This is a genomic window from Paenilisteria portnoyi, from assembly GCF_014322795.1.
Lineage (GTDB): Bacteria > Bacillota > Bacilli > Lactobacillales > Listeriaceae > Listeria_A > Listeria_A portnoyi.
Genome location: NZ_JAASTT010000009.1, coordinates 57,672 through 115,342 on the forward strand (window position 1 = coordinate 57,672; position 57,671 = coordinate 115,342).

The following is a 57,671-nucleotide window of genomic DNA, read 5'->3' on the forward strand; positions in this document are numbered from 1 at the left end:
ACGGAGATATTTATCAAGGAGTGGCTAGCACTTGGTTTGACAGCGCAACATATTTTTGTGCCAAAAAGTAGCATTGCGCGTGATGAAATAGCGAAACGCTTCGCTCAATTTGAGCATATCGTGACAGAATGCGCGATTTATGAAACAGTTTTTCCAGAAGAAGCTACGAATCAGTTGCAATCAGTGATGAATTCCCAATCAATTGATATCGCGGTATTTGCTAGTCCTTCTGCCTGGTGCCATTTTATCAAAAGCTATACTGGGGATATTGAAGCTTTAAAAATCGCATCCATCGGCCCAGTAACAACCTCGGCCATCGTAAAATCAGGTTTCTCCGTAGCATACGAGCCTGATAACTACACGATGCAACAAATATGTGAATTATTAATTGAAGGAGAGTTATGACTATGAGTTCTAATTTTGATAGGCATCGTCGTTTGCGTAGCAGTGCAGTAATGCGTGATCTTGTTCGCGAAACAGTTCTACATACCGACGACCTGATTTATCCTATTTTTGTAAAAGAAGGCAAAGAAGCCAAAACAGAAGTGAGCTCTATGCCTGGCGTATTTCAATTTTCTCTACATGAATTGGCGACTGAAGTTACAGAGCTTACCAAATTAGGTATCAAAGCTATTATTTTGTTCGGTCTTCCCGACGATAAAGACGATGTAGGTACTGGCGCATATCATGATCATGGGATTGTTCAAGAGGCCACGCGATTAGTGAAAAAGCTAGCTCCTGACATGCTTGTCATCGCGGATACGTGTCTTTGTGAATTCACCGACCATGGGCATTGCGGTGTAATTGAAAATGGCGAAGTAAAGAACGATGCATCGCTAAAATTACTTAAACAAACAGCAGTTAGTCAAGCAAAAGCTGGTGCGGACATCATTGCCCCTTCTAATATGATGGATGGATTTGTGCAAGTCATTCGTGAAGGACTGGATGAAGCTGGATATCAAGATATTCCAATCATGTCCTACGCTGTAAAATATGCTTCTGCTTTTTATGGCCCATTTCGTGATGCGGCAAACAGCGCACCTCAATTTGGCGATCGTAAGACCTATCAGATGGATCCAGCAAACAGACTTGAAGCGCTCCGTGAAGCAAAGAGTGACGAACGAGAAGGGGCTGATTTTCTGATTGTCAAACCCTCTCTTTCCTATCTAGATATTATTCGAGACGTACGCAATCAAACAAACCTCCCTGTTGTGGCATATAACGTGAGTGGCGAGTATGCAATGGTGAAAGCAGCCAGCGCCAATGGTTGGATCGATGAAGAACGCATTGTTATGGAAATGCTGACGAGTATGAAACGTGCAGGTGTAAGTCTGATCATTACGTATTTCGCCAAAGACGTTGCCTTCTATTTAAAAGGAGATGCTTAGATGAATAAATATACAAACTCAATCAAAGCCTTTAAAGAAGCCGAAAAAGTGTTGCCAGGTGGTGTTAATAGCCCAGTTCGTGCCTTTAAATCAGTCAATGCTAATCCTGTTTTTATGGAACATGGAAAAGGGGCATACTTAACGGATATTGACGGCAATAAATATATTGATTATGTCCTATCTTGGGGGCCGTTAATTCTAGGTCACGCAAACGAAGGCGTTATAAAAGCAGTAACCGATGCGGCTATGAAAGGGACAAGTTTCGGAACACCAACGGAAATCGAAACTGAACTTGCAAAACTTGTAGTAGAACGCGTGCCATCTGTAGAAATGGTTCGGATGGTATCCTCGGGAACAGAAGCAACGATGAGTGCTATTCGACTGGCAAGAGGCTACACTAAAAGAAATAAAATCGTGAAATTTGAAGGTAGCTATCATGGGCACGGCGATTCCTTATTAATAAAAGCTGGATCAGGCGTTGCAACACTTGGTTTACCAGATTCTCCTGGAGTAACGCCGGGACTTGCAGCAGACACGATAGCCGTTCCATACAATGATTTAGAAAGCGTGAAGTTTGTTTTTGAAAAATATGGTGCGGAAATCGCTGCCGTTATTGTGGAGCCAGTAGCAGGGAATATGGGTGTCGTACCTCCAATTGAAGGTTTCCTAGAAGGTCTACGCGAAGTCACGACCCAATATGAAAGCCTGTTGATTTTTGATGAGGTCATGACCGGTTTTCGTGTTGATTTTTACAGCGCACAAGGCCTGTATGTTGTCACGCCTGATATCACTTGTCTCGGAAAAGTAATCGGTGGCGGACTCCCAGTCGGTGCTTATGGTGGAAAAAAAGAAATTATGGAGCAAATTGCCCCAGCAGGTTCTATCTATCAAGCAGGAACACTTTCAGGAAATCCAGTAGCGATGAATGCCGGCTATGCGACCCTAAAACAATTAACACCACATCACTATGATGCGTTCAGATCCCTGATAGATCAGCTTGAAGAAGGTCTAGAAGTATTATCTAAGCAATACGAAGTTCCGCTCTCTATCAACAAAGCTGGTTCCATGTTCGGCTTTTTCTTCACTGATCAGAAAGTAATCAACTACGATACTGCAAAAACGTCTGATTTAAATTATTTCTCAAACTACTACCGAGAAATGCTTAACAACGGTATTTTCTTGCCGCCTTCACAATATGAAGGGTTATTTATTTCAACAGAACACACAGATGTAGAAATCGCGAAAACATTAGAAGCGATAGAAGCATCTATGAAAGCACTACATTGACGTTTCCACGTTTATTTGATACAATAAATCCAATCTAAATATTCGTAAATGCAAGGATGAGGAAGAGTAAAATATTTTTTCTTAACTAACAGAGAGGAGACGGTTGGTGCGAGTCTCTAAGAAAAATATTTGAACGTAGCCTCTGAGCAGTATCCCTGAAAAAGAGTAAGGGATATCGGGAAACTTTCTCTCGTTAAATTAATGAAGTGCCGGTTTTGTGTACGGTAAAAAGGTGGTACCGCGGAAAATACTCTTTTCGTCCTTTATGGATGAGAGGAGTTTTTTTGTGCTTCAAAAATGATGAAAATCAATGTATAGGGGGAAAAATAATGACTGAATTGAATATGCCAACAAAATATAATCCGCAAGATATCGAAAAAAATAGATACGACTGGTGGATTGAACAAGAATTTTTTAAAGCGGATGGTAAAAATGATAAACCTGGATACTCCGTCGTTATTCCTCCTCCCAATGTAACTGGGAAATTACATTTAGGTCACGCATGGGACACGACACTGCAAGATATCTTAACACGCATGAAGCGGATGCAAGGATACGACACACTTTATCTACCAGGAATGGATCACGCTGGTATAGCTACACAAGCGAAAGTGGAAGCCAAGTTGCGAGAAAGCAACATTTCGCGTTATGATCTTGGCCGAGAAAATTTCATATCAAAGGCTTGGGATTGGAAAGAAGAATACGCTACGTTTATTAGAGAACAATGGAAGAAAATCGGTTTAGGCTTAGACTACTCTAGAGAAAGATTTACGCTAGATGAAGGCCTGTCTGATGCTGTCAAAAAAGTCTTTGTTTCACTATACGAAAAAGATTTGATTTATCGCGGTCAATACATTATTAATTGGGACCCTGTTGCTAAAACGGCTCTATCAGATATCGAGGTTATCCATCAAGATGTGGAAGGTCAATTTTATCATTTGAAATATCCACTAACAGACGGCTCAGGTTTCCTCGAGGTTGCAACGACAAGACCAGAAACTATTCCTGGGGACACAGCTGTTGCCGTTCATCCTAAAGACGAGCGCTACCAATCATTCATCGGAAAAACAATCACACTGCCGATTTTGGGAAGAGAAATTCCAATTGTTGCAGATGACTATGTGGAACGAGAATTTGGGTCAGGAGTGGTAAAAATCACACCAGCACACGATCCTAATGATTTCGAAGTTGGTAATCGTCATGATTTACCACGCATTATCGTAATGAATGAGGATGCAACAATGAACGAAGCATCTGGAAAATATAATGGCATGGACCGTTTTGAAGCGAGAAAAGCGATTATCGAAGACTTTAAAGAATTAGGTCTATTCATCAAACAAGAGCCGCATCTCCATTCCGTGGGACACTCAGAACGTACCGGAGCTGTAGTTGAACCTTATTTATCCATGCAATGGTTTGTAAAAATGCAACCACTAGCAGAGCAAGCAGTGAAGTTACAAGAAAATCCAGATGAAAAAGTAAATTTCATTCCCGATCGTTTTGAAAAAACCTATTTATCTTGGATGGAAAATATTCATGATTGGTGTATCTCTCGTCAGTTATGGTGGGGACATAGAATCCCAGCATGGTACCATAAAGAAACGGGTGAACTCTATGTGGGAGAAAATGCGCCTGCAGATATCGAGAATTGGAACCAAGACGAAGATGTGCTTGATACATGGTTCAGTTCAGCATTATGGACATTCTCAACAATGGGATGGCCCGACGAAGAGAATCCTGATTTCAAGAAGTTTTTCCCAACGAGTACACTGGTAACTGGATACGATATTATCTTTTTCTGGGTATCTAGAATGATCTTCCAGTCCGTAGAATTTACAGATACAAGACCTTTTAAAGATACATTGATACACGGTTTAGTTAGAGATGCGGATGGCAAGAAAATGTCTAAATCACTTGGAAACGGCGTTGATCCAATAGAAGTAGTTGAGAAATATGGCGCAGATTCGCTACGTTATACATTATCCACAGGAACGGCACCAGGACAAGATTTGAAATTCAGTTTTGAAAAAGTAGAATCAACTTGGAACTTCATTAACAAAATTTGGAATGCTTCCCGTTTTGCTTTGATGAATATGGAAGGCATGAAATATGAAGCAATCAATTTATCAAACGTAACAGAAGTAAGTGACAAGTGGATATTAACACGACTTAATGAAACGATTGAAACGGTTACCAATCTTGCAGAAAAATACGAGTTTGGCGAAGTAGGTCGAACGCTATACAACTTCATTTGGGATGAGTTTTGCGACTGGTATATTGAAATTGCTAAGATATCCTTATATGGTGACGATTTAGAGGCAAAACAAACGACAAGATCCGTTCTAGCATATGTTTTAGATAATACGATGCGTTTGTTACACCCGTTCATGCCATTTGTAACAGAGGAAATTTGGCAAAACTTACCTCACGAAGGGGCATCTATCACCATTGCAGATTGGCCTAAAGTCAATAAAGAGCAAATCGATAAGGAAGCCGCAGAGTCAATGAAGTTACTTGTGGAAGTTATTCGAGCAGTTCGTAATATTCGAGCAGAAGTAAATACTCCACTCAGCAAACAAATTGAGTTACAATTGAAACCAAAAACAGAAACACACAAAGCTATTATGGAGGCGAATATTTCTTATATTGAGCGCTTCTGTAATCCTGAAACAACTACAATTTCTTTTGATATAGAGCCTTCAAAAACCGCAATGACAGCTGTAGTTTCCGGTGCAGAGATTTACTTGCCGCTAGAAGGTCTCATAAATATTGATGAGGAAATTACACGATTAGAAAAAGAGTTGTCAAAATGGAAGAAAGAAGTTTCGCGCGTACAAGGCAAATTATCTAATGAAAAATTCATGGCAAAAGCACCAGAAAATGTTATTGAAGAAGAACGAGCAAAAGAAAAAGACTATATGGAGAAAAAACTATTGGTCGAAGAAAGAATTAATTCATTGAAAAACAATTAAAGGAACTATTTCAGACTTTCTGTGCACATATTTTTGCAGAAGGTCTGATTTTTAGTATAGAAAGGATGATACATATGGATATTAAAAGCTATACAGAAGCTCTGGAGTGGATTCATGGAACGTTACGTATGGGAATTAAACCTGGACTTATGCGAATGGAATGGATGCTTGCTAGGCTTGCTAATCCAGAGAATAAAAATAAGTGGGTACACATCGCTGGTACGAATGGAAAGGGCTCAACATTAACGTTTCTCCGTAACATTCTAGAGCAATCTGGATATAGAGTGGGAACTTTTACATCGCCTTATATTGAGACTTTTAACGAACGGATTAGTGTCAATGGCACACCTATTGATGATGAAAAAATTGTTGTACTCTGTAATAGAATAAAACCTTTAGCTGATGAAATTGCTCAAACAGAAATGGGTCATCCGTCTGAATTTGAAATCATTACGGTTATGATGTTTCTTTACTTTGCTGAGTATGACAACATCGATATTGGCCTTATTGAAGTTGGACTAGGAGGTAGGCTTGATTCCACAAATGTCATTACACCTCTAGTTTCTGTAGTTACAACGATAGGTATGGATCACATGGAGTTCCTAGGTAATTCGCTCGAAAGTATTGCGATGGAAAAAGCAGGTATATTCAAAAAACATATACCCATTGTGAGTGGTGTAATTCAACCAGAAATACGTGTGCTATATGAGGAAAAAGCGAATGAATGTGAATCTCGGCTATATCAACTAGATACTCATTTTTCTATGCAAAAGCAGGTAGAGGGGGTATTTACCTATAGAACAGAAAATCAGGAAATAATAGATATAGGGGTAGGATTGATGGGTGATCATCAGCTATGCAATGCTGCGGTTGCTATAAGAACAGCAGAATTACTTAAGGAGCAACAATTTGTTATTACCGATGAGAATATTAAAAAGGGCTTAAAAAAAGCTAAGTGGCCAGGACGTATGGAGCAAATACATGATAACCCAATAATATTCTTAGACGGTGCACATAATCTTGAAGGCATGAAGGTATTGGTGCATTCAGCGAAAAAATTCAAAGGCGTTCGTATAAAAGTACTTTTCACAGCCATGAAAGATAAAGAATTTACAGAGATGATATCCTTATTAAATGGGATAGACGATGTACAAATTTATCTAACCACTTTTGACTATCCTCGAGCACTTGCGAAAAACGAAATAAAACAAATTGCTACTGCCAATAATATTATGGCTGTTGAAAACTGGGAAAATAAGTTGAATAACTGGATAGCTAGTGGAGGAGAAGAGGTTATTCTAATTACTGGTTCACTTTATTTTATATCGGAAGTTAGAAAGAAATTATTGTATTATTAATACGATATTTGTCCGAAAAGGCTCTGGTTAAAGGGTCTTTTTTTATTATTTTATATGTATTCTTGCTAGATGTAAATTGTACATAAAAGTATTTTGGGCTGCATTTCCCTGTAGAAATCCTACTTTGCTCTTAGGAAAAATCTGTTTTTAAAGCTACAATTCTATACAAGAAAGCTATTTTGGTAATATGACATTAAAATTTTATCATGCTATATTTGTGTCCAAGAACTTGGAGGTGTAGCATGATTTATTTTATTTTATCTGTTTATAGCTTAGTTTTAGCATCCTTTTTACATGTTGTAGGGATAAATTATCCTTTACGAAAGCCATTTTTGCGCAGAATATCTTCTGAATGTGATTATTGTGGAGAGAAACTAGCGGCTATTCATATGCTGCCTGTTGTTTCGTTTGTTCTTTTAAAAGGGCGTACAGGGTGTTGCAATCAACCTATGAGTTGGAGTTATTTTATCGTAGAGATATTAGCACCTATATTTGTCTGTATTTTATATAGCGTATACGGTCTTGAAAGCCCATTTTATCTATACCTTTTTATATTTTCGCTATTACTGATCCTCTATGTCAGTGATATATTTTATTTGTATATTCCAAATGTGATTTTATTGGTTCATTTTACCATGTACACTAGTTACTATGGCTATATTGATTTTGCGGTTCTTTTGCAACATATGTATCAATTAATTATTGGTGCGGTGGTATTTTTAGGAATATATTTATTTGTTAGAAAAGGATTTGGTTTTGGAGATATAAAATTATTGATATTGCTTTGTTTTTTTCTAAGCTTGAAAGAGGCGATATTCATTTTTATCATCGCGGTGTTCTCTGGAGCAATTTTAATGAGTATGATTGCTATATTTAAGCGAGGAATAGGGAAGAAGCGGATACCATTCGTTCCGTTTATCTTGTTTGGTTTTTTGCTATGCCCATTTGTCAATGATTTGTTCTGGCAGTTTGTTCTATATAAGTGAGAAGGAGGAGAAGCACATGTTTATAAGAGAAATGTCTGACACAGAAAAACCACGGGAACGACTCCAGAAAAAAGGGGTATCAAGTTTATCTAATATCGAATTATTCGCAATCATCCTTGAAACTGGAAGTAGAACAGAATCTGTTGTAGATTTAGCTAACAAAGTAGTAGCGAGATATTCGGAGATAGCAGATATGAGAGAGGTTACATTACAAGAGCTAACAGAAATAAATGGGATTGGTCTTGCGAAAGCCGCGAAAGTATTAGCTGCAATTGAGATAAGTAAACGAATAGGGCAACAGAAGGTAAACACTTGTCCAGTAATTAGAGGGCCTCAAGATGGTGCTGATTTAGTGATGCAAGAGATGAGTATGTTGTCTCAGGAACACTTTCACTGCGTTTTTTTAAGTACTAGAAATAGACTGGTTCACCGAGAAACAATATTTATTGGTAGCTTGAATAGCAGTGTCGTCCACCCCAGAGAAATTTTTAAACAAGCGATGAAGTATTCTGCGGCTGGTGTTATGTGTTTTCATAATCATCCTTCAGGCGATGCAAGCCCTTCAAGTCAAGATATTACAGTGACAAAACGGTTAAAAAAAGCAGGTGACTTACTAGGAATTCCTTTAATTGATCATATCATTATTGGTAATAATACTTTCACAAGTTTGAAGCAAGAAGGTTATTTCTAAAGAAAAGATAAATATTTCAAGTATCTCATCAAAAATTAATGTCTGTTCTTCTTAGTTATGTTATAATAAGATGGTTGTTTATGTGTATCTGTTTTTACATAAAGCATCAAGGGATATCAGCATACCTGATTATTAAAAGACAATACTTTGGGGCTGGGAATTTAAGAACTAATAAGTTAATAGAGAGACAGCAATCATGAACAAAGTGATAATTAAGAAGAGAAAAGGAGATTAATAAATGTTTGGATTTGGTAATAAAGATATTGGAATCGACTTAGGAACTGCAAACACTTTAGTATACATGAAAGGTAAGAGTATTGTTTTAAGAGAACCATCAGTTGTAGCAATGAAGAAAGATACACAGGAAATTGTTGCAGTGGGTAGCGAAGCAAAGAATATGATTGGCAGAACACCAGGAAATATTGTTGCCATTCGTCCAATGAAAGATGGCGTTATTGCTGACTATGATACAACAGCAGCGATGATGAAATATTATATTCAAAAAGCGAGCAAGGGTACAAGTGCAAGTAAGCCACGTGTTATGATTTGTGTTCCGTCAGGGATAACTGGTGTTGAGAAGCGTGCTGTAACGGACGCTACACGACAAGCTGGTGCTAAGGAAGCATATACAATTGAAGAACCGTTTGCGGCTGCAATTGGTGCAGGTTTACCAGTGTGGGATCCAACAGGTAGTATGGTTGTAGACATTGGTGGCGGAACGACAGAAGTTGCTGTTATTTCACTTGGTGGTATTGTAACTAGCCGTTCAGAGCGTACTGCAGGAGATGATATGGATGACGCTATTATTAATTTCATTCGTAAAAAATATAACCTGTTAATCGGGGACCGTACTGCAGAAACAATAAAAATGGAGATTGGCTCAGCGGATCCTGTTAATCTCGGCTTAGAACCATTTAGTATTCGAGGCCGTGATTTAGTGACTGGGTTACCAAAAACAATTGAAATTTCACCTGAAGAAATAAGCGAGGCATTAGCCGATACGGTTGCTTCGATTATTGATGCTGTGAAGAGTACTTTAGAGAACACTCCTCCTGAGCTTTCCGCGGATATCATGGATAAAGGTATCGTTTTAACTGGTGGTGGTGCACTTCTTCGTAATTTGGATTCAGTTATTGCAGAAGAAACGAAAATGCCAGTAATTATTGCTGAAAATCCACTTGATTGTGTTGCAATTGGTACGGGTAAATCACTAGAAAATATGGATTTATACAAAAAGAAAAAAATGAACTAAAGTAGCTTACTTATTTTTTGGTGGATTTTTGGAACCTATTGAACAGTTGTAAAAGAAGAGGATTGACGAGATGAGGTGTTCATTATGCCACAGTTTTTCTTAAATAAACGTTTAATTATCTTGTTGATATCCATTATTGTTTTAGTAGCATTGGTAGGATATTCACTGAGTGGGAAAAGTAAAGCATCATGGCCAGAGCAATTTGTGAAAGATGTTGCGGGGTTTGGAGAAAACATTGTCTCCAAACCAGTGGGCTTTGTTGCAGGTTTTTTTGATGGTGCAAAAGATTTAAGAAGCACATACACTGAGAATGAGCATCTAAAAAAACGTTTAGAAGAATTGGCACAACTTGAAAGTAAAGTATCAGATTTAAGTAAAGAAAATGCAGAGTTAAAAAAATCATTAGATATCGAAGCAGATCTTAGCGATTATGAACCAATTAATGCAACGGTCATTTCACGAAATCCGGACAATTGGAATACACAAATTCAAATTGACAAAGGTTCTGTGGATGGTGTGAAACCTAATATGGCTGTTCGTACTCCTGAAGGTATGATTGGGAAGGTTACTAAGACGGGTGCGAAATCTTCGACAGTGAAGTTACTTAGTTCCACCGATGACAGGAATAGGATTTCTGCGATTGTGCAAGGAAAAGCTGCTGCATACGGTATTATCAATGGTTATGATGCCGAGCAGAGATTATTAGAAATGAAACAATTACCAGTAGATCAAAAATTTACTAAAGGCGAGAAGGTAGTTACATCTGGTTTAGGTGGAATTTTCCCGTCAGATATTTTTATTGGGACAATTGAAAAGGTTGAAACTGATAAGATGGGGTTATCGCAGACTGCACTTGTGAAACCGGGAGCGGATCTATACGATTTGAGTCACGTCATTGTATTGAAACGGACTCTGGAAGGTGATGATTCGGAAGGATCTGGTTCCTGATGAATATGAGAAAAGTAGTTGTAATGCCACTTATTGCAATCGCGATTTTTATTTTGGAAGGTGTTTCTAGCATGTTGTTTAGCCAATCGTTCTTTGGTGAACAACGATTCTTTATCCCGCACTTTCTTATTGTAATGCTTGTTTTAATGACCACTTTTTATGGTAGAAATGCTACATTAATTTATGCTTTTATACTGGGCATGGTCTTTGATATTTATTACACGGGGATTTTAGGCATTTATTTCGCAATTTTCCCCTTGGTTGTATATCTGACGGATAAATTTATGAAGGTTCTGCAGAATAATATCATGTTAGTGGGGCTTGTAGCTATTTTCAATGTGATTCTTACAGAGTGCTTAGTGTACGGTTTTTATGTTCTTATTGGTGGGACTGATATGGTACTAGCATCCTTTGTAGATCAACGTTTGTGGACAACAATTTTATTAAATTTAGCATTCTTTTTAATTATGTATTTCCCCTTCAGAAGTTTTTTGTTGAAACTAAAGAGAAGCGATGGGAAATAAAATAGAATGAAAACCGATATCAGTCTGTTGCTTGTATGTATTTTGAGTACATATTCAGTAAGGTGGGTCTGCTTACTGGAGAGGGGCTGTACAGACTGATATAATTTTATTATGATGGAGAAGTATCTTTTGAATTCTAGTGTATACTAAATATATGAGCTGTGAGGTGAGGGGAAGTTGAAAAAGTATGTCCAAATAAAAGGGACGAAAGATGGTATAAGCATTTTTTTAAGTGATGTAGCGAGTATTGTCGAACTGGAAGAAGGATTATTGCAACACCTTAAGGAACAGCAGAAAATAGTATCTCAGGATCAAAAGTTGTCTGTTCAAGTACATATAGGGAATCGCCTTTTTACAGAAGATGAGGAACAAAGTATTATGACTATTATCCAAGAAAATAGTGCAATGGAAGTTCGTGGATTTACGAGTAATGTCATGAGTAAACAAGATGCAAAGAAGTGGAAAGAGGAAGAACAGATTTTTTCGTTAGCGACAGTCGTGAGGTCAGGTCAAATAATTAATGTGCCAGGCGATTTATTACTTGTTGGAGATGTTAATCCAGGTGGCTCTATTCGAGCAACAGGTAATATTTTTATTCTTGGGAATGTAAAAGGAATTATTCATGCGGGTTTTGAAGGAGATTCGAAAGCGGTTGTTACTGGTAAATTTCAGTACCCATCGCAAATTAGAATTGCTGGTGAGATTCGTGGATTTGATGATGAGGAAAATAAAGGTCGGGTTGAAGAGAATATTCTGACTGCATATATAGATGAAAAAGGTAAGCTAGGAATTGATAGTTTACACATTTTAAGAAAAATTAGACCAGAAATTTCTAATTTTCAAGGAGGACAATAATCATGGGTGAGGCTATAGTTATAACTTCAGGAAAAGGTGGCGTTGGTAAGACGACTACAACAGCCAACCTTGGTACAGCACTTGCATTGCAAGGCAAGAAAGTGTGCTTAGTCGATATGGATATCGGACTTCGAAATCTCGATGTTGTTTTAGGTCTAGAAAATAGGATTATTTATGACCTTGTAGATGTTGTGGAGGGACGCTGTAAGTTGCATCAAGCGGTTATTAAGGATAAACGCTTTGAGGATTTGCTGTTTCTTTTACCTGCAGCACAAACAACAGATAAGAGTGCTGTTACAGGACAACAAATGAAAGAGTTAATCGCGCAAATGAAGCCGGACTATGATTTTATTCTTATTGATTGCCCAGCCGGAATTGAGCAAGGATACAAGAATGCGGTAGCGGGTGCAGATCGTGCGTTGGTTGTAACAACACCAGAAATATCGGCTGTTCGCGATGCTGATAGGATAATTGGTTTATTGGAGCAAGAGGATATTGAGGCGCCTAAGTTGATTATTAATCGTATTCGGACACAAATGATGCGAAACGGTGATGTAATGGATATCGATGAGATTACGACGCACCTATCTATTGAGTTGATTGGTATTATTATAGATGACGACGAGGTTATTCGTTCTTCTAACAGTGGTGAGCCAGTCTCTATGCAAGCGAGTAATAAAGCAAGTATTGGATATAGAAATATCGCTCGTAGACTGCTTGGTGAATCTATTCCGTTAATGTCAATTGACGAGCAAAAACAAGGCTTCTTTAGCCGCTTAAAAATCTTATTTGGTGGTAATTGATTAGACAGATAATAAAAGTTGGATTTATTAATGGAGACGTTGATGTCTTTTATTAATAACCAGCTTTTTTGCTACAGGAGGAGTTTTTCATGGATGAATGGAAATCAGAGGATACACGTCGGATTTTAGAACAATATAGAGATAGAAATCCGTTACCTATTGAGAAACAAGAGGAGCAGGCTAGTTTTGAGATTATTAATCATGTGATGAGTCGCGCGGAGGTTTTGTCAGAAGATGAAATAAGAGCAGTTGTCGCCACGTCAAATTACATGTTTTTGATGCCTGCAGATCGGCAAAAATTTATGGGAGAGCTTACTAAATCTTACAATGTAAAGAAAGGTGAGATATTGGCTTGGGAGAAAACAATTAGCGATTCAATGGAAGAGTCCATGGAAGATGCAAAACAGGTTCTATTTGATATGCCGGAAGTATGGATGTACTCACAATTAGCGACAGGACGCTATGATGTTAAAGTGGGAGCAGAGATACAAGATTTGTTACAGGTCTTTTTTGAGGCATATCCAATTACGTTCAAAAAAAATGTAGATTATAAGTCTATTATCGGCGCTGCGGAATATGCCATTATTACAAATCGATATCCAGAGTTAAAGGATTTTGATCAACAAACACTAGCAGATAAATATGAAGTATCTAGAACATCCCTGGCAGTCTGGTATAGAAATATAAAAAAATATTGTGTCTGGGAGGCATGGCATTGAGAATTATTATTAACGCTATGGGGAAAGAAAAAAGGGTTGCGTTTTTAGAAGAGAAGGTATTAGTGGGGCTTGATATTATTAGACCAGCTACGGAACCGCAAGTGTCAGATATATACTTAGGAACGGTTACAAAAATAAATCAGAAAATCAATGCTGCGTTTGTGAATATAGGCCACAAAGAGAATGCGTTTATCCATTTGCAGGATATTCCAGAGTCATACCGATTACATGAAGGCTTGAAATTAATGGTGCAAGTGAAGCGGGAGGGGAATGCAACAAAGGCTCCTCTACTTACTGGTATGATTGAGGTATCTTGTGGTTCAGTGGTATACAGTTATGGGAAGGCATTTTTGGCGATATCTAAGAAAATAAAAGAGGTAGATAAAGGTCTATTACAGCAACTTGTGTCACCATTATTAAGGGAGAATGAAGGTCTGATTTTACGTTCTATTGCGGCAGATATTAGCTCGGCTGAAATAGAGGAAGATATAGTGCAAGCTCGGCGTGAAATGGAAGAGCTGATGGCACGGGCAAAAGGATCTAATCGGAAAATTCAAGAAGCAATGGTCAGTATTCCGATAATGTTGCAAAGTAATGCTCTTGTGACTAATGAAACAGAGATTATTTGTGATGATGCTGGACTTTATCGTGACTTACAAGCGCAATTTCCTAATGTATCGCTTTTTCGTGAAAAGGGTGGGATTTTCTCTGCCTATAACCTTGAAGTGGCGATTAATCGATTGCTACGCCCAACTGTCTTTTTAAAGAATGGCGCATCTATCGTTATTGAGAAGACGGAGGCTATGTGGGTGATTGATGTAAACTCTGGTAATTATAAATCGAAAAAAGAAGTGGATGAGGTCGCGTTTGACATAAACTTAGCTGTGGTGGAAGAAATCGGTCGTCAAATGAAATTACGAAATATGAGTGGCTTTATTTTAGTTGATTTTATCGGTGGAATGAGTCGTGTTCAATTAGATCGTTTACAGGAGCGGGTACAGGAAGTAGCTTCTTTAGATACGACAACGGTTCGTGTGGAGGGGCTTTCTGAGAATGGTTTGATGCAATTGACACGGCGCAAACGACAGAAATCACTTATCGAGGAAATGCAGTGTGCTTGTCCAACGTGTGAGGGAAGTGGGTATGTGTCTTCTGTTCAGACGCTTATTTATCAGATGGAGCGGGAGCTTAGAGGTGTTTTTGCAAGTGAACCATCCTATGTGGCTGTGACGGTGACGATGGATGTTATGGATGCTTTTTTGGATGAAATTTCGTTTGATGGGGATATTGATTGGATGATTGCGGATGAGGTACGGCCATTTTATCGGATATCACAAGTGGAGCATTGACAATAGTTGTTGACACGGGCTTTCTTTATATGGTATCATTCTAATGTTATGTTTGTAGCGCACCATGCTACAACCGCTCAGAATAGGGTCAAGTATTGTTTCTAACAATCCCCTCATGATGGCGAGTCTAAGTATATGAGGAGGTGCAAGTATGTACGCAATTATTGAAACAGGTGGAAAACAAGTTAAAGTTGAAGCTGGCCAAGAGATCTATGTTGAGAAATTAGCAGGTGAAGTTGGTGACGTGGTAACATTTGACAAAGTTATTTTTGTTAGTGGTGACGCTGTTAAAGTTGGGGCTCCATTCGTGGACGGCGCAACAGTTACAGCTAAAGTTGAAAAACAAGGTCGCGCTAAGAAATTGACTGTTTTCAAATATAAGCCTAAAAAGAACTATCACAAAAAACAAGGTCATCGTCAACCTTATACAAAATTAACGATTGATGCAATCAACGCGTAATTTGTAAAGGGGATGATACTTATGATTCATGTAGATTTTATTCGGCATGAGGAACGAATCGTTGCTTTTGAGATGGATGGACACGCAAATTTCGCTGAACAAGGTGCTGATTTGGTGTGTGCAGGGGCTACATCGATTGCTTTTGGCATGGTAAATGCGATTAGTGAAAGAATGGGAGTCGAACCTGTGATGGAAGAAGAAGATGGTTATCTTTATTATTCTGTCCCGGAAAAATTAGGGGTTAGTGAGGATGTTCAAATATTGCTGGAAGGCATGGAGCATCAATTGATATCTTTAGCGTATAGCTATCCTGATTATATTACGATTAACTCCAAAAAGTAGGAGGTGGAATTTTCATGTTAAAATTTGATATTCAACATTTTGCCCATAAAAAAGGCGGTGGTTCTACATCCAATGGACGTGACTCCGAGTCGAAACGCTTAGGTGCTAAACGCGCTGATGGCCAATTCGTGACTGGTGGGTCTATCCTTTACCGTCAACGTGGGACAAAAATTTATCCTGGAACTAACGTTGGACGCGGCGGCGACGATACTCTTTTCGCTAAAGCAGACGGCATCGTACGTTTTGAACGTATGGGTCGCGACAAGAAAAAAGTTAGTGTTTATCCAGTAGCACAAGAAGCATAATATGACGAGAGATCCTTCTTTGAGGGGTCTCTTTCTTTTATTGTGGTTCTATGTCGATTGTTGGAGCGCTCGAACAAAGCGAGCGGTTAATCCTTCGTGAGCGTTTGAACAGCCAGATGCCCGGCTTGTAGTCCGAAGCGCCTAACTACTCTTCCGCAAATCCTTAAGCAACTCCAAAACCCAATTCTCCACCAAAATCATTTTTCATAAAAATCATGTTTACCTGCCATATCTGTTAGGGTATAGTCCATAGACAAGTGCAATAAAACACAAGCGAAGTTATGGGGACGAAAGGGTTGACAGCGTTTTCTTGATATGGTTTAATAGCTGTAAGTTAATAAATTTGTCAGGAGATGAGATGACAATCAAAACATCTATAAGTCTGCTTTTATGCAGTGCTTAGTTTTGGTTGTCATTCTTTTTTTGAAATAAATGAAGAAAAGGTTTATGGGCGATAAGTAACAAGGGGCGTTTTACGTTGCGGTGTCTAGACCAAAAAATCAAAAGGAGTTGGAGTAAATGGACACAAGTATTGGCACACAATTTTTAGGAGAATTATTAGGAACGATGATCTTGGTATTGTTCGGTGGTGGCGTCGTGGCGGGCGTTTCGTTGAAGGGGTCAAAAGCGGAGGCAGGTGGCTGGGTTGTTGTCACGATTGCTTGGGGCTTAGCGGTTACAATGGGTGTTTATGTTTCCGGTTACATGAGTTTGGCTCATTTAAATCCAGCAGTAACAATCGGAATGGCGTTAACTGGTAATTTCCCTTGGGCGGATGTTTTTCCGTACATATCTGCGCAGTTTATCGGTGCATTTATCGGTGCAACGCTTGTCTGGCTTCACTATTACCCGCATTGGAAAAAAACAGAAGACAAACCTACAAAATTAGGCGTGTTCTCAACGGCACCAGCGATTCGTCATTACACATCGAATTTTTTCGGTGAAGCATTAGGTACTTTTGTTCTGGTTTTTGGACTCTTATCGATTGGGGCTAACAGTTTCTCAGATGGTTTAAATCCATTAGTTGTTGGTGGGCTCATCATTGTTATTGGGATGTCACTTGGTGGAACGACTGGTTATGCGATTAATCCGGCTCGTGACCTCGGACCTCGTATTGCGCATTTTGTTTGGCCGATTGCTGGAAAAGGTGGATCGGATTGGTCTTACTCGTGGGTTCCGGTTTTAGGACCGATTGTTGGTGGGGCGCTTGGTGGACTAGGTTATAACGCGATTATTAAAGAGGATTTCGGAATTTGGTTATGGATTTTCCTTGCTGTATTCCTTGTGATTTTACTATTCACGATGCAACTTGATAAAAAGCAAAAAGCGTGACAAAATTATAAAAACTGACATACTTATTTTGAAGGGGGAATTTTAGATGGATAAAAAATATATTTTAGCATTAGATCAAGGTACGACTAGTTCAAGAGCGATGATTGTAGACGAGACGGGCGAAATTATCGGTGTGGAACAGAAGGAATTCGAGCAAATTTTTCCGAAGCCAGGTTGGGTGGAGCATAATGCGAATGAAATCTGGGCATCGATTTTAGCGGTGATCGCGGGTGTGTTACTGAAAACGAATATTTCATCGAAGGATATTGCGGGAATTGGTATTACGAATCAACGTGAAACGACGGTGGTATGGGAGAAAGAATCGGGAAATCCGGTTTATAATGCGATTGTTTGGCAATCTCGTCAAACGGCGGACATTTGTAATCAGTTGAAAGAGGACGGTTACAATGATATCGTTCGTGACAAAACCGGATTATTGATTGATGCGTATTTTGCGGGAACGAAAGCTCGTTGGATTTTAGATCATGTGGATGGTGCGCAGGAACGTGCGGAAAATGGTGAGCTGTTATTCGGAACCATTGACACGTGGCTCGTTTGGAAGTTGACTGGCGGGAAAGCGCATGTGACGGATTATTCGAATGCTTCGCGGACACTTTTATACAATATCTATGATTTGCAGTGGGACGATGAATTGCTTGAGATGTTGAATATTCCAAAAGCGATGCTACCAGAAGTTCGCCAATCCTCGGAGGTGTATGGCATGACAGTACCGTATCATTTCTTTGGCGAAGAGGTTCCGGTTGCAGGGATTGCGGGGGACCAACAGGCGGCGTTATTTGGACAAGGTTGCTTTGAAAAAGGCGAGGCGAAAAATACGTATGGCACGGGTTGCTTCTTGTTAATGAATACAGGAGACAAGGCGGTTAAATCGGATACTGGCTTGCTGACAACGCTTGCGTGGGGTATTGATGGAAAAGTAGAATATGCACTGGAAGGTAGTATTTTCGTGGCGGGTTCTGCGATTCAGTGGTTACGTGATGGCATGCGGATGTTGCGTCATTCGGGAGATTCAGAAAATTATGCGTCGCGGATTGAGTCCTCTGATGGGGTTTACGTTGTTCCTGCGTTCGTTGGTTTAGGAGCGCCATATTGGGATTCTGACGTGCGTGGTGCCGTGTTTGGCTTGACGCGTGGGACGGAGAAAGAGCAGTTTATTCGTGCGACATTGGAATCTTTAGCTTACCAAACAAAAGACGTGTTGGATGCGATGGAAAAAGATTCGGGAATCGAGTTGAAGCTGCTACATGTGGATGGCGGAGCATGTGCCAACGATTTCCTTATGCAATTCCAAGCGGATATCCTAGATGTACCAGTAGAACGTCCTGAAAATCGCGAGACAACAGTACTTGGCGCTGCATTCCTAGCAGGCTTAGCAGTGGGCGTTTGGAAAGATAAGAGTGAGATTAAGAAACACTGGAAATTGGATAAGAAATTTGAAGTAGCGATGAAAGAGGAAGAGCGCGCAGAATTATATGACGGCTGGAAGAAAGCTGTGAAAGCGGCGCAAACTTTTAAATAAGAAAAGCTGAAACGGCTCGTTTAGCTCCGAAAAAAACTGGAGCAGCCGCAGGAAAAAGCCGCTCTTGCTTTTTGTGGCGGGTGTGAAGTTTTCGAGGAGTTGGCCGTTGAAGCTGGATCCAAAGAAGTGCTGAAACGGCCCGAGCTAAAGGAAGGCAGTTTCACTAAGTTCTACTGCATATTGAGGTTCTAAAAAGCAAACGACGCTTCCAAGAACCACAACAAAGCCGGATTCGGAGGCGCCAAACATGACGCCATATATGGTAGAAGAGCCTAAACCTGTAAAGTGGGTTTAGGCTCTTTCGTATGAAAAAAATCCACCCACCCATAAAATATTTTCGAAAAAGGATGACTATGCAAGTAAAGTTCGTTATAATGAACAGACGATATAAAATTGGACGGGAGAATGATTATGTTTATAGATCAAGTGAAGATATATGTAAGAGCTGGTGATGGTGGAGATGGAATGGTTGCATTTCGCCGAGAAAAGTTTGTTCCAAATGGTGGACCGGCTGGCGGTGACGGTGGTAATGGTGGCGATGTTGTTTTTGAAGTAGACGAGGGTTTACGTACGTTGATCGATTTCCGTTATCAGCGCCGTTTTAAAGCGGAGCGTGGCGAACATGGGATGAGTAAAAGTATGCATGGACGTGGTGCAGATGATTTAGTTATAAAAGTACCACAAGGAACAGTTGTATCGGATGTGGATACAGGCGAAGTTATCGCGGATTTAGTGGCGCATGGTCAACAGGCAGTTATTGCGAAAGCTGGTCGTGGCGGACGTGGAAATAAACGTTTTGCGACGTCGGCGAATCCGGCTCCGGAATTATCGGAAAATGGTGAGCCAGGGCAAGAGCGTTCGATCCAATTAGAGTTGAAAGTGTTGGCAGATGTTGGTTTAGTAGGTTTCCCGAGTGTGGGTAAATCGACGTTGCTATCTGTTGTTTCTGCCGCTCGTCCGAAGATTGCGGCGTACCATTTTACAACGATTGTGCCGAATTTAGGAATGGTGGATACAGGTGATAGTCGTAGTTTTGTTATGGCGGATTTGCCTGGTTTGATTGAGGGCGCTAGCCAAGGTGTTGGTCTAGGACATCAGTTCTTGCGCCACATTGAGCGGACGCGTGTTATTGTGCATGTGATTGATATGTCGGCGTCAGAAGGTCGCGATCCGTATGATGATTATTTAGCGATTAATAACGAGTTAGAACAATATAATTTACGTTTGATGGAGCGTCCACAGATTATCGTTGCGAATAAGATGGATGTGGAAGGCGCTGACGAACAGTTAGAAATTTTTAAAGGGAAGCTAAAAGAAGAGATTCCGATTTTTCCGATTTCAGCTGTAACGCAAACGGGTCTGAATCCGTTGTTGCTTACGATTGCGGATAAACTGGAAACGACGGCGGAATTCCCGCTTGATGAGTTGCTTGAAAAAGAAGAAGAGGAAACGGTTCTTTATAAATATCAAGCAGAGGCGCCTGATTTCGAAATTACGCGTGATCCAGATGGTACGTATGTGCTTAGCGGTGAGAAATTAGAACGACTATTTGCGATGACGAATTTTGAGCGTGATGCTTCGATTCAACGATTCTCTCGTCAACTGCGTGCGATGGGTGTCGATGATGCGCTTCGTAAACGTGGTGCGAAAGATGGCGAAACGATTCGTTTGTTTGATTTCGAGTTTGAATTCATCGATTAATAAAGGGGTGGCATTTTTATGAAGGTTGGTTACTTGGGGCCTGTTGCGACATTCACGCATTCAGCAGCGATTAGTGCTTTTCCAGATGGGGAAGCGGTCGCTTATGCAACGATTCCGGATTGCATTATGGCGATTGAAAAAGGAAAAGTGGATGTGGCGGTTGTTCCGATTGAGAATACGCTTGAAGGAACGGTTAATATTACGCTAGATTATTTATTTCATATTTCGAGCGTGCCGATTGTGGCGGAGATTGTCGTCCCGATTGCGCAACATCTCATGGTTCACCCAAATAATGAAGCTACCTGGAAATCTGTCCAAAAAGTGATGTCGCATCCTCAAGCAATTGCGCAGTGTCATACGTTCTTGCAAACGGAACTGTACGGTGTGGAGCGCGAAACGACCCCTTCAACGGCTTATGCTGCGGAATGGGTAAGCAAACATCCGGATGAGCTAGTTGCGGCTATCGCGCCTTATATGGCGGCTGACGAGTACGGACTTACAATCGTTCAAGAAAATGCGCAGGATATCGAGCTGAATCAGACGCGATTTGTCGTTTTAAGCCGAAATTCAGTGCATATCGCTTTGCCTGATCGCGAGGAAGAGAAGACTTCGGTCAGCGTTATTTTACCGAATAACATGCCGGGGGCGCTTCATAAAGTGTTGGCAACGTTCGCTTGGCGTAATATTGACATGAGCAAAATTGAATCCAGACCGTTAAAAACATCGCTAGGGGAGTATTTCTTTTTGATTGATTTACTTTCTGATGGTGAGGCGAAATTGGTTCAGAATGCGTTGGAAGAAATCGCTTTACTTGGTGGGAAAACGCGAGAGTTGGGAACGTATCACGTCTATCGTCTTCCTGTGAAGATGAAATAATACATTTAGAATCACGCTTAACCAGTTAAAATCGGTTGCGCGTGATTTTTTGCATACCGTTTTCATTGAAGTTTCACGCGAACTAGGCTAGACTTTTAAGTAATAAGTTTAAGGGAGTGTAGTGATTATGGCAGGACATTCGAAATGGAAGAATATTCAAGGGCGTAAAAATGCGCAGGACTCTAAACGGGCGAAAGTTTTTCAAAAGTTAGCGAAGGAAATTTTTGTGGCAGCGAAGGGTGGCGCGGATATTGCTACCAATGCGTCGTTGCGGCTTGTGGTGGATAAGGCGAAAGCGGTTAACATGCCGAATGATAATATTAAGCGGGCGATCGACAAGGCGGCTGGAAATACGAGCGGGGAACATTATGATGAGATTACATATGAGGGTTATGGACCTGGCGGGATCGCGGTTTTGGTACATACACTAACGGATAACCGGAATCGGACGTCAACGAATGTGCGTGTGGCGTTTAATAAGAATGGTGGCAGCCTTGGCGAGACGGGAAGTGTCGCTTACATGTTTGATCGCAAAGGCTATATTGTGATTGAGCGTGAGAGCTTAGAAGTGGATGAAGATACATTTATGCTAGAGGCGATTGAGGCTGGGGCGGATGATGTGGTGCTGAGTGAGGAAGCTTTTGAGATTTATACGGAAGCAAGTGCTTTTACGGATGTGAAGGATGCGCTTAGTGAGGCAGGGTATGTGTTTGCAACGGCAGAGTTGTCGATGATTCCTCAAGTTGTGAATGAAGTTCCTGACGATAAAAAGGAGCAATTCGAGCGGATGATTGATGCGTTAGAGGACGATGATGATGTGCAGGAAGTATACACAAATGCGGATGGGTTTTGAACTGCTTTACAGAGCGTGAATATTAGTGTAATCTTGGTTTAGTGGTTTAAATTTGTGAATGAGAAGGAGAACTTAATGAATAGAACGGCAGAATTTGTGTTAGGATTAATTGGTGGGATTACGGGCGTGATTGCATCGGGGACTGCAATGTTATTGGGTGTATTTATGACAGCAGCTTCTGCGGTGACACTAGAGGACTTCGGTAGTTTCTTTGGACTTGGCGCCATTGCTGCAGGCGTTTTGGTATTCTTAATGTCTGTTTTTGCGATTGTGGCGACTTGTTTAATCAAGACGAATGTTAAGTTTTGGGGAATCATGTTGATTATTATCGGCGGCGTTGGCTTTATATTAATTCAATTTATATGGGTTGTTCCTGGTGTACTACTGCTGATTTCAGGCATTATGTGCGTCGCTCGGAAGCCCCAATACGAAGATTTTTGATTGCGGACTTGCTTACTTTGGTAGGCAGGTTTTTTTGTGTCAAAACTGTAAGGTGAATGTCATCTGAATCGCGGGAAAGCCGGTCTTTTTATTGGTAAAATGGGTTTATAAATAAGGCGAATGGAGCGGATGAAGATGAAAAAATTAGTTGTGACTGGTGCGGTTTTAGGGACGTTATTGTTAGGTTTGAGTGGCTATTTCGTGTATCAGGTGCAGGACGTGGTGGTTGTTGGGACGAGTTCGCCACAATTGGAAATGTTACAAACTGTGCAAAAATAGTACGCTGATTACTTTCTTTTCAAGCTGTTTCTGTGTAAAATAAGGGCAAGAATTGTGTGAGGAAGGATTGGTTCAATTGAAACCTAGAAAAGTAATGATTATCGGTGCTGGAAATGTTGGTTCGGCGGCGGCGCATGCTTTTGTGAATCAGAATATTTGTGAGGAATTAATTCTCGTTGACTTGAATACGGAGCGCGTGGAGGGCCATCGCAAGGATTTAGCGGATGCGGCGGCTTTTACGCATGACATGATGAAAATAAGCGTACGTGAGGCGAAGGACTGCCGTGATATTGACATTGCGGTAATCACGGTGACGGCGGGGGCTTTGAAAGAGGGGCAAACCCGATTGGATGAGCTGAAAAGTACGTCGCGCATTATTGCGAATATTGTTCCCGAAATGATGGGAAATGATTTTGAGGGGATTTTTTTAGTGGCGGCGAATCCTGTGGACATTATTACGTATCAAGTATGGCAGCTTTCTGGATTGCCGAGGCATCGGGTGCTCGGTACGGGGGTTTGGTTGGATACGACAAGGTTGCGTCGCTTGTTATCGGAGCAATTGGATGTGGCACCGCAGAGTATTGATGCTTTTGTGCTCGGGGAACATGGTGATTCGCAATTTCCAGTTTGGTCGCATTCGTCGGTGTACGGGAAGTCGATTAACGCTTATAGTAAAGAGAAGTTTGGAACGGAATTTGATTTAAAAGAAATTGGTGATCGTGCGCGGGATACTGGTTTTGAGATATACCATCAAAAAGGATGCACGGAATATGGTATTGCTGGGACGATTGTGGAAATTTGTCGCAATATTTTTAGCGGTAGTCATCGCGCCTTGGCGGTTTCTTGTGTGCTCGATGGGGAATACGGAAAACGTGGGATTGCTATCGGAGTGCCAGCTGTTCTAGCGCAAGATGGGGTCAAGGAAATTATTGAGCTATCATTGAATGAATTAGAACAAGAGCAATTTGATGCGTCTGCGGCGGTGATTGCGGAGAATATTACGCATTTAGGATGAAAAAAGAACGGCTTACAAGCATCTGTCTTTCGCGTTTAGACGGATATTTGTAAGTCGTTTTCTTATTTTCCCTCTTTTTTTAACTGTTTTAGTTTTTGATTGACATGATGGTTGGTCACGGATGTGTTTGCAGGGCTGCCAATGGATGCGATTATGTTAAGTAATTTTTTTAGGGTTGTAACAATAGTTTTTTCTGACATGATTATCACCTCATCTTCTTATTGTATGCGTTTTCTTGGTTTGAGGCAAGTTAGAACAGGATAAAATGTCGCAAACAATGATTTGTGGTAGTACAAATGTTCTTTTTTATGCTATCATGGAGGGAGTGAATTTATTTTTAGATGGAGGGGCATTTTCTTTGTATGAATATATAAAAGGTACGGTGACGGATATTTCTCCGGAGTATATTGTGATTGAGGCGGGTCACATTGGTTATCAAATTATTACTGGGAATCCTTTTTCTTTCTCGAGTTTAGAGGGGAAGGAGACCAAGGTTTATTTATATCAACATGTGCGCGAGGATAATATTTCCTTGTTTGGTTTTCAGACTTCTGAGGAGCGTTATTTATTTAAGAAATTGCTCGGCGTGTCTGGAATTGGGCCGAAAAGTGCGCTGGCGATCATTGCTGCGGGCGATCCGGTGCCGCTTATTTCGGCGATTGAAGCGGAAGACGACGTGTATTTGACGAAATTTCCGAGCGTTGGGAAAAAGACGGCGCGCCAGATTATTTTGGACTTAAAAGGGAAGCTTGCGGATGTGGCGGCGGATCAGATTACGGTTCAGAAGGCGACGAAGGACATTTCCGACGGGTTACCGCCAGCGCTTGAGGAGGCAGTTTTGGCACTCGAGGCGCTTGGTTATAGTACGCGGGAGCTCAAAAAAGTATTGCCGAAATTGGAAAAAGAAGTGTTGACGAGCAATGATTACATTAAATTGGCGCTTCAGCTCATGACGAAATAAGGATAGGGGGAATGTGATATGGAAGACCGCATCATTTCTGGTGAAAATGTGAATCAAGAAGAAATTTCCTTCGAGAAAAGTCTCCGCCCACAGACCTTAGCGCAATACATTGGGCAAGAAAAAGTGAAACATAATTTAGCGGTTTTTATTGAGGCGGCGAAACAGCGGGAAGAGGCGTTGGATCATGTGCTTTTATACGGGCCACCGGGGCTTGGGAAGACGACGCTGGCGATGGTGATTGCCAATGAAATGGGGACCGCGATGCGTACGACGAGTGGACCTGCGATTGAGCGTCCTGGGGATTTGGCGACGATTTTGACGACGCTTGAACCGGGGGATGTGCTGTTTATTGACGAGATTCATCGATTGAACCGCTCGATTGAGGAGATTCTATATCCGGCGATGGAGGATTATTGTTTGGATATTGTAATTGGGACGGGTCCTACAGCGCGTTCAGTTCGTTTGGATTTGCCGCCGTTTACATTGATCGGAGCGACGACACGTGCGGGGCAGTTATCGGCGCCTTTGCGTGATCGGTTTGGCGTGATTGATCATTTGGAATTTTATTCGGAGGAGCAGTTGACGGAAATCGTGACGCGGACGGCGGATATTTTGGATACGGAAGTCGAGAAATATGGCGCGGTTGAGATTGCGAGACGATCACGTGGAACGCCGCGTATTGCGAATCGTCTGCTAAAACGGGTGCGTGATTTTGCGCAAGTTCGTAGTGATGGGCTGGTGACGGAGAGTTTGGCGCGTGAGGCGTTGACTTTATTGCAGGTTGATCCGCGAGGCTTGGACACGATTGATCAGCGTTTGCTGGCGACGATCATTGGCTCGTTTCGTGGTGGGCCGGTTGGCTTGGATACGATTGCGGCGAGTATTGGCGAGGAACGTGAAACGATTGAAGATATGCAAGAACCATATTTGTTACAGATTGGCTTTTTGCAGCGGACGCCACGTGGGAGACTGGTGACGGATGCGGCTTATGAGCATTTAGGATTAACGAAAAGTGAATGAAAAGGTGTGTCGAAATGAGAGTAGAGGATTTTGATTTTGAATTACCAGAGGAATTAATTGCGCAGACGCCATTGCTTGATCGGACGTCTAGTCGGTTGATGTTATTGAATAAGGAAACGGGTGTTATCGAGGACAAGCATTTCCCTGCGATTTTGGAGCATTTGGATGCGGGTGATGCGCTTGTTTTGAACGATACGCGTGTGTTACCAGCTAGACTCCACGGAGAAAAGGCAGAGACAGGTGCGCACATTGAAGTTTTGTTATTGAAACAGACGGAAGGCGATGCTTGGGAAACGCTTGTGAAACCAGCAAAACGGATTCGTAAAGGGATGCGTATCTTGTTTGGCGATGGCGAACTTTCGGCGGTTTGTTTGGAAGAATTGGAACATGGTGGCCGTATTTTGCAATTTGAGTATAGCGGTATTTTCTATGAAATTTTAGAACGTTTGGGCGAGATGCCTTTGCCTCCATATATCAAGGAACAATTGGCGGATCAAGATCGTTACCAAACTGTTTTTGCGCGGGAAAATGGTTCTGCGGCGGCGCCAACAGCTGGGTTGCATTTCACGGAAGACTTGCTTGATCAGGTTCGTGCGAAAGGTGTGAAAGTGGTATTTTTGACGCTTCATGTTGGGTTGGGAACGTTCCGGCCAGTGGATGTGGAAGATACGGTGAATCACAAAATGCATTCGGAATTTTACCGTTTAACCGCGGAAGCAGCGCAGGAATTGAATGATGTGAAAGCGGCTGGTGGCAAGGTGGTAGCTGTGGGAACGACATCGATTCGGACATTGGAAACGATTGCGTCGAAATTTGATGGGAAACTGCAAGAAGATAGTGGCTGGACGGAGATTTTTATTTCGCCAGGTTACACGTTTAAAGCGGTGGATGCCTTGATTACGAATTTCCATTTGCCAAAGTCGACGCTTATCATGTTGGTGAGTGCGCTTGCGGATCGTGAAAAAATTATGACGGCTTATGAACACGCGGTTGCGCAGAAATATCGCTTCTTTAGTTTCGGCGATGCGATGTTTATTTATGCTTAATTTATTTTTTTACTAGAAAAGACTTGTTTTTCGGTGCTTTTTTAGATATGCTATGATTTGGATATCACAAATAGAAAGAGGTAGAAAATGGCTGCGATTACCTATGAACTAATAAAAACTGATAAGCAAACAGGCGCCCGTCTCGGCAAAATTCACACGCCGCACGGTTCTTTTGATACGCCTATGTTTATGCCGGTGGGGACGCTTGCAACAGTTAAAACGATGTCTCCAGAGGAACTAAAAGCAATGGGTTCAGGCATTATTTTGAGCAATACGTATCACTTATGGCTACGACCTGGTGAGGATTTGATTGAGGAAGCTGGTGGTCTTCACAAATTTATGAACTGGGATCAGGCGATTTTGACGGATTCTGGCGGTTACCAAGTGTTTAGCTTGAGCGATATGCGTGATATTAAGGAAGAAGGCGTGCATTTCCGCAATCATTTGAACGGGGATAAGCTGTTCCTTTCACCTGAAAAAGCGATTCAAATTCAAAACTCGCTCGGGTCGGATATTATGATGTCCTTTGACGAATGTCCGCCATATCCGGCGACACATGACTACATGAAAAAATCGATTGAACGGACGTCTCGTTGGGCTGAACGTGGTTTGAAAGCGCACGCTCGTCCGCATGACCAAGGGCTTTTTGGGATTGTGCAGGGTGGTTCGTATAAAGATTTACGTGAGCAAAGTGCGCGTGATCTAGTTTCGATGGATTTTCCTGGTTATTCGATCGGGGGATTGTCCGTTGGTGAGCCAAAAGATATTATGAATGAAGTGTTGGAGTATACGACGCCATTATTACCAGCGAATAAACCGCGTTATTTGATGGGTGTGGGTTCGCCTGACGCGCTGATTGACGGTGTGATTCGGGGGATTGATATGTTTGATTGCGTGCTTCCAACGCGTATTGCGAGAAATGGTACATGTATGACAAGTCAAGGTCGGTTAGTTGTTCGAAATGCCAAATTTGCGCGTGATTTCCGTCCGATCGATGAAGCTTGTGATTGCTATACATGCAAAAATTACTCGCGTGCCTACATTCGACATTTGATTCGTTGTGATGAAACTTTTGGAATTAGGCTTACTACTTATCATAATCTACATTTTCTGTTAAACTTAATGGAGCAGGTTCGTGGTGCAATTATGAACGACCGACTTGCTGATTTCCAGGAAGAATTTTTTGAGCAGTATGGCCTTAATGGTCCGAATGCGAAAAATTTCTAATATAGAATAAAAATGAAAGGAGCTGAATAAACACATGGCAATGTTAATACCGTTATTATTAATGATCGTATTGTTCTACTTCTTGCTTATCCGTCCACAACAAAAACGTCAAAAAGAAGTAACATCAATGCAAAGTGGTCTATCTAAAGGCGATAAAATCATTACTATCGGAGGATTGCACGGAACAGTCGTAGCAATTGAAGATGGCAATATTGTACTTGATTGTGCTGGTAGTGAACTAACTTTTGATCGCAATGCAGTTCGTACTGTTTTAGCGAAAGCAGACGCAGTTGAGGAAGAAGTGGTGGAAGCGGAAGTTGAAGAAGTAACAACAACGGAAGTGGATACCGAAAAAAAATAAGTTTACTTTTTGAAAAAACAAGCCGTGGATTAAAATCCTTGTAGCGGCTTGTTTTTTCTTGTAGATAAATGGGTATATAGAAATATCGCCAAGCAAGAAAAGTTACATTTTGGAGATTCAATATAATCGTTTTGTGAGTGGATGGAAATAAAGATTTGGCTTTTTTGGAGATTATGCTTCCCATTTACTTCATAATTAGATAAAATGAATCTATGTTGTTTGAAAAAGAAGGTGTGAGAATGAGGATGGGATCCGACAAAGAATGGTATGACCAGTTAGAAACAGCAATTTTAATTCGTGTAGAAGATTTTCAATTGATGGGTTACCGTGAAATCAAAGCGGAACATATTTGGTCTTTTTTGGTTGAAGTTGTTTGGAAGGATCAAGAAGACCCGCGTTTGCATCAGCGCATTCACGACATTTTACAAATGAAAATAGCATCATTAATGGACTTTATTACCATGGGGCCGCCAGAAGAAGCTGCGAAAGAAGATACTTCGCTGCAACTGACGGAAGTCCAAGAGTAGCATTCTACATAGCGTAATGGCGCCTACAAAGGTGTCTGTTGTTAGTAGATGAGGGAGGAATTAGAAAGAAATGATAAAGAAAAGTAAAATAATTACATTTTTCCTGATTGTAGCAATTATTTTTGGAACAGTTATTTTTACTGCAAAACCTGTTCTAGATAAGATTAATCTCGGTCTAGATTTGCAAGGTGGTTTCGAGGTTCTTTACCAAGTGGAACCTGCTGATGGAAAAAGTAAAGTAACAGATGACGTAATGAAAGAAACCGTGGCAACGCTTGATCAGCGGATTAATGCCTTGGGTGTAAACGAGCCGGTCATCACGATTGAAAGTGGTAATCGTATTCGTGTACAACTAGCGGGTGTAACCGATCAAAATGAAGCACGAAAAATTCTATCTACACAAGCAGTCTTATCGTTCCGTGATGCTGACGATAAACTGATGATGGATGGTAGTGATCTTGTACCTGGCAGCGCGAAAGCTGTCACAAACGACAAAAACCAAGCAATTGTTACGCTAGAACTGAAAAGCAAAGATAAATTTGCGAATGTGACGAAAACAATTGCTGCAAAAGCGCCTGATAACCAGTTAGTCATTTGGCTTGATTGGAAAGAAGGCTTGAAGTACAAAACAGAGCGTGTGAAAGAAAATCCAGCCTATTTATCTGCTCCAAACGTAGATCGTGAGCTGGATACGAAGAAAGTTGAGATTTCTGGTAGTTTTACGATGGATTCTGCGAAAGAACTTGCGAATCTATTAAATTCTGGTGCACTACCTGTTAAATTGACAGAAGTTTATTCTACATCGGTTGGCGCGCAATTTGGTCAAGATGCGTTGGCTGAAACTGTTTTAGCTGGATTAATCGGTGTTATGGCTATCTTTATCTTCATGATGGCTGTATATCGTTTACCAGGTATTATTGCTTCTATTACGCTTGTGGCATACACATATATCGTATTGCTTATTCTAGGATTGTTAAATGCAACCCTTACACTACCAGGTATTGCCGGGTTAATTCTTGGTATTGGTATGGCGGTAGATGCCAACGTTATTACCTACGAGCGGATAAGGGAAGAACTCAAGGTTGGTAAGTCCACGAAAACAGCCTTCGATACAGGTGGGAAAGAATCCTTCAGAGCTATCTTTGATGGAAACATTTCGACGCTGATCGTTGCTGGGGTTCTTTTCTACTTCGGAACAAGTTCTATTAAAGGTTTTGCGACGGTTCTGATTATTAGTATCTTGGTAAGTTTCTTGACTGCTGTTTGGGGTTCAAGAGCGCTTATGGGGCTTCTAGTAAGCAGTAACGCGTTGAATAATAAACCTGGTTTGTTTGCTGTTCGACGTAAAGATATTCATGATTTACATGAAGGTAAGCAGACATTTGATTTGAAAACGCATTTTGATAAGTATGATTTTGTGAAACATCATCGTGCCTTCCTAACAACCTTCACACTTATTGTGGTAGTTGGTATTGTGATATTATCGATATTCAAGCTAAATCTAGGTATTGATTTTGCGAGTGGTACGCGTGCGGAGGTCACTTCAAAACAACCGCTTACGGAGCAAATGATTGACAAAGATTTGAAAGAAATCGATATGCCTTCTGAGGATGTCACGTTCCAAAATAATAATAAGACCGCTGTTATCAGCTATAAGGGAGCGCTAACGCAAGACGAAGTGGCTAAATTTAAAACACACTTCACGAAAGCGTATGGTGAGGAACCTAATATTAGTACGGTAACGCCGACTGTTGGACAGGAACTTGCGAAGGATGGATTATGGGCGCTTGCCATTGCCTCGATACTAATTGTGATTTATATCGCTTTTCGTTTCGAGTTGTCAATGGGTGTCGCGACGATTCTGTCGTTACTATTTGATGCCTTTATGATCTTCATCTTCTTTAGTATCTTCCAGCTGGAGGTCGATCTGACATTTATTGCGGCGGTGCTGACCGTTATCGGTTACTCCATCAATGATACGATTGTTACGGCGGATAGGATTCGAGACGTTTCCTTCAAAATGGGACGCTTCAAAAAACCGGAAGATATCGCTTTTGCGGTGAACCATGGTTTACGTCAAACGTTCATCCGTTCTATCAATACGATATTAACTGTATTATTCACGGTTATCGCGCTTATTATCTTTGGTAATGAGTCGATCCTGAACTTCTCGATTGCGCTATTAGTTGGATTAGTATCTAGTGTGTTCTCATCCATCTTCATGGCAATGCAATTGTGGTATGTATTCAAGAAACGTGAGTTGAAGAAAAAAGGCGTTATTAATACGCAGAAGAAAAAGAAACGCGCAAGAACAGACCAACCAGTCGTATAATCTGTGATAAGCGGATTTTCGGCAAGACTTAGCTAACGCGTCTAATGCCGAATGTTTATCTTATCTGAGATGTAAAAAATCAGGTGAGGTAGGCATTCGGCATTTTTTATTGAGAATAAGGAGTACGGTGGGAACATGATTTGGCAGATAGTTGTGATAGCAATCGGTGTGGGGCTTTTTGTGCTCGGGTTGTTCTATTCGAAGGATTGGCATAATGGTTGGTTAGATGGTGGCTGGCCGAGTTTTGATGGATCGGATTCGTTTTTCTTTTCTATCATTGCAGGTGTGGTTGCGCTAATGTTGATGATTTTGCCATGGTATGTCATGAAGTCGCTACTTATTACTGGTGGTTTGGCGCTAGTTTATTGTGCGATTTGGGTATTTTCGTTTTAGGAGGATTCTGGATGCATAAAAGAAAGTACGTGAAGAAATAGGAAAATCGCTCGTCCTCAGATGATTTGAAAGAAATGAGGAGATTTTGGTGGACAGAGAGATTTTGTGCCGTGTGTTGAAAAATGCGATGAAAGCACAGACGATTTTGTATATTTATAATGATTCGACGAGTAAAGATGAACGGTATGGCGGTTTTGTCCAGTTGGTAACGAAGGATTACTTGGTGTTGCGGGTTGTTTCATCGCAGGCACAGGCGGCGGGGTATTTGATTGCTAGGCTGGATTTGATTTTTCGTGTTGATGCTGGTGGGCAGGACGCTAAGCGAGCGGAGCGGTTATATTATCTAAATCAGGAAAAGCATGATGATTTTGAGCTGAGTACGTTTGGGAATGTATTGGCGAATGTGCTGACATTGGCGATGGATCAGAAAATCGCAATCGCGGTGTTTTTGGATCAGGATGATGAGCGCGAGACGTTGAATGGTTATGTGCGCCATGTTGTGAAGGAACATATCGTGATGGATGATTTGGATAATGGTGCGGAGTCTTACGGCGAGGTTCATTTTGAGTTGTCGGCGATTATTGATATACAGGTTGGTTCGCGTGATTTAGAGAATTTGGCGTTGCTTTATGAGCAGCCAAAATGGGATTAAGGAGGAGTTTTAGATGAAAGTACAATGGCAAGTAATTGTTGGGATTGTGTTGGCGATTGTGATTGCGATTTTTGCGGTGATAAATGTGGATGATGTGAAGGTGAATTTCTTGTTTGCCTATGTGGAGTGGCCGCTGATTTTAGTTATTTTGGGATCGGTTTTGATTGGTGGGTTGATTTTCTTCTGTCTGAATATTGTTCGTACGAATTCGATGAAGAAGCAAGTCAAGACGCTTGAGGCTGCGAAAAAGGAATTAGAACGTTCGCTAGCTGCGGAAAAATCGCGTAAAGTGAAAGTTTCGGAAGTAGAAGTTACAGATAGTGCGCCGAAACCAACTGTATGACAGAAATTAAAGGAAGGCTGCCTAATTAGGTGGTCTTTTTTATGTTTTTTGGGTATAATGGGTAGGTTGAGGGGTGGTAAATCATGATTCATTCTAAATATAAATGGCAGGTGGAGACGGCGGATGCGGCGGCGATGCAACAGGTGGCTGATGAGCTGAAATGTACGCTACCGATGGCGGAGTTATTTGCGCGTCGCAAGGTCACGACTGCTGGTCAATTGGATAAATTTTTAAATCCGGACAAGTATGAGGCGTATGATCCATTTTTGTTTGCGGAGATGGGGCTTGCGGTCGACCGGATTAAGCAGGCGATTGATGCCAAGGAGCAGATTCTTGTTTATGGGGATTATGACGCGGACGGTGTGACGAGTGTGACGGTGTTGTTGAAGACGTTGCGTAAACTCGGCGCGAATGCTGATTTTTATATTCCGAATCGCTTTACGGAAGGCTATGGACCGAATGTGGCGGCTTTTACGCAGGCGAAGGATTCGGGCGTAGATTTGCTGATTACGGTGGATAATGGGATTTCGGCGCTGGATGTGATGGCGCATGCGAAGGCGATTGGTCTGGACGTGATTGTGACGGATCATCATGAGGCGAAGGAAACGATGCCTGAGGCGGTCGCTGTGATTCATCCGCGTCATCCGGAGTCTAATTACCCATTTCCTGATTTAGCGGGTGTTGGGGTGGCTTACAAGCTGGCTCACGCGTTGTTAGGCGAGGAACCGACGGAATTGCTGGACTTAGTGGCGATTGGGACGGTGGCGGATTTGGTTTCGCTGACGGATGAGAATCGTTTGTTTGTGCAAAAAGGACTGCGAATTCTGCGGGAGAATGCGAATATCGGTGTGTCTGCTTTGGCAAAACTGGCTAGCGCGAAGCTTCCAGAGGCTACCGAGGAAACGATTGGTTTCGTGATTGCGCCACGTTTGAATGCAGTTGGTCGTTTAGGCCCTGCGGATCCGGCGGCTGATTTATTGCTTACGGAAGATCCGGAAGAGGCGGTTTTCTTGGCGGAGGAAATTGATGAGGCAAATAAAGAACGGCAAACGATTGTGGCACAGATTGCTGAGGAAGCGATTGCGATGATTGAAGCGGAGTTTCTTGGTGAAGGGAATGAAGTGCTTGTCATCGGGAAAGCGGGCTGGAATCCTGGTGTTGTGGGGATTGTGGCTTCGCGATTGGTGGATCGTTACGCGCGACCTGTGATTGTGCTTGGTTTTGATGAGGTGACGGGAATCGCGAAAGGCTCTGGGCGTAGTATCGAGGCGTTTCATTTATACCAAGCGCTTGACGCGAATCAGGAGCTTTTAAAAGCGTTTGGTGGACATCCGATGGCGGCTGGTATGACGCTTGATGTGGCGGATGTAGCGACGTTGCGGGCCAATTTATCGAAGCTGGCTCGGGAAACGTTGTCGCCGGATGATTTTGTGTCCATTTTGCGTGTGGAAGAGGCGATTCCAGTCGAGACGGTGACGATTGATTTTATCACGCAGTTGAACAAGTTGGCGCCTTTTGGTACGGATAATCCCAAACCAGTTTTTGCGTTGGAAGGTGTTCGGTTGAGCGGTACGAAGCGGATTGGCGCGGACAAGAACCATCTGAAAACGGCGATTACAGCGGATTCTGGTGCGTCGATTGATGCGGTTGGATTTGGAACTGGCGAGCTCGTTGAAAAAATTTCCCCGATGGCAAAAGTGGATGTGGTCGGAGAATTATCGATTAATGAATGGAATAATATGCGCAAACCGCAACTCCGTATTGTGGACTTGAGAATTGGACATTGGCAATTGTTTGATGTCAGAAGTCGAGCGGAATGGGAAAAGTTGCTGCAAACGGATGGCATGGCGGATAAGGTTTTCGTGTGTTTCCAAGATGGAACCAAGGAAAAATTGTTAGCGTCGAATGCGAATCTTGTTTGTACGCAGATTCAGTCGATCGAGGACTGCGTGGATGCTGCAACGAAAGATCTTATTTTTGCGGATATGCCGGATGATGTGGCTTTGCTTGAGGCGCTAGTTACGAATACGGCGGCGGATCGGATTTATTTGCATGTCGAGGCCAAAAATGGAAATGCGATTGCGTCGATGCCTAGTCGTCAGCATTTCGCGCAACTCTATGCGGTACTTAAAAAACACCAACCTTTCCCGCTCGCTCAAAATATGTCGCGTCTTTGTAAGCAATTTAGTTGGACGGATGATCACGTTGATTTTATGTCACGCGTGTTTTTTGATCTAAATTTTGCTACAATAGAGGATGGCGTGATTAGATTGAATGAAATTGGGGAAAAACGTAATCTGGAGGAATCGGCTGTTTATAAGGCTCGAGAATACCGCATTGCGATGGAACAGAAATTACTCTACTCCAATTACAACGAACTGTACGATTGGATGGAGAAGCTGATGAATTCGAAGGGGAATTCAATTTTGGAGGAAATAGTGAAATGAACTTAGAAGAATTGAGAAGTTATGTAGCGATTGTAAATGATTGGCCAAAAGAAGGTATTGTTTTTAAAGATATTACACCGCTTATGAGCCATGGTGAGGCTTACAAATTTGCGACGGACCAAATTGTAGAATATGCAAAAAAATTGAGCGTCGATGTTATTGTCGGACCTGAAGCGCGTGGTTTTATCATCGGATGTCCGGTGGCTTATTCGCTTGGTGTTGGCTTTGCACCAGTTCGTAAACCGAATAAATTGCCGCGTGAAACGGTGGATATGGAATATGATTTAGAGTATGGGACGAACAAATTATCGATGCATAAAGATGCGATTCAACCTGGTCAACGCGTGCTTATTACGGATGATTTGTTAGCGACAGGTGGTACGATTGAAGCAACGATTAAACTGGTGGAAGAACTCGGCGGCGTTGTGGCTGGCTGTGCTTTCTTAATCGAACTAACAGAGCTTGAAGGCCATAAAAAATTAGAAGGATATGACCGTCTGATTTTGATGGATTTCTAAGGCTATTTTCAAAAAAAGTGTTTTTTCAGGCTCAAGCAACAAAATTACTTTGTGAGTCGTCTAAAACATGTTATAATATCAAATAAGAATTATTTTAAAAAGCACTCATTCGTGGGTGCTTTTACATACTTTACAGATAGAGTGGATGAAAAGGGTGTGGGGACATTATGGCTAAAGAACAAAATTTAACAGCGGATCAAGTAATTGAAATGGCTTCTCATTACATGAATGAGGAGCATCTTGCGGTTGTCAAAAAGGCGTGTGATTATGCACGTGAGGCGCACAAGGATCAATTCCGCAAATCGGGGGAACCTTACATTATTCACCCTATCCAAGTAGCAGGAATTTTAGTGGAGCTGGAGATGGATCCGGCTACTGTTGCTTCAGGATTTTTGCACGATGTTGTAGAAGATACGCCGATTACGTTGCGGGATTTAGAAGAGGCATTTAGCCCAGAAATCGCGATGATTGTCGATGGCGTTACAAAACTCGGAAAAATTAAATACAAATCGCATGAAGAGCAGCAAGCAGAGAATCACCGCAAAATGTTCATCGCAATGGCGCAGGATATTCGCGTTATGCTTGTGAAATTGGCAGATAGACTACACAACATGCGGACGTTGAAGCATTTGCCGGTGGAGAAACAGCGCCGTATTGCGAATGAGACGTTAGAAATTTTTGCACCGATTGCGCATCGCTTGGGGATTTCCCGTGTGAAATGGGAACTTGAGGACACCGCGTTACGTTATTTGAATCCGCAACAATATTACCGCATTGTGCATTTGATGAAGCAGAAGCGGGAAGAGCGGGAACGTTACTTGCACGATGTGATTGATGGCGTGAATGAGAATCTGGATGAACTGCATATCAAGGCGGATATTTCTGGTCGCCCGAAACATATTTATTCGATTTACCGCAAAATGTCGGAGCAACACAAGCAGTTTAACGAAATCTATGACTTGCTAGCGGTTCGAATTTTAGTGGATAGTATTAAGGACTGTTACGCGGTTCTTGGGATCATCCATACGCGTTGGAAGCCGATGCCAGGCCGTTTTAAAGATTATATTGCAATGCCGAAATCAAATATGTATCAGTCGCTTCATACGACAGTGATTGGTCCGCAAGGCGAGCCGTTAGAAGTGCAAATTCGGACGCTGGAAATGCATCAAATCGCAGAGTACGGGGTTGCGGCGCATTGGGCTTACAAAGAGGGGAAAGTCATCAATTCTAAGACTTCCTTCGACAACAAAATGAGCTGGTTCCGCGAAATTATTGAATATCAAAATGAGTCGGAAAACGCCGAGGAATTCATGGAATCGCTGAAACTCGATTTGTTCACCGATGTTGTCTATGTTTTTACACCAAAAGGAGATGTGTTCGAACTGCCAAACGGTTCTGTACCGCTTGATTTTGCTTATCGAATCCATACCGAAATTGGGAACAAGACGATAGGCGCCAAAATTAACGGCAAAATTGTCACACTTGATTATAAATTAAAAACAGGCGATATCATTGAAATTTTGACATCGAAACATTCGTATGGACCAAGTCGTGATTGGTTGAAACTCGTGCAGACGTCGCAAGCGAAAAATAAGATTCGTCAGTTCTTCAAACGCCAAGCGAAAGAAGAGAACGTCGAAAAAGGTCGCGATATGGTAGAAAAAGAGTTGCGCCAACTTGACTTTGATCCGAAGAAAGTAATGACAACGGAAAATATGAATAAGCTTGGAGAACGCCTGAATTTTAGCCATGAAGATGATTTGTTTGCGGCGGTAGGTTATAACGGTATTACAGCACTTCAAGTTGCGAATCGTTTGACGGAGAAAGAGCGACGCATACGGGAATTGGAAGAGCAAGCAGAGATGCTAACAAACAAAATTGAAGCGAAACCGAAAAACCCGACGGATAGCAATAACGAGCGCCTTAAAATCAAGCATAATGCGGGTGTGGTCGTGCAAGGTATCGGTAATTTACTCATCCGCTTATCGCGCTGTTGTAATCCGGTGCCAGGTGACGAAATTGTTGGGTACATCACAAAAGGTCGCGGTATTTCGATTCACCGGAAAGATTGTCCGAATGTCACAGGTCCAGATACCGAGCGTTTGATCGATGTGGATTGGGAAGACGCGGATATGACGGCTAAAACCGATTACAACGTCGATATTGAGGTGTTTGGCTATAATCGTAATGGCATGCTGAATGATATCTTGCAAGTCGTGAACAGCCTTACAAGCAATATTAACGGCGTGAATGCAAAAGTGGATAATAACAAAATGGCGACGCTCGTCCTAACGCTTCAGATTCATAATATTAATCATTTGCAACGCGTTGTCGATAAGATTAAGCAAGTTCCTGATGTCTACACGGTTAGACGTTTAATGAATTGAGACTGACTGGGGGAATTTAGTATGCGAGTTGTGGCGCAGCGCTGTTATGAAGCTAGTGTAACGATTGATGATGAAAATGTGGGCGAAATCGCTGGTGGGCTTTGTCTACTAGTTGGTTTCACGCATGGCGATACAGAAGAAGACGTAAAGTATATTGTGAATAAAATTGTCGGATTGCGTATTTTTGAAGACGATGAGGATAAAATGAATTTGTCGATTCGAGATTTTGGTGGGGCAATTCTTAGTGTTTCTCAGTTCACGTTATATGCCGATGTGAAAAAGGGGCGCCGTCCGAGTTTTACGAATTCAGCGGCTCCTGATGTGGCATCGGATTTGTATGATTTGTTTAACAAACTGCTTGCGGCTGAAGGGATTGTTGTTGAGACCGGGGTTTTCGGTGCAATGATGGATGTACGGATTGTGAATCATGGTCCGGTGACGATTATTTTGGACTCGCAGGAGTTGTTAGGGAAATAGGGTTGTAGGTAATGAAAAAATGCTAGGACAAGATTTGGAATCTCGTCCTAGCATTTTTTTGTTTTGTGTGTCCTGTTTTGAATCTCCGAATCGGGTCTCACGGGCTAGCTCCTCGAAATTTTCGAGCCCTCCACAAAAAACAAGTGCGGGTTTTTATTGCGGCCCCTAACAAATTTTTTCGGAGCTAACGAGCCCGTTCGACACCTAGTTTTTAAAGTAATTACTCAACCCCTCAAAAATCGAATCGGCGACGTCTTCGCGGAAGCCGTTGGAGTTCATTTTTTCTTCGTCGATGCTTGAACTTAGGTAACCTAGTTCTAGCAACACGGACGGCTGGGTGTTTTCGCGTAGTACGTAGAAGTCGCCGGAGCGTGTGCCGCGGTTTTTGCTTGTTAGGTTGCTTGCTAGGCTCGCGTTGATGCTTTCGGCTAAGCTTTGGTCTTTATTTTTATAGTAATATGTCGTTTGTCCGTTAACGCTGGTATTGCTTGCGTCTTCTACGGAATCAAAATGAAGCGAAATGAAGGCGTCTGCGTTGTATTTTTCTGCTTTTCGAGCGCGATCTTTCAGGGAAATATAGTCATCGCTATCCCTTGTCAAAATAACTTTTGCACCGCTTTGTTCTAAGCGTTTTACCACCGCTTTAGCCGTTTTTAAGGTTGCTTTCTTTTCTACAGTACCATTCTGACCTTGTGCGCCTGGATCGTTTCCTCCGTGGCCTGGGTCAATAACGATGGTTGCCTCAGCAAGTGATGTTGTTTTGGATTTCGGTGCGCTTTTGGTTTTGGAAGTTGAGACATCAACAACCCAGTTGGCTACGTAACCTTGTGCGCCGGATGATGTTGTGATTTGATACCAATCGCCTTGCACGCCGTCGATATTATAGACGGTACCGGAATCGGCTTTCTCAATTGTGTTATTATTGCGACCTGGTCCTGAACGGATATTCGTACCGTTAGATCGGACGGTGACGGTTTGCAAATTGCTTTTTGATTCTTTGGTTGCTGATTCTTGCATCTTGATGTATGTCGAGCTCACCCACGCGGTTTGACCTTGGTACTGGATTTGCGTCCAACCATTGGATTGGCTTGTGACGGTGATTTGGTCGCCGCCTTTCAAGTTTCCGAGTATGGTGCTATTTGTGGATGGTTTGCTACGAACATTCAGACCGCCGTCGCTTGTTACGGTAGCGAGACTGTTACTGGAAGCACTGACATCGATATTTTTAACGAGCCAACTTGCCACGTAACCACTTTGCCCGTTTTCGAGGCGAACTTTATACCACTTATTTTCCTCGTCGATCACGTTTAGAATTTCATTTTTTCTGACTTGAGATGTGACGTCGAATGCGAGTCCTGGTCCGCTTCTGACGTTTAGAACTTCCGCTTTTACTTGCACCGTGTTTGCATTTGCCATCGCGATTGTAGACAAGATGCCGGCTCCAATAAGCAAGAACGAGAGCACGGTTATAAACAGGAACTTATTTTTCATCAATGGACACCACCTATACCCCTAAATAAATATCTACTATAAAAAGATTATCACAAAACAAGGTATTATGAAACAGTAAACCCACAATTTCACGATTATTTTTCAAAACGTTATTGACTTTTGAGCCAAATTCTAGTAGTCTTAAGGGTAATTAATAGATGACCGATGACGGAGAAAAGTATAACAAGCATTTGCTGGTAAAGAGAGACGGGTTCCTAGGCTGTAAAACCTGTCGCAGTTAAATTGTTAGAAAGACACTCCAGAGGCTTCTTGCTAAAAGGCGCATGTTGCTGAGTAAGTAAGAACGTTGACAGGCGTTAACTGTTTTGAGTGGAGGAGCTTTTTTGTTCCTCAATTTAGGGTGGTACCACGGGTTAACTCTCGTCCCTTGTTTTATTTAGTTAAGACAGGGGATGGGGGTTATTTTGTTGTGGTTCTTACGAAGCGTACTATGCTGAGTTAGAACCACAATATGCATGAGAACGAAGTGAGCATGTAATCCATAAGCGGTTCTTACAACGGCAACCCCAAGAATAATCGGTAGAACAAATAAGCAGAGGGACCCAAGAAGAGCCTCAATATGCATGCAAGCCAAAAGTAGCTCATACAGCCGCGAAGCTCAGAACCACCAGCAGAACAAATAAGCAGCAGAAACCTAAGGCTCTTCATTTGTTTCAATCTACCAAACCTCAAAACAGTCTAACCATCAAACCAACGATACTATCGTAATTTTTAGGAGGGATAAGGCATGCAGATGAAATTGCCAAGAGGAACACGCGATATTTTACCAGGAGAAGTAGAGAAATGGCATTATGTAGAGCGCGTTTTTCAATCGATTTGTGAGAGATTTCAATATGAAGAAATTAGGACACCGATTTTTGAGCATACAGAATTATTCCAACGCGGCGTAGGAGATACAACAGACATCGTTTCAAAAGAGATGTACACGTTTCAAGATAAGAAAAATAGAAGTTTAACATTGCGCCCAGAAGGCACGGCATCCGTTGTGCGTGCGTTTGTAGAACATAAACTATTCGGACAAGTGAACCAACCGGTGAAGCTATATTATACAGGCCCGATGTTCCGCTACGAACGTCCGCAAGGCGCGAGACAACGCCAGTTCACACAAATGGGGTTAGAGGCGCTTGGAAGTAATGATCCTGCGATTGATGCGGAGATTATTTCACTTGCAATGACCTTCTATAAAGAATTAGGACTACAAAATATTGAACTTGTGATTAATAGTTTAGGCGATAAAGAAAGTCGTTTGAAGCATAAAGATGCATTAGTAGCCCATTTTGAGCCGCAAATCGATGAGTTTTGCGCGGATTGTCAAGTGCGTCTGCATAAAAATCCATTGCGCATTCTAGATTGTAAAGTCGATCATGCCCACCCGCTTATTGCGACGGCGCCATCGATTTTGGAGTTTTTGAATGAGGAATCAACCGCTTATTTTGCGAAAGTGAAGACATATTTGGATGCATTAGGCATTGCTTATACAGTTGATCAGACGCTTGTTCGTGGCTTGGATTATTACAATCATACGACATTTGAAATTATGAGTACGGCGGAAGGTTTTGGCGCAAAATCTACACTTTGTGGTGGCGGTCGGTACCACGGTTTGGTGCAAGAATTTGATGGCCCAGAAACGCCGGGTGTTGGTTTCGGCCTTGGCGTGGAGCGTTTATTCGCCGCATTAGATGTGGAAGGAATCGAACTTCCTGTGACGCGCGAACTTGATTGCTACGTTATTACAGCGACGGAAACGGCTGAGGTGAAGGTTGTAGCGATTGTTAACGAGCTACGTTTAAACGGTTTTAGCGTAGAGAAAGACTACATGGCCCGCAAAATGAAAGGTCAATTAAAAGATGCAGATCGAAAAAATGCTCGGTTTACGATGATTTTAGGCGATACAGAACTTGAAAGTGGTACCTGCAAGTTGAAAAACATGAAAACAGGTGAGCAAACGGAAATCAATTTAGCGGCTGTGGTGGCTGGTTTACAGGCCGCACGCGAGCAATTAGAGGGGGAAAACAAATGAAGAAAAGAACGTTGTATTGTGGCGATGTCACGGAGAAACATATCGGGGAAAAAGTAACACTACACGGCTGGGTGCAAAAACGTCGTGATTTGGGAGGACTTATTTTTATCGATTTGCGCGATCGTGAAGGAATCGTCCAAGTAGTTTTTAATCCAGATTTTTCAGCAGATGCGCTATCCATTGCAGAATCGGTTCGTAATGAGTTTGTTGTAACGGTTGTTGGGACAGTAGCTGCGAGAAGCGAAGGCGCAATCAACGATAAATTAGCGACGGGTCGGATTGAAGTTTTAGCGGAGGAAATTGAAGTGTTAAATGCTTCGAAAACACCGCCGTTTTATATTGAAGATGGCGTGAATGTATCGGATGAATTGCGTTTGAAATATCGTTATTTGGACTTGCGTCGCCCTGAGATGAACCAGATTTTCCAGATGCGTCATACGGCCACGAAAACATTCCGCCAAAAATTAGATCAAATGGGCTTTTTCGATATTGAAACGCCGTATTTGACGAAGAGTACGCCAGAGGGTGCACGTGATTATTTGGTGCCCAGTCGTGTGTATCCAGGTAATTTCTATGCGTTACCACAATCACCGCAAATTTTGAAACAGTTGTTGATGTCTGCTGGTTTTGATAAATATTACCAAGTAGTGCGTTGTTTCCGCGATGAAGATTTGCGTGGGGATCGTCAACCAGAGTTTACCCAAATCGATTTAGAGACGAGTTTCCTGACGAAAGAGGAGATTCAAGAAGTTACCGAGGAAATGTTGGTAGCAGTTGTTGAGGCGACGAAGGGAATTAAAATCGAGAAACCGTTCCCGCACATGACATACGCTGAGGCGATGGATCGTTTTGGTAGCGATAAACCAGATGTACGTTTCGGCTTAGAACTGAAAAATATGGCAGAAGCAGTAGCGAATGTCGATTTCAAAGTGTTTACGAACGCAATCGAGAGCGGTGGCGAAGTAAAAGCGATCAATGCAAAAGGCGCAGCGGCGAACTATTCACGTAAAGATATCGATGCGCTAGGCGAATTCGTTGGCAGATATGGTGCGAAAGGCCTTGCTTGGATGAAGGTGGAAGAGGACGGCTTCAAAGGACCGATTGCCAAATTCTTCACACCAGAAAATCAGGAAGCAGTGGCAGGCGTTTTAGATGCAGAAGTTGGCGATTTACTACTATTTGTTGCGGATAAAGCAGAAGTTGTCGCGGCGTCACTTGGTGCATTACGCTCGAAACTTGGTCAAGAGCTAGGTTTGATTGACCAAAACGAATTGGCGTTCCTATGGGTGACAGATTGGCCGTTATTCGAGTACGATGAAGAAGCTGGCCGTTTCGTGTCCGCTCATCATCCATTCACAATGCCACAAGACGCATCATTGCTTGAAACCGCGCCAGAAAAAGCGATGGCAGAAGCATATGATATCGTTTTAAACGGTTATGAAATTGGCGGGGGATCACTCCGTATTTATAAAAAAGAAATGCAACAACAAATGTTCCGCGCGCTTGGCTTCACGGATGAAGAGGCGACAGATCAATTCGGCTTCTTGCTAGAAGCGTTGGAATTTGGAACACCGCCACATGGTGGAATTGCGCTTGGTTTGGACCGGATTATCATGATTCTTGCTGGACGGAATAATTTACGCGACACGATTGCCTTCCCTAAAACAGGTAGTGCAGCAGATCCGTTGACAAATGCGCCAAGTGAAGTTAGCGCGGCACAACTGGCCGAACTAGAACTTGCGATTGAGGCGAAGAAAGCAGAATAAAACAATGAAAATAGGATTCTCCACGTCGTTTATGTGGGAATCCTATTTTCATGTACAAAAAAACTATAGACATCGCCATTTAGCGGTTTGCCTATAGTTCTGATTTAATTCGCTGAGGACGTATCAATCATCGTGACCTCAACATCATTCGCTAAGATTCCGGTATTGGTTTCATTCGACCAAAACGGACCTTCTAATTTTTTCTTTTCCTTGCTGCTCACGTCATGCTTGTCGTAAAATCTAGCCTCTATAGCATAGCGATTACCGACTTTCACCGAATCCCATTGTGACTCGTCAAGGTCTAACTTAATCTTTTTGCTACCTGCTCCTTCGATGTTTCCTGAAACGGAGTTGTCCTCATTCTTCTGTGTGACTAGAAAATTAAAAGAAACATCTATTGGAGAAGCGGAGTTTTGCAGAAAATAATAACCTCCTGCTAAAAAAACAATCGCGATAATTGTAAAAAAGGGGATCTTTCGCATCTTTGTCTATCTCTCCTTCATATATAAAAAACATCCAATTTAGCTACTTCTTCATTATAAGCTCTGTTTTTCATTTCGGGAAGGGGAAAACGCGATTTCTCATTGTATTTTTAGAATTACTTCCGTTTTATTTATCCGCATCTCATTTGAGAGACTATTTTTCTTTAGGATGATCTTGCAAAGCATCTACGCCGCGCTCGCCGGTGCTGATTTTAATGACTTCGGCAACGGGGTAGATGAAAACTTTACCATCGCCGGGTTCGCCAGTGCGTAACGTGTTTTTTACGACTTCTAAAACGGCTTCAACAGGAACCGTGCTGACAACAATCTCGATCTTCATGCGTTCATGCACATTGTTTTCCTTCTTTTTGCCGCGATATAGTTCGATTAAGCCTTTTTCCAGACCAGTTCCGAGCGCCTTCGTGACAGTGAGTCCGCTAACGCCGATTTCTGCGAGTGCTTTTTGGAATTCGTAAAAACGATTTGGACGTGTAATAATTTCGATTTTTGTTAAGTTTGACAATAGAACCACCCCTTAATCATGATAGGCTTTTTCGCCGTGAAGCGTTAAATCAAGCCCTTTGTATTCTTGGTCTTCATCCACTCTGATAGGTAGGAATATTTTGATAACATAGATAATGATGATGGTAGCAATTGCAACGAAAACGACCGTGGAACCAATAGCGATGAATTGTTTACCGAGTAGGCTTGCATTTCCGTAAAAAAGACCGTCCGCGCCGAGCTTGTTAATTTTTGTAGTAGCGAAAAGGCCTGTCGCAATACCGCCCCAAATACCGCCAATACCGTGCAAACCGAAAGCGTCAAGTGCATCGTCGTATTTCAGTTTACCTTTCAACCAGAATACTGCCCAGAAACAAATCGCACCACCGAGAAAGCCGATGAGCAAAGCACTGCCAACCGTGACGAATCCAGCTGCGGGCGTAATCGAGACAAGCCCTGCAATCGCGCCAGAAATTGTGCCGAGCATCGTCGGTTTTTTGTTAATCAGCCATTCGACGGCGACCCATCCGATAATACCAGCTGCAGCGGCCGAATTGGTGTTGACGAACGCAGTCATTGCGACATTATCGATCGTCAGTGCGCTACCAATGTTGAAACCGTACCAACCGAACCAGACTAATATACCACCAATTAAAGCGAGTGGCAAATTATGCGGGGAGGAATTCTCAGCTTCCTTACGACGCCCAAGCACAATCGCGAGCACAAGTCCCGTAATACCAGAACTAATATGAACTACATTTCCGCCAGCAAAATCAAGCGCACCAAGTTCACGCAACCAACCACCGTCGCCCCAAACCCAGTGAGCAACAGGAGAATAAACAAGCAATGACCATAAAATAATGAAAATTAAGTATGCCGCAAAATTCATCCGTTCCGCAAAAGCACCAGAAATGATAGCTACCGTCAAAATAGCGAATGTCATTTGGAACATCATGAATAAAGTATGTGGAATCGCATCGGAGTATGTCGCATTGGCATCGAAACCAACGCTATGCAAGAAAGTCCAGTCAAAACTGCCGATAAAAGCATTTCCTGGTGCAAAAGCGAGGGAATAACCAACGAATACCCATAAAATAGAGATAATCGCCATCGAGCTAAAACTGTACATCGCAGTACTAAGCACGTTTTTACGGCGAACCATCCCTCCATAGAATAAAGCAATCCCTGGTGTCATCAGCCAAACTAATAAGGTACAAAAAAACATAAATACTGCTTCCATGTGACACTCTCCTTTTTGTTAGATAATCTAACATTTGTTTTTTGTTTATGAGATAATAATACTGCAAACTGAAAATAAAGCAAGCTATTTTATCTGAAAATTATAATTTTGTTAGATTATCTAACATATAGCGCTTTCTTTAAATGATTTCGGAGTTTTAGTTTAAATATTCTTTTTATTCGAGGTTAATTTTTTGCGAGAAAATAGATGACATATGGATGTGAAAAAGGAATTTTGAATAAGGCTAAATGGGCGAAAGAAAAAACTACTCACGTCGAAATGTAAGTAGTTTTTCGGATTAAATATAAAACATGTAGCCGTCGAGTAGTGGATCATCGCCATGGCTCGCCAAATCTTCCAATGTTGTACTATCTAATACTTCTTTGACGGCGTTACGAATGCGAAGCCAAAGTTCGCGCTGCGCGGCTTCTTCATCCTCGATACTTTCGACAAGCACGATAGGGCCTTCCAGGGTGCGTATGATGTCGCCAGCTGTTATTTTTGCGGGTTCATCACCTAGAATATAGCCACCGTGTGCACCGCGGATACTTTTGACAATACCAGCGTTACGAAGCGGGCCAATCAATTGTTCTAAGTAGTGTTCGGATAAGCCTTTTTTTTCGGCGATGGAACGTAGGGAAATGGGACCTTGTCCGAAACATCGCGTTAATTCTAGTACAATAGTTAAGCCATAGCGGCCTTTTGTTGTGATTTTCATAATAACCTCCAAATAATGTCGCGATTTTCTGATATAATTAGGAAGAATCGCCTCCGTACGATTAGTTGAAACTTGTCTAATCGTGATACCAGAATAATTATATAGTATATGGCGCCAAGAAGCTAATGAAATAGATGTTTTTGTACAACAGAACATACGCTCTTATGGTATAATTGATGAAAGATTATTAGAGGGGGAGAGATATGGCTATTCAACCGCTTGCTTACCGAATGAGGCCGAAGTCGCTAGATGATATTGTTGGGCAGACGCATCTTGTTGGTAAGGATAAAGTTATTTATCGGATGGTAAAGGCAAAACAGTTGTCTTCCATGATTTTATATGGACCGCCTGGCATTGGGAAAACGTCGATTGCGAGCGCGATTGCAGGCAGCACGAAATATGCGTTTCGGATGCTGAACGCGGTGACGAATAATAAGAAGGATTTAGAAATTGTGGCAGCAGAGGCAAAAATGAGCGGAACGGTTATCTTGCTTTTGGATGAGGTACATCGCTTGGATAAGCCGAAGCAGGATTTTCTGTTGCCGCATTTGGAGAGTGGTCAAATTATTTTGATTGGGGCGACGACGAGTAATCCGTATATTGCGATTAACCCGGCCATTAGGAGTCGGACGCAGATTTTTGAATTGAAGCCGTTATCGGTGGCGGATATCGAGCTGACAATGGATTGGGCGCTGGCGGATTCGGAGCGTGGACTTGGAACATACGATGTTGTGCTCGATGAGGATGCGAAGACCCATTTGGCGACGGCTAGTAATGGTGATGTCAGAAGCGCACTCAACGCATTGGAGTTGGCGGTTATTTCTTCGGAACCTGCCGATGACGGAAAAGTGCATGTGACGCTTGAAGTCGCAGAGGAATGCTTGCAACGGAAGAGCTTGGCGCACGATAAAGACGGCGATGCGCATTACGACGTTTTGAGCGCGTTTCAGAAATCGGTGCGAGGCAGTGACGTAAACGCGGCACTCCATTATATGGGTCGGTTGATTGAAGCTGGCGATTTGGTGAGTATAAGTCGGCGTATGCTTGTGATGGCGTATGAAGATGTCGGTCTCGCGAATCCGCAAGCCGCGACACATACCTTGTCTGCGATACAAACTGCTGAAAAAATCGGCTTTCCAGAGGCGCGAATTCCATTGGCGAATGCCGTTATTGAGCTCTGTTTGTCACCTAAATCCAATTCTGCTATTATGGCGATTGATAGCGCGCTGGCAGACATTCGAGCTGGAAAAAGTGGCGAAGTTCCAGATCATTTGCGTGATGGCCATTATTCAGGTGCGAAAGAGCTTGGTCGGGCGCTTGATTATAAATACCCGCATAGTTATGAAAATGCATGGGTAGATCAGCAGTATTTGCCAGATCGACTGTTAAAAGCGAAGTATTACGAACCGAAGTTGACGTCTAAGTATGAGCAGACGATTGCTGGGGTTTATGAGAAGATTAATCAGAATAAGAAATGAGCTATCAATGCTAACCGCTTACATGTTATCTTGTTGCTAAGTAAGAAAAGATACATCTTTTTCTGTTAAGTAAGTGCTCCAAATTGAAATCTCCAAAATTTTGTGGTATTCTTAGTTCAATAAAGAAACCCTAATGTATTCGTTATGGTACCTATATTATTGAACCGAACAATTTGATCTACCTAGGGAGCCCAAGTTCGGGCGCAGCGCACATGCCTTTTCACGAGGACTTGTAAACCGTCAGACAGAGCACCCACCTGCTGTTAATAGCGGGTTCAAACAATGGTATTAAAGACGGTACGATTGGGGTTTCTTTATTATTAAATTAAGATTCGAGCGCTTCATTTGTGAACGGGATTTTGACGTTTTGCTGAATGGGCGCTTTTTGTTGTGCGCGTAAGAAAGCGTATTTTGCTTTCCTGCGCGCTCAATATGCATGCGAACGTAGTGAGCAGGTAATCCATCAGGTGATTTTAAACGCAAAACTCGGAATGAACTCAAAACAAATATAACCCACCTGCACACTCTGAAATACAGTAGAGTACAGATAAGCAGCGAAACTAAACGCGCTTTCATCCAAAAATCATCTTGGTTCTTTGCTTTCAGCGCCGTTTCTTGCTAAAATAGGGTAGGTTATAAAAACATTTTTTAAAGGCTAATTGTTAGTTTTTAATATAGAAAGAAGCGATTTTATGGTAGAACGTGTGTATTTGGATCATGCTGCGACTAGTCCAATTCATCCAGAGGTTGTGCAGGCGATGTTGGCTAGTTTTACGAATAATTATGGGAATCCTTCTAGTATTCATTATGCTGGGAGAGAGGCTCGGAAGGCGCTAGATGAGGCGCGTGCTATTGTGGCGCGTAGTATCGGGGCGGATGAACGTGAGATTGTGTTTACAAGTGGCGGTACGGAGGGTGATAATGTGGCGCTAATTGGAGCGGCCTATGCGAATCGTGCGCACGGTAAACATATTATTACAACGGCGATTGAGCATCCGGCGGTTTTGGAGACGTGTGTGTTTCTGGAAACGAAAGGGTTTAATGTGACGTATTTGCCGGTGGACAAGACGGGTGTTATTTCGTTGGAGGATTTCGATGCGGCGCTTACGGACGAGACGATTTTGGTTTCGATTATGTATGGGAATAACGAGATTGGCTCGGTGCAACCGGTTCGGGCGATTGGCGAGCGGTTGACGGGGCACCAGGCGTTGTTTCATACGGATGCGGTGCAGGCTTTTGGGATGTTCGAGATGGATGTCGCGGAACTTGGCGTGGATATGTTGACGGTGACGGCGCATAAGATTAATGGACCGCGCGGGATTGGCTTTTTGTATGTGAAAAATGGGACGAATTTGCAGTATCCTTTTCACGGCGGGGAGCAGGAGCGTAAGCGGCGAGCTGGTACGGAGAATTTGCCGGGAATTTGCGGTATGGCGGAGGCTGTGCGGATTTCTTTGGAGTCGCGAAAACAGAAACGTTCGGATTTTGCAGAGTATAAGCAGGTTTTAGTGGATACTTTTGCGGAGAGTGGTGTTCTTTTTGAGGTGAATGGTTCGCTTGAAAAAGGGCTGCCGCAGGTGTTGAATGTTCGCTTTCCGGGTGTGTCGGTGGAGCAGTTGTTGATGAATTTAGATATGGAAGGAATCGCGGTTTCTAGTGGTTCGGCTTGTACGGCTGGCACGGTGGATCCGTCGCATGTGTTGGTGGCGCTGTTTGGTGCGGAACATCCGGCTGTGCGCGAATCGATTCGGATTAGTTTTGGACTTGGTAATTCCTACGAGGAGATGGAGAGTGCAGCAAGTGAGATTGTAAAAGTGGTACAGCGACTTTGTAAATAAATGTGAGGAGTAGTTAAAATGGATAATAGTAAGACGCGGGTAGTTGTTGGTATGTCTGGCGGCGTGGACTCGTCGGTAACGGCTCATTTGCTGAAAGAGCAAGGCTATGATGTTATCGGAATCTTTATGAAAAACTGGGATGATACGGATGAATTTGGTATGTGTACGGCGACAGAGGATTATGAGGATGTTATTCGTGTCGCGAATCAGATTGGCATTCCATATTATGCTGTTAATTTTGAAAAGGAATATTGGGACAAGGTGTTTACGTATTTCTTGGATGAGTATAAATTGGGGCGGACGCCGAACCCGGACGTAATGTGTAATAAGGAAATTAAGTTTAAGGCGTTTTTGGAACATGCGGAGAGCCTAGGTGCTGATTTTGTGGCAACGGGGCATTATGCGCGTGTGGAAACGATTGATAATGAGGTTAAAATGTTGCGTGGCGTGGATCGGAATAAGGATCAGACGTACTTTTTGAACCAATTATCGCAAGCGCAAATTCAGAAGGTGATGTTCCCGCTTGGTGGGATGGAAAAACCGGAAGTGCGCCGGATTGCGGAAGAAGCAGGGCTTGCGACGGCTGGCAAGAAGGATAGCACGGGAATTTGTTTTATCGGAGAACGCAATTTCAAGCAATTTTTGAGTGAGTATTTGCCAGCGCAACCTGGTGATATGAAGACGCTTGATGGCAAAGTGATGGGCAAGCATGATGGGTTGATGTACCATACGATTGGGCAGCGTCATGGCTTAGGCATTGGTGGCGACGGCGATCCGTGGTTTGTTGTTGGGAAGGATTTGGCGAATAATGTCTTGTTCGTGGAGCAAGGTTTCCATCACGATAGTCTGTATTCGGATTCGCTTGTAGCAACGGATATGAGCTTTGTATCGGATCGTCCTGTTGACGCGGTTTTCCATTGTACGGCGAAATTCCGTTATCGCCAAGAAGATGTTGGTGTGACCGTGCATTTGTTGGATGGAAATAAAGCACATGTGGTGTTTGATGAGCCAGCTCGTGCGGTGACGCCAGGCCAAGCGCTCGTTCTTTATGATGGGGATGTTTGCTTAGGCGGCGGAACGATTGACGAGATTTATAAGCAAGATGCACAGTTGCAATATGTAGGATAATTCGCATGAAGAAGGGTTTGGGATGGGATGATTTCCTGAACTCTTTTTTTGATAAATGATGAGAAGAGGATTCGCATGAAAAAAACGTTATGGATTGTGTTAGCCGTGCTGATTTTGATTGTTGGGGGCGCTTATTTTTACTTTAACACGTCACCGAGTCAGTTTGCGGAAGAGGCTGGGAATTCGACGAAAAAAGTGGATGTCGTGGATGATAGCGGTTTTCTGATGTTCACACCGATGAACCAGGATGTGAAGGAAAGTGTGATTTTTTATCCAGGCGCTTTTATTGATGCGCTGAGTTATGCTCCGATGGCAAAAGGATTGGCGAATGCTGGATATAAAGTTTATATTGCGGAAATGCCGCTCGATTTGGCTGTTTTTGGGCAAAATAAGGCTGCTGATATTATTGATAGTCATGAGGACGAGCATTTTGTAATTGGTGGACATTCACTTGGTGGTGCGATGGCAGCGCGCTTTGCTCACGAAAATATGGATGATTTGGACGGTATTTTCTTTTTAGCGAGTTATGCGGATGAGAAGGGAACGCTTGCAAAAGCTCCATTTTCGGCGTTGTCAATTACGGCAACAAAGGATGGTGTGCTAAATTGGGATACATACGAAAAAGACAAGAAATACTTGCCTGAGAACACGACTTTTGTATCAATTAAAGGTGGGAATCACGCACAATTTGGCGCTTACGGAAAGCAGAATGGTGATAATGATGCCACGATTAGTGTGGAAGAACAGACAAAGGAAACGGTGACGGCACTGAAAACTTGGCTCGCTGTTGCGGTAAAATAGGAGGATAAGGACATGATGGATAAAAATGCACAAGGTATTGAAGCGATGCAAAAAAATGATTTAGAGACAGCGGTACGTCTTTTTACGGAGGTCATTGAGGAACATCCAAATGATCCGGTAGGCTTTATTAATTTCGGAAATGTGTTGCTTTCGATGGATGATTTTGAGCGGGCGGAGCGCTTTTTTGAGCGTGGGATTGAGCTTGATAGCAAGGCTTCAGCGGCTTATTATAGTTTAGGAAATCTGTATTATGTGTTGGAGCGTTACCAAGACGCGGCGAAGCAATTTGAGAAGGCGATTGCGAACGGGCTTGATTCGGCGGATGTTTATTTCATGATTGGGATGAGTTTTGCGCAAATGGATGAGAATTTGTTGGCGATTCCATATTTGCTTCGTTCGGTGGAATTGGCGCCGGATGACGTGGAGGCGGCGTTCCAGTACGGGATTGCACTCGCGAAATCGGACATGTTTGAAGAGGCAATTGGAGCGCTGGAGCGTGTGTTGATGCTGAAACCAGATGATGCAGATGCGTTTTACAATATTGGTGCGGCGTACTTGGCTTGGCAAGGCGATCTAGTGATTGGAAAAACATATTTTGAAAAGGCTGTGGCAAGTGATGAGAATCATGAATTGGCGGCGAATGCGCTTGCGGCGATTCAAGATTTAGAAGCGAGCGGCGAATAAAAAACGGCATAAAAGACGAGGAGGTGGGAAAATGGACACGCAAGAAACGTTGGGATTGCTCGGTGAGAACGAGGAATTATACATGAAGGGAACCGTGATGTCGACGATTTTTCACAATAGTGAGAACTTGTTTTCTGTGGTGCGGATTCAGGTGCAAGACACGAATACGACGTGGGACGAGAAGGACATTGTTGTGACGGGTTTTTTTCCTGCCCTTCATGAGCAAGAGGTGTACATATTTCACGGGAAATTGATGGATCATGCCAAGTTTGGACAACAGTTTAAAGCGGATCGGTTCAAAAAAGAGATGCCGCAGACGAAGCAGGGTTTAGTGCAGTATTTATCCGGGGAACTTTTTAAGGGCATTGGGAAAAAGACGGCGGAACGTGTGGTGGAGACGCTGGGTGAGGACGCGATAAGTCGGATTTTGTCGGACCCGTCGCTGCTTCAAGAGGTGCCACGTTTGCCGCTTGCGACAGCGGAAAGTTTGTTGGAATCGTTGCGTGAGAATCAAGGTTTGGAACATATTATGGTGAGTTTGAATGAGTATGGATTTGGTCCGCAGCTCTCGATGAAAATTTTTCAGGCGTATAAGCAGGATACGCTGAATGTGCTGGAGGGCAATCCTTATAAGTTGATTGAGGACGTGAAGGGGATTGGGTTTAACCGTGCGGATGAGTTGGGGCGTAAGCTTGGACTTGGTGGGAATCATTATTCGCGGTTGCAGGCGGCGATTTTGTACATGTTGGAGCAGGAGTCGTTGCAACAAGGGAACGTTTTTATGGAGCGGGAAGTGTTGCTGGAGACGGTGACGCAGCTTCTTGAGAATAGTGAGCCGATTCGGATTGAGCAGGAGCAGTTGACGAAGCAGTTGTTGGCGCTTGAGGAAGATCAGAAGGTGATGACGGAGAACACGCGGGTGTACGTGCCATCGCTTTATTTTGCGGAGGCTGGATTTGCGGCGCATGTGAAACGGATGATGCGGCAAAAGGAATACGAGGAACTATTTCCGAAATCGGAGTTTTATATCGCGCTTGGTGAGTTGGAGGACCGGATTGGTGTTTCTTATGGGGAGACGCAGAAATTGGCTCTTGAGCAGGCGTTGATGTCGCCGATGCTGATTCTGACTGGTGGACCTGGTACGGGGAAAACGACGGTTATTAAGGGGATTGTGGAACTTTACGCGGAATTAAATGGTGTGAATTTGGATCCGATGTCGTATAAGGACGGGCAGAAATTGCCGATTTTGCTGGCGGCTCCGACGGGACGTGCGGCGAAACGGATGACGGAATCGACGGGATTGCCTGCGATGACGATTCACCGCTTGTTGGGGATGAACGGGCAGGAGCAGTTGGACGATGATAATGAGCGTTCGATTGAAGGGGAATTGTTGATTATTGATGAGATGTCGATGGTCGATATTTGGCTTGCGAATCAGCTGTTTCGAGCTTTGCCAGCGCACATGCAAGTGATTTTAGTGGGAGACCAGGATCAGTTGCCGTCTGTTGGGCCGGGCCAAGTTTTAAAGGATATGTTGCGGTCGAACGAGATTCCGACGGTGGAGTTGACGGATATTTATCGGCAGGAAGACGGGTCGTCGATTATTGAGTTGGCGCATGATATTCGGCAAGGATTTTTACCAGCGACGTTTACGAAAAACAGCACGGATCGGTCGTTTTTCCATTGTACGGTGAATCAGATTGCGGAAGTCGTGGAGAAGGTCGTGGAAAACGCGAAGAAAAAAGGTTTTCGTGCGAAGGATATTCAAGTTTTGGCGCCGATGTATCGTGGACCTGCGGGAATTGATATTTTAAATCGCAAAATGCAGGAGATTTTCAATGCGAATCCGGATGGTAAGCGTAAAGAAGTGAAGTTTGGCGATATCGTGTTTCGGATTGGAGATCGGGTATTACAACTTGTGAATCAGCCGGAGAAGAACGTTTTTAATGGCGATTTTGGCGAGATTGTCTCGATTATTTATGCGAAGGAAAATACGGAGAAACAGGATATGCTTGTGGTACAGTTTGACCAGACGGAGGTCGAGTATTTTCGGCAGGAATTTGGCCAGTTGACGCATGCGTATTGTTGTTCGATTCATAAAGCGCAGGGCAGCGAGTTTCCGATTGTGATTATGCCGGTGGTGCGGAGTTATTACCGGATGTTGCGGCGCGATATTTTGTATACGGCGGTGACTCGGAGCAAGCAGTTTCTGATTATTTGCGGGGAAGAGGACGCGTTTCGGAGGGGTGTCGAGCGGATTGATGAGGAGAAGCGGAATACGACGCTTTATGAACGGTTGCTGAGTGAGGAAGATATGCTTGCGACGGTGAGTAATCGGAAGTTGTTGACGGAGGAGAACTGGATGCATATTAATCCGATGATTGGGATGGATGATATCACGCCGTATCAGTTTATGCGGGGATAGTTGGATATGCGGAGTAAATCGGCGGCAAGCGTTTGTGTGAAGCCAAGTTTACGTCTTACCTGAAAATAGGTGAGGCGTTTTTGCTATTTTTGGCGTTTTTATGCATAATTTATGATATAATACTTTAAGATATTAAAGAGATATGGAGGGGAAGTAATGGCGAAAAAAATACAATTACCAAGCGGTCGATTAGCCGAACATGCGAGTGCGATTCAAGCGACAACAAATATGTTGAAATTACAGCCTAAGCCAAGCGTTTCGTATTCCACTGGTAGCGCGCGACAATTGGTAGAAGGCGCGATGGAATTTGCGCAAATGACGGCATCCACTCCCGCTGCGTTTCAAAAAGATACAGCCAATTTGAAGAATGTGGAGAAGGCATTTGTTGCCTCAGAAAAAGCGTTAGGGGATATGCTACACAAAGGAATCGAATGGGTGGGAAGTAAAAAATAGATAAGGGGGATACATAGCAATGCAACCAAGACAACGGGAAGAAGATGCTTGGAAAGAACAAATCAAGAAAGAGCGCAGTTTGAAGAGTTGGAGCAGCTATTTTCAAAAGCGAAACGGGCGCAAGAGAATGTTTTGCATACTTTTCAGGACGCGTGGCAGGGGAACCGGTCGCGGCAGCGATTAGGACTGGTCGAAGAAACGATGGTGGAAGAATGGCAGAAGCGGAAAAAACAGATGTACGCCGTGGATGATGCGATACAGGAATCACGTCGAGCGAACCAACGAGCGCAATTTGCATCGAAGGAGGCTGATGCGCATGCCACGGATTGAAATTGGAGAAGTACGCTATTTCGTGGGGCAATTTTTACGAGAAAGCGAGCGATTACGGGATGCACTGGGCGATTATCGAAAAGCCGTCGCGAAATTAGTGGCGGATGGTGAAATCCAAGGTGAGTTTGTCGATAGCGCGAAAAGCTATTATGAAACGGTGCACTATCCCATCGTAGACACGACCATCGAGTGTTTGAGCGAGGCAGACCGGATTTTGAAGAAGTATGTGCAGGATTTTGAATCGCAGGTAGATGATGCGTTTGACTCGCGATTGGATTCGGATAAATTGGAAGCGTTGTATGCCGAAATTAGGCGGTCAGAGAACTTGTTGGATGACTTTACGTATGCGATGGATTCGATGACGGGGAACTTGAACCTGGGGCAACAGATAGGCATGAAGCTGGGACTGGAAACGTCGATGATGCAAATCAAAGAAGAAATCAAGATTTTAGAACGGTATCTGGATTTTGAACATAGTCATACGAATGTGATGCATGATGTTTTATCGCGGATGTATCAAGTCAAGACGGGTGTGAATGAAATCCTAGCTGGAAAAGCATTCAATGGCACGACACATACGTACGATTCCAGCAAAATGCAACTGGGCTGGCTGAACCATTTAGTACCAGAGAAGAAGCCGAAGAAAACGTATGATTTCGATGACTATACGAAGACGTTGGAAGGTAGCTTTTGGGTCTTAAGTAAAAATGGCATCACGAATCGCGAAACCGCAGAAGCAAGCATTGCCTATAATGATGGTTTAAAAGATGGTACAATTAAAATTGGGAATGGAGATCCAGATATAGATTTCGATACAGCAAATATGTTAGCTGCAATGGATGGGTATAACCTTCTAACAGGAGAAGAAATCACGAAAGCGCAAAGCTTCTCAATTATATCTGCGGTATTACTTGGTGGAATTGCAATGAAGGGAAGAGGTATTAAAATTCCAAAAAGTAATCTAGCTAAGATTCAAAAAGAGCTAGAAATAAGGGACTTTAGCAATACTTCTAAAAATGCTAAAGAGATCATATCAGAAAGAGTGAATGGGCTAGATTTAAGAGAACATCCCACTCAGATAAAACAACTAAGTTCTAAGAAAATGCAGGAATTAAGACAGAAGGTGGATAACCGTACCATAACTAAACAGGAGTATGTAGAGTATAATTGGAATAAAAAGTTTGCCAAGAAGCGAAAAGCCGGGGTTACAGAGTTTTGGGATATGGAAGCTGATAGAATTACAAATGGTGAGTTTACTACTAGAAATTGGAGTGATAACCAAATGGAGGACATATTAATGGGGAAAGTACCTAAATTTGATGGCAAAT

Annotated in this window: 56 protein-coding genes, 1 other RNA gene and 3 other annotated features (2 of these 60 cut by a window edge); of the genes, 51 read left to right on the forward strand and 6 right to left on the reverse strand. The window is 42.6% G+C overall.

Annotated elements, in window-relative coordinates; genetic code table 11:
- The 25 genes from HCJ66_RS07810 to HCJ66_RS07930 form a co-directional block, all read left to right on the forward strand.
- Positions 1 to 405, forward strand: partial view of a uroporphyrinogen-III synthase gene (locus HCJ66_RS07810; RefSeq protein WP_187132619.1) — the 3' portion only. 303 nt of this gene lie to the left of the window's left edge; 405 of the gene's 708 nt are visible here — the last part of the coding sequence; the start codon falls outside the window, past its left edge; the stop codon is at positions 403 to 405.
- A gap of 2 nt (positions 406 to 407) precedes the next feature.
- Positions 408 to 1,388 (forward strand): porphobilinogen synthase, encoded by a 981-nt coding sequence (gene hemB / locus HCJ66_RS07815; protein ID WP_187132620.1) that lies wholly within the window; start codon positions 408 to 410, stop codon positions 1,386 to 1,388.
- On the forward strand, positions 1,389 to 2,675 hold the full coding sequence (gene hemL, locus HCJ66_RS07820; RefSeq protein ID WP_187132621.1) for a glutamate-1-semialdehyde 2,1-aminomutase: 1,287 nt from the start codon (positions 1,389 to 1,391) through the stop codon (positions 2,673 to 2,675).
- Between the two features lie 44 nt (positions 2,676 to 2,719).
- Positions 2,720 to 2,942: a binding site (T-box leader), on the forward strand.
- Between the two features lie 62 nt (positions 2,943 to 3,004).
- Positions 3,005 to 5,647: a valine--tRNA ligase gene (locus HCJ66_RS07825; RefSeq protein ID WP_187132622.1), complete on the forward strand. Its 2,643-nt coding sequence runs from the start codon at positions 3,005 to 3,007 to the stop codon at positions 5,645 to 5,647.
- Positions 5,648 to 5,721: 74 nt separating this feature from the next.
- A complete protein-coding gene (locus HCJ66_RS07830; protein WP_187132623.1) occupies positions 5,722 to 7,005 on the forward strand; it encodes a bifunctional folylpolyglutamate synthase/dihydrofolate synthase in 1,284 nt (427 codons plus the stop codon).
- Between the two features lie 242 nt (positions 7,006 to 7,247).
- A complete protein-coding gene (locus tag HCJ66_RS07835) occupies positions 7,248 to 7,991 on the forward strand; it encodes a prepilin peptidase (protein WP_187132624.1) in 744 nt (247 codons plus the stop codon).
- A gap of 16 nt (positions 7,992 to 8,007) precedes the next feature.
- On the forward strand, positions 8,008 to 8,682 hold the full coding sequence (radC, locus tag HCJ66_RS07840; protein WP_187132625.1) for a RadC family protein: 675 nt from the start codon (positions 8,008 to 8,010) through the stop codon (positions 8,680 to 8,682).
- A gap of 238 nt (positions 8,683 to 8,920) precedes the next feature.
- A complete protein-coding gene (locus HCJ66_RS07845; protein ID WP_187132626.1) occupies positions 8,921 to 9,934 on the forward strand; it encodes a rod shape-determining protein in 1,014 nt (337 codons plus the stop codon).
- Between the two features lie 84 nt (positions 9,935 to 10,018).
- Entirely contained in the window at positions 10,019 to 10,882 is an 864-nt protein-coding gene (mreC, locus tag HCJ66_RS07850; protein ID WP_187132627.1) for a rod shape-determining protein MreC, read from the forward strand.
- On the forward strand, positions 10,882 to 11,406 hold the full coding sequence (gene mreD, locus HCJ66_RS07855) for a rod shape-determining protein MreD (protein WP_187132628.1): 525 nt from the start codon (positions 10,882 to 10,884) through the stop codon (positions 11,404 to 11,406). The genes mreC and mreD overlap by 1 nt, the downstream gene beginning before the upstream one ends.
- 177 nt (positions 11,407 to 11,583) lie before the next feature.
- Positions 11,584 to 12,261: a septum site-determining protein MinC gene (gene minC, locus HCJ66_RS07860; protein ID WP_187132629.1), complete on the forward strand. Its 678-nt coding sequence runs from the start codon at positions 11,584 to 11,586 to the stop codon at positions 12,259 to 12,261.
- Between the two features lie 2 nt (positions 12,262 to 12,263).
- Positions 12,264 to 13,064: a septum site-determining protein MinD gene (gene minD / locus HCJ66_RS07865; RefSeq protein WP_185388067.1), complete on the forward strand. Its 801-nt coding sequence runs from the start codon at positions 12,264 to 12,266 to the stop codon at positions 13,062 to 13,064.
- 89 nt (positions 13,065 to 13,153) lie between these two features.
- The gene (locus tag HCJ66_RS07870; protein ID WP_187132630.1) at positions 13,154 to 13,783 is read left to right on the forward strand and encodes a hypothetical protein; all 630 of its coding nucleotides are present in this window, start codon (positions 13,154 to 13,156) and stop codon (positions 13,781 to 13,783) included.
- Positions 13,780 to 15,132, forward strand: coding sequence for a ribonuclease E/G (locus HCJ66_RS07875; protein WP_187132631.1), 1,353 nt, complete (start codon positions 13,780 to 13,782; stop codon positions 15,130 to 15,132). Before HCJ66_RS07870 ends, HCJ66_RS07875 begins: the two co-directional genes overlap by 4 nt.
- 61 nt (positions 15,133 to 15,193) lie before the next feature.
- Positions 15,194 to 15,271: a sequence feature (ribosomal protein L21 leader region), on the forward strand.
- A gap of 12 nt (positions 15,272 to 15,283) precedes the next feature.
- On the forward strand, positions 15,284 to 15,592 hold the full coding sequence (gene rplU, locus HCJ66_RS07880) for a 50S ribosomal protein L21 (RefSeq protein WP_036061720.1): 309 nt from the start codon (positions 15,284 to 15,286) through the stop codon (positions 15,590 to 15,592).
- Positions 15,593 to 15,613: 21 nt separating this feature from the next.
- A complete protein-coding gene (locus HCJ66_RS07885) occupies positions 15,614 to 15,934 on the forward strand; it encodes a ribosomal-processing cysteine protease Prp (RefSeq protein WP_187132632.1) in 321 nt (106 codons plus the stop codon).
- Positions 15,935 to 15,948: 14 nt separating this feature from the next.
- Positions 15,949 to 16,239 (forward strand): 50S ribosomal protein L27, encoded by a 291-nt coding sequence (gene rpmA / locus HCJ66_RS07890; protein ID WP_036066768.1) that lies wholly within the window; start codon positions 15,949 to 15,951, stop codon positions 16,237 to 16,239.
- 519 nt (positions 16,240 to 16,758) lie between these two features.
- Positions 16,759 to 17,571 (forward strand): MIP/aquaporin family protein, encoded by an 813-nt coding sequence (locus HCJ66_RS07895; protein WP_181675407.1) that lies wholly within the window; start codon positions 16,759 to 16,761, stop codon positions 17,569 to 17,571.
- A gap of 46 nt (positions 17,572 to 17,617) precedes the next feature.
- Positions 17,618 to 19,111 carry a glycerol kinase GlpK gene (gene glpK, locus HCJ66_RS07900; RefSeq protein ID WP_187132633.1) on the forward strand — a complete coding sequence of 498 codons (1,494 nt, stop codon included), beginning with the start codon at positions 17,618 to 17,620 and terminating at the stop codon, positions 19,109 to 19,111.
- A 411-nt stretch (positions 19,112 to 19,522) separates the two neighbouring features.
- Positions 19,523 to 20,812: a GTPase ObgE gene (gene obgE / locus HCJ66_RS07905; RefSeq protein WP_187132634.1), complete on the forward strand. Its 1,290-nt coding sequence runs from the start codon at positions 19,523 to 19,525 to the stop codon at positions 20,810 to 20,812.
- A gap of 18 nt (positions 20,813 to 20,830) precedes the next feature.
- Positions 20,831 to 21,688, forward strand: a complete 858-nt coding sequence (gene pheA, locus HCJ66_RS07910; RefSeq protein WP_187132635.1) for a prephenate dehydratase — start codon at positions 20,831 to 20,833, stop codon at positions 21,686 to 21,688.
- A gap of 127 nt (positions 21,689 to 21,815) precedes the next feature.
- Positions 21,816 to 22,541, forward strand: coding sequence for a YebC/PmpR family DNA-binding transcriptional regulator (locus HCJ66_RS07915; RefSeq protein WP_187132636.1), 726 nt, complete (start codon positions 21,816 to 21,818; stop codon positions 22,539 to 22,541).
- Between the two features lie 75 nt (positions 22,542 to 22,616).
- Complete coding sequence (locus HCJ66_RS07920; protein ID WP_187132637.1) at positions 22,617 to 22,982, forward strand: DUF4064 domain-containing protein; 366 nt, start codon at positions 22,617 to 22,619, stop codon at positions 22,980 to 22,982.
- Between the two features lie 135 nt (positions 22,983 to 23,117).
- Positions 23,118 to 23,261, forward strand: a complete 144-nt coding sequence (locus HCJ66_RS07925; protein WP_187132638.1) for a hypothetical protein — start codon at positions 23,118 to 23,120, stop codon at positions 23,259 to 23,261.
- A gap of 76 nt (positions 23,262 to 23,337) precedes the next feature.
- Positions 23,338 to 24,276 (forward strand): L-lactate dehydrogenase, encoded by a 939-nt coding sequence (locus HCJ66_RS07930; RefSeq protein ID WP_187132639.1) that lies wholly within the window; start codon positions 23,338 to 23,340, stop codon positions 24,274 to 24,276.
- A 62-nt stretch (positions 24,277 to 24,338) separates the two neighbouring features.
- Here the strand turns inward: HCJ66_RS07930 and HCJ66_RS07935 are convergent, their stop codons facing one another.
- The gene (locus tag HCJ66_RS07935; RefSeq protein ID WP_187132640.1) at positions 24,339 to 24,476 is read right to left on the reverse strand and encodes a hypothetical protein; all 138 of its coding nucleotides are present in this window, start codon (positions 24,474 to 24,476) and stop codon (positions 24,339 to 24,341) included.
- A 158-nt stretch (positions 24,477 to 24,634) separates the two neighbouring features.
- On the opposite strand from HCJ66_RS07935, the gene ruvA reads away from it, so the two are divergent.
- From ruvA to dtd, 14 genes are all read left to right on the forward strand, one after another.
- Positions 24,635 to 25,237: a Holliday junction branch migration protein RuvA gene (gene ruvA, locus HCJ66_RS07940; protein ID WP_187132641.1), complete on the forward strand. Its 603-nt coding sequence runs from the start codon at positions 24,635 to 24,637 to the stop codon at positions 25,235 to 25,237.
- Positions 25,238 to 25,255: 18 nt separating this feature from the next.
- Positions 25,256 to 26,257, forward strand: a complete 1,002-nt coding sequence (gene ruvB, locus HCJ66_RS07945) for a Holliday junction branch migration DNA helicase RuvB (protein ID WP_187132642.1) — start codon at positions 25,256 to 25,258, stop codon at positions 26,255 to 26,257.
- 14 nt (positions 26,258 to 26,271) lie between these two features.
- Positions 26,272 to 27,303, forward strand: coding sequence for a tRNA preQ1(34) S-adenosylmethionine ribosyltransferase-isomerase QueA (queA, locus tag HCJ66_RS07950; protein WP_187132643.1), 1,032 nt, complete (start codon positions 26,272 to 26,274; stop codon positions 27,301 to 27,303).
- An 87-nt stretch (positions 27,304 to 27,390) separates the two neighbouring features.
- Positions 27,391 to 28,530 carry a tRNA guanosine(34) transglycosylase Tgt gene (gene tgt / locus HCJ66_RS07955; RefSeq protein ID WP_187132644.1) on the forward strand — a complete coding sequence of 380 codons (1,140 nt, stop codon included), beginning with the start codon at positions 27,391 to 27,393 and terminating at the stop codon, positions 28,528 to 28,530.
- Positions 28,531 to 28,564: 34 nt separating this feature from the next.
- Positions 28,565 to 28,891 (forward strand): preprotein translocase subunit YajC, encoded by a 327-nt coding sequence (gene yajC / locus HCJ66_RS07960; protein WP_051999329.1) that lies wholly within the window; start codon positions 28,565 to 28,567, stop codon positions 28,889 to 28,891.
- Positions 28,892 to 29,136: 245 nt separating this feature from the next.
- A complete protein-coding gene (locus HCJ66_RS07965) occupies positions 29,137 to 29,418 on the forward strand; it encodes a post-transcriptional regulator (protein ID WP_425489632.1) in 282 nt (93 codons plus the stop codon).
- Positions 29,419 to 29,488: 70 nt separating this feature from the next.
- Positions 29,489 to 31,750 (forward strand): protein translocase subunit SecDF, encoded by a 2,262-nt coding sequence (gene secDF / locus HCJ66_RS07970; protein WP_187132646.1) that lies wholly within the window; start codon positions 29,489 to 29,491, stop codon positions 31,748 to 31,750.
- A 135-nt stretch (positions 31,751 to 31,885) separates the two neighbouring features.
- The gene (locus HCJ66_RS07975) at positions 31,886 to 32,143 is read left to right on the forward strand and encodes a hypothetical protein (protein ID WP_187132647.1); all 258 of its coding nucleotides are present in this window, start codon (positions 31,886 to 31,888) and stop codon (positions 32,141 to 32,143) included.
- Positions 32,144 to 32,231: 88 nt separating this feature from the next.
- The gene (locus tag HCJ66_RS07980) at positions 32,232 to 32,795 is read left to right on the forward strand and encodes a hypothetical protein (protein WP_187132648.1); all 564 of its coding nucleotides are present in this window, start codon (positions 32,232 to 32,234) and stop codon (positions 32,793 to 32,795) included.
- 13 nt (positions 32,796 to 32,808) lie between these two features.
- Entirely contained in the window at positions 32,809 to 33,138 is a 330-nt protein-coding gene (locus HCJ66_RS07985; protein WP_187132649.1) for a LapA family protein, read from the forward strand.
- A gap of 83 nt (positions 33,139 to 33,221) precedes the next feature.
- Complete coding sequence (recJ, locus tag HCJ66_RS07990; protein WP_187132650.1) at positions 33,222 to 35,585, forward strand: single-stranded-DNA-specific exonuclease RecJ; 2,364 nt, start codon at positions 33,222 to 33,224, stop codon at positions 35,583 to 35,585.
- Positions 35,582 to 36,103 carry an adenine phosphoribosyltransferase gene (locus tag HCJ66_RS07995; protein WP_187132651.1) on the forward strand — a complete coding sequence of 174 codons (522 nt, stop codon included), beginning with the start codon at positions 35,582 to 35,584 and terminating at the stop codon, positions 36,101 to 36,103. Before recJ ends, HCJ66_RS07995 begins: the two co-directional genes overlap by 4 nt.
- 167 nt (positions 36,104 to 36,270) lie before the next feature.
- Positions 36,271 to 38,490 (forward strand): RelA/SpoT family protein, encoded by a 2,220-nt coding sequence (locus HCJ66_RS08000; protein ID WP_187132652.1) that lies wholly within the window; start codon positions 36,271 to 36,273, stop codon positions 38,488 to 38,490.
- Between the two features lie 21 nt (positions 38,491 to 38,511).
- Positions 38,512 to 38,967 (forward strand): D-aminoacyl-tRNA deacylase, encoded by a 456-nt coding sequence (gene dtd / locus HCJ66_RS08005; protein ID WP_187132653.1) that lies wholly within the window; start codon positions 38,512 to 38,514, stop codon positions 38,965 to 38,967.
- A 204-nt stretch (positions 38,968 to 39,171) separates the two neighbouring features.
- Here the strand turns inward: dtd and HCJ66_RS08010 are convergent, their stop codons facing one another.
- Positions 39,172 to 40,458: an N-acetylmuramoyl-L-alanine amidase family protein gene (locus HCJ66_RS08010; protein WP_187132672.1), complete on the reverse strand. Its 1,287-nt coding sequence runs from the start codon at positions 40,456 to 40,458 to the stop codon at positions 39,172 to 39,174.
- 156 nt (positions 40,459 to 40,614) lie between these two features.
- Positions 40,615 to 40,850: a binding site (T-box leader), on the forward strand.
- A gap of 356 nt (positions 40,851 to 41,206) precedes the next feature.
- Here HCJ66_RS08010 and hisS point away from each other — a divergent pair.
- Complete coding sequence (hisS, locus tag HCJ66_RS08015; RefSeq protein WP_187132654.1) at positions 41,207 to 42,499, forward strand: histidine--tRNA ligase; 1,293 nt, start codon at positions 41,207 to 41,209, stop codon at positions 42,497 to 42,499.
- Positions 42,496 to 44,265 (forward strand): aspartate--tRNA ligase, encoded by a 1,770-nt coding sequence (gene aspS, locus HCJ66_RS08020; RefSeq protein ID WP_187132655.1) that lies wholly within the window; start codon positions 42,496 to 42,498, stop codon positions 44,263 to 44,265. Before hisS ends, aspS begins: the two co-directional genes overlap by 4 nt.
- A 104-nt stretch (positions 44,266 to 44,369) precedes the next feature.
- Here aspS and HCJ66_RS08025 read toward each other — a convergent pair whose 3' ends face one another.
- The 4 genes from HCJ66_RS08025 to cymR form a co-directional block, all read right to left on the reverse strand.
- Positions 44,370 to 44,747 (reverse strand): hypothetical protein, encoded by a 378-nt coding sequence (locus HCJ66_RS08025; RefSeq protein ID WP_187132656.1) that lies wholly within the window; start codon positions 44,745 to 44,747, stop codon positions 44,370 to 44,372.
- A 154-nt stretch (positions 44,748 to 44,901) separates the two neighbouring features.
- Complete coding sequence (locus HCJ66_RS08030) at positions 44,902 to 45,270, reverse strand: P-II family nitrogen regulator (protein ID WP_036079256.1); 369 nt, start codon at positions 45,268 to 45,270, stop codon at positions 44,902 to 44,904.
- Between the two features lie 12 nt (positions 45,271 to 45,282).
- Positions 45,283 to 46,488 carry an ammonium transporter gene (locus HCJ66_RS08035; RefSeq protein ID WP_187132657.1) on the reverse strand — a complete coding sequence of 402 codons (1,206 nt, stop codon included), beginning with the start codon at positions 46,486 to 46,488 and terminating at the stop codon, positions 45,283 to 45,285.
- A gap of 298 nt (positions 46,489 to 46,786) precedes the next feature.
- Positions 46,787 to 47,206 carry a cysteine metabolism transcriptional regulator CymR gene (cymR, locus tag HCJ66_RS08040; protein WP_036061761.1) on the reverse strand — a complete coding sequence of 140 codons (420 nt, stop codon included), beginning with the start codon at positions 47,204 to 47,206 and terminating at the stop codon, positions 46,787 to 46,789.
- 203 nt (positions 47,207 to 47,409) lie between these two features.
- Here cymR and HCJ66_RS08045 point away from each other — a divergent pair, with 203 nt between their 5' ends.
- The 10 genes from HCJ66_RS08045 to HCJ66_RS08090 all read left to right on the forward strand — a co-directional run.
- Positions 47,410 to 48,684, forward strand: coding sequence for a replication-associated recombination protein A (locus HCJ66_RS08045; protein ID WP_187132658.1), 1,275 nt, complete (start codon positions 47,410 to 47,412; stop codon positions 48,682 to 48,684).
- A 124-nt stretch (positions 48,685 to 48,808) separates the two neighbouring features.
- Positions 48,809 to 48,998: non-coding RNA, 6S RNA (ssrS, locus tag HCJ66_RS08050), on the forward strand.
- A gap of 378 nt (positions 48,999 to 49,376) precedes the next feature.
- The gene (locus tag HCJ66_RS08055; protein WP_181675433.1) at positions 49,377 to 50,522 is read left to right on the forward strand and encodes a cysteine desulfurase family protein; all 1,146 of its coding nucleotides are present in this window, start codon (positions 49,377 to 49,379) and stop codon (positions 50,520 to 50,522) included.
- A gap of 18 nt (positions 50,523 to 50,540) precedes the next feature.
- On the forward strand, positions 50,541 to 51,650 hold the full coding sequence (mnmA, locus tag HCJ66_RS08060) for a tRNA 2-thiouridine(34) synthase MnmA (RefSeq protein WP_187132659.1): 1,110 nt from the start codon (positions 50,541 to 50,543) through the stop codon (positions 51,648 to 51,650).
- 75 nt (positions 51,651 to 51,725) lie between these two features.
- Positions 51,726 to 52,451 (forward strand): alpha/beta hydrolase, encoded by a 726-nt coding sequence (locus HCJ66_RS08065; protein ID WP_187132660.1) that lies wholly within the window; start codon positions 51,726 to 51,728, stop codon positions 52,449 to 52,451.
- 15 nt (positions 52,452 to 52,466) lie between these two features.
- On the forward strand, positions 52,467 to 53,135 hold the full coding sequence (locus HCJ66_RS08070; RefSeq protein WP_181675636.1) for a tetratricopeptide repeat protein: 669 nt from the start codon (positions 52,467 to 52,469) through the stop codon (positions 53,133 to 53,135).
- 31 nt (positions 53,136 to 53,166) lie between these two features.
- Positions 53,167 to 55,560 (forward strand): SF1B family DNA helicase RecD2, encoded by a 2,394-nt coding sequence (recD2, locus tag HCJ66_RS08075; RefSeq protein WP_187132661.1) that lies wholly within the window; start codon positions 53,167 to 53,169, stop codon positions 55,558 to 55,560.
- Positions 55,561 to 55,716: 156 nt separating this feature from the next.
- Positions 55,717 to 56,013, forward strand: a complete 297-nt coding sequence (locus tag HCJ66_RS08080; protein WP_187132662.1) for a hypothetical protein — start codon at positions 55,717 to 55,719, stop codon at positions 56,011 to 56,013.
- A 48-nt stretch (positions 56,014 to 56,061) separates the two neighbouring features.
- Entirely contained in the window at positions 56,062 to 56,343 is a 282-nt protein-coding gene (locus HCJ66_RS08085) for a hypothetical protein (protein ID WP_187132663.1), read from the forward strand.
- Positions 56,330 to 57,671, forward strand: partial view of a T7SS effector LXG polymorphic toxin gene (locus tag HCJ66_RS08090; RefSeq protein ID WP_246438607.1) — the 5' portion only. 167 nt of this gene lie beyond the right edge of the window; the window shows 1,342 of its 1,509 coding nt (coding positions 1-1,342); its start codon is at positions 56,330 to 56,332; its stop codon lies off the right edge, out of view. The genes HCJ66_RS08085 and HCJ66_RS08090 overlap by 14 nt, the downstream gene beginning before the upstream one ends.

Bases quoted from the DNA above. Each gene is read 5' to 3' on its own strand.
- HCJ66_RS07825 (WP_187132622.1), top strand. From the start codon at position 3,005: ATGACTGAATTGAATATGCCAACAAAATATAATCCGCAAGATATCGAA.
- radC (WP_187132625.1), top strand. From the start codon at position 8,008: ATGTTTATAAGAGAAATGTCTGACACAGAAAAACCACGGGAACGACTC.
- mreD (WP_187132628.1), top strand. From the start codon at position 10,882: ATGAATATGAGAAAAGTAGTTGTAATGCCACTTATTGCAATCGCGATT.
- HCJ66_RS07975 (WP_187132647.1), top strand. From the start codon at position 31,886: ATGATTTGGCAGATAGTTGTGATAGCAATCGGTGTGGGGCTTTTTGTG.
- HCJ66_RS07965 (WP_425489632.1), top strand. From the start codon at position 29,137: ATGGGATCCGACAAAGAATGGTATGACCAGTTAGAAACAGCAATTTTA.
- HCJ66_RS08000 (WP_187132652.1), top strand. From the start codon at position 36,271: ATGGCTAAAGAACAAAATTTAACAGCGGATCAAGTAATTGAAATGGCT.
- cymR (WP_036061761.1), bottom strand. From the start codon at position 47,206: ATGAAAATCACAACAAAAGGCCGCTATGGCTTAACTATTGTACTAGAA.
- mnmA (WP_187132659.1), top strand. From the start codon at position 50,541: ATGGATAATAGTAAGACGCGGGTAGTTGTTGGTATGTCTGGCGGCGTG.
- HCJ66_RS07995 (WP_187132651.1), top strand. From the start codon at position 35,582: ATGAACTTAGAAGAATTGAGAAGTTATGTAGCGATTGTAAATGATTGG.
- HCJ66_RS07830 (WP_187132623.1), top strand. From the start codon at position 5,722: ATGGATATTAAAAGCTATACAGAAGCTCTGGAGTGGATTCATGGAACG.
- HCJ66_RS08025 (WP_187132656.1), bottom strand. From the start codon at position 44,747: ATGCGAAAGATCCCCTTTTTTACAATTATCGCGATTGTTTTTTTAGCA.
- hemL (WP_187132621.1), top strand. From the start codon at position 1,389: ATGAATAAATATACAAACTCAATCAAAGCCTTTAAAGAAGCCGAAAAA.
- rpmA (WP_036066768.1), top strand. From the start codon at position 15,949: ATGTTAAAATTTGATATTCAACATTTTGCCCATAAAAAAGGCGGTGGT.
- HCJ66_RS08070 (WP_181675636.1), top strand. From the start codon at position 52,467: ATGGATAAAAATGCACAAGGTATTGAAGCGATGCAAAAAAATGATTTA.
- HCJ66_RS08045 (WP_187132658.1), top strand. From the start codon at position 47,410: ATGGCTATTCAACCGCTTGCTTACCGAATGAGGCCGAAGTCGCTAGAT.
- recD2 (WP_187132661.1), top strand. From the start codon at position 53,167: ATGGACACGCAAGAAACGTTGGGATTGCTCGGTGAGAACGAGGAATTA.
- glpK (WP_187132633.1), top strand. From the start codon at position 17,618: ATGGATAAAAAATATATTTTAGCATTAGATCAAGGTACGACTAGTTCA.
- ruvB (WP_187132642.1), top strand. From the start codon at position 25,256: ATGGAAGACCGCATCATTTCTGGTGAAAATGTGAATCAAGAAGAAATT.
- HCJ66_RS07845 (WP_187132626.1), top strand. From the start codon at position 8,921: ATGTTTGGATTTGGTAATAAAGATATTGGAATCGACTTAGGAACTGCA.
- HCJ66_RS07925 (WP_187132638.1), top strand. From the start codon at position 23,118: ATGAAAAAATTAGTTGTGACTGGTGCGGTTTTAGGGACGTTATTGTTA.
- HCJ66_RS08055 (WP_181675433.1), top strand. From the start codon at position 49,377: ATGGTAGAACGTGTGTATTTGGATCATGCTGCGACTAGTCCAATTCAT.
- aspS (WP_187132655.1), top strand. From the start codon at position 42,496: ATGAAGAAAAGAACGTTGTATTGTGGCGATGTCACGGAGAAACATATC.
- obgE (WP_187132634.1), top strand. From the start codon at position 19,523: ATGTTTATAGATCAAGTGAAGATATATGTAAGAGCTGGTGATGGTGGA.
- HCJ66_RS07835 (WP_187132624.1), top strand. From the start codon at position 7,248: ATGATTTATTTTATTTTATCTGTTTATAGCTTAGTTTTAGCATCCTTT.
- dtd (WP_187132653.1), top strand. From the start codon at position 38,512: ATGCGAGTTGTGGCGCAGCGCTGTTATGAAGCTAGTGTAACGATTGAT.
- mreC (WP_187132627.1), top strand. From the start codon at position 10,019: ATGCCACAGTTTTTCTTAAATAAACGTTTAATTATCTTGTTGATATCC.
- rplU (WP_036061720.1), top strand. From the start codon at position 15,284: ATGTACGCAATTATTGAAACAGGTGGAAAACAAGTTAAAGTTGAAGCT.
- pheA (WP_187132635.1), top strand. From the start codon at position 20,831: ATGAAGGTTGGTTACTTGGGGCCTGTTGCGACATTCACGCATTCAGCA.
- HCJ66_RS07870 (WP_187132630.1), top strand. From the start codon at position 13,154: ATGGATGAATGGAAATCAGAGGATACACGTCGGATTTTAGAACAATAT.
- HCJ66_RS07915 (WP_187132636.1), top strand. From the start codon at position 21,816: ATGGCAGGACATTCGAAATGGAAGAATATTCAAGGGCGTAAAAATGCG.
- hisS (WP_187132654.1), top strand. From the start codon at position 41,207: ATGCAGATGAAATTGCCAAGAGGAACACGCGATATTTTACCAGGAGAA.
- minD (WP_185388067.1), top strand. From the start codon at position 12,264: ATGGGTGAGGCTATAGTTATAACTTCAGGAAAAGGTGGCGTTGGTAAG.
- HCJ66_RS07935 (WP_187132640.1), bottom strand. From the start codon at position 24,476: ATGTCAGAAAAAACTATTGTTACAACCCTAAAAAAATTACTTAACATA.
- HCJ66_RS07985 (WP_187132649.1), top strand. From the start codon at position 32,809: ATGAAAGTACAATGGCAAGTAATTGTTGGGATTGTGTTGGCGATTGTG.
- queA (WP_187132643.1), top strand. From the start codon at position 26,272: ATGAGAGTAGAGGATTTTGATTTTGAATTACCAGAGGAATTAATTGCG.
- HCJ66_RS08035 (WP_187132657.1), bottom strand. From the start codon at position 46,488: ATGGAAGCAGTATTTATGTTTTTTTGTACCTTATTAGTTTGGCTGATG.
- HCJ66_RS08080 (WP_187132662.1), top strand. From the start codon at position 55,717: ATGGCGAAAAAAATACAATTACCAAGCGGTCGATTAGCCGAACATGCG.
- tgt (WP_187132644.1), top strand. From the start codon at position 27,391: ATGGCTGCGATTACCTATGAACTAATAAAAACTGATAAGCAAACAGGC.
- HCJ66_RS08065 (WP_187132660.1), top strand. From the start codon at position 51,726: ATGAAAAAAACGTTATGGATTGTGTTAGCCGTGCTGATTTTGATTGTT.
- HCJ66_RS07885 (WP_187132632.1), top strand. From the start codon at position 15,614: ATGATTCATGTAGATTTTATTCGGCATGAGGAACGAATCGTTGCTTTT.
- HCJ66_RS07920 (WP_187132637.1), top strand. From the start codon at position 22,617: ATGAATAGAACGGCAGAATTTGTGTTAGGATTAATTGGTGGGATTACG.
- hemB (WP_187132620.1), top strand. From the start codon at position 408: ATGAGTTCTAATTTTGATAGGCATCGTCGTTTGCGTAGCAGTGCAGTA.
- secDF (WP_187132646.1), top strand. From the start codon at position 29,489: ATGATAAAGAAAAGTAAAATAATTACATTTTTCCTGATTGTAGCAATT.
- HCJ66_RS07895 (WP_181675407.1), top strand. From the start codon at position 16,759: ATGGACACAAGTATTGGCACACAATTTTTAGGAGAATTATTAGGAACG.
- recJ (WP_187132650.1), top strand. From the start codon at position 33,222: ATGATTCATTCTAAATATAAATGGCAGGTGGAGACGGCGGATGCGGCG.
- yajC (WP_051999329.1), top strand. From the start codon at position 28,565: ATGGCAATGTTAATACCGTTATTATTAATGATCGTATTGTTCTACTTC.
- HCJ66_RS08010 (WP_187132672.1), bottom strand. From the start codon at position 40,458: ATGAAAAATAAGTTCCTGTTTATAACCGTGCTCTCGTTCTTGCTTATT.